Here is a 57,671-nt window from a genome sequence, read left to right on the forward strand (position 1 = left end):
TTTTTTTTCATGTATAACCCTCCTTTAAATCATGTATTCAGGCGCTTTATTCGTGCCACTTAGTTCAAATTGTTCTAAGATCTTTTTCCGGTAATACAGGAAATCTCCTTGTGTACGATCACGTGGTTTAGTTTGTTGAATCTCAAGCTCTTTAAAAATTCTACCGGGATGTGAACTCATAATTAGTACACGATCGGAGAGGTAGACTGCTTCATCAATGTCATGTGTGACTATTAAAATGGTTGTTTTCATCTGTGTTTGTATGCGTAATAATTCATCTTGTAGATGATAGCGATTAAATGTATCCAATGCCGCAAATGGTTCGTCCATTAATATTACGTCCGGCTGCATTGCAAAAGCACGAGCAATTGCTACGCGTTGCTGCATCCCTCCAGAAAGCTCATGCGGAAACTGATGTAAATATTGCTCTAATCCTACTAACTTGATTGCATCCATTACACGTACCTTTTTTTCATCCTCGGGAATGTTTTCGCCTTCTAATCCTAGCCCTACATTTTTCAATACGGATCTCCAAGGAAGTAAATTATGTTGTTGAAAAAGCGTTACACATTTCTTTGTTGGTCTCTGTACTAATTGATTATCTAAATATACAGTGCCTTCCTCTGCTTTCAAAAACCCACCAACTATATGAAGTAATGTACTTTTCCCACAACCACTTTTTCCAAGTAAAGTAACAATTTCACCTTTTTTCATATCAAATGAAACTTGATCAAGCACATTTGTAGGTTTTCCATTGTTTGTAAAGGTTTTTGTAACTCCAGAAACACTTATCATTTGTTCGGCCATCATGCACCGCTCCTTCTTTTATCTACTTAACTATTCCTATTTACTTAGTAGGTATTAAGTTAGTTTATTATACTAAGTAAAAAAAAACAACCATAATATTTATAATCTTTCATAAAGTGAAACTTCAATCAGTGGGGGGTTCTTCATCCCTCCCTGATTGTTAGTTGAACCATTCGGGCGTTTACGGGCAAGTATGATCTTCCACTTACGCTTATGCGCTTGGCCAAGCCTTGAAGTGGGATTCTTACTGCCCGTTAATGCGGGATAAATTAATAGCTGTGCTGCCCTCGTATAACCTATATTATCTTCCCAGAATGAATTATTCTACCCTCTCATTCGCTTCTCTTCACTTGTCTCGTTTACAATAGAAGTAAGAAGTAAGTAATAAATAATTAGGAGCAAATCATGCAAACATCTACGAAAGAGTTTTTCCAATTACTTAAGAGCCTTAAATGGCCGATGAAAATAACTATACTCGCTATTGTTTTATCTCTCGTTAGCACCGTTATCGGATTAATTGTTCCACTAGTTACGAAAGATTTAGTCGATACGCTAACAACTGCTGCATTTAACTGGAAAATGATTGCTTTATTGCTTGTTGTCTTTCTTTTACAAGCGATTTTCGGTGGATTTTCATTTTACTTATTGTCCTATATTGGAGAATATATCGTGGCGGATCTACGCAAAAAGCTATGGAGTAAAGTATTACATCTACCTGTAACCTACTATGATGAAAATGAAAGCGGCGAAACAATGAGCCGCATTACGCAGGATACTACTACATTAAAGTCACTCATTACGGATCATTTGGTGAATTTTGTGTCTGGGGTCATTACGATTATTGGTTCCGTCATTATTTTATTTTTTATTGATTGGAAAATGACGTTAATCATGCTTGTTAGTGTTCCACTTAGCGTAGCTATCATGATTCCACTTGGCTCGAAGATGCACAAAGTGTCTAAAGCTACCCAAAAAGAAATGGCTTCATTTTCAGGACTATTAGGACGAGTGCTATCCGAAATCCGTTTAGTCAAATCGTATCGAGCTGAAAAAACAGAAACAACTAGCGGAAATGATGCGATTCAAAACTTATATCGGTTTGGATTAAAGGAAGCGAAAATTCAAGCGTTCATTTCTCCTTTTATGACGCTTATTATGATGGCTATTCTTGTTACTATTTTAGGTTATGGGGGGTTACAAGTATCTAAAGGAATATTGTCTGCCGGCGATCTTGTTGCTATTATCTTTTATTTAGTCCAAATTATTGTTCCGTTCGCTCAAATGGCAACATTTTTTACTTCATTCCAAAAAGCTGTTGGAGCAACGGAACGTATTCAAGATATATTCCATATGGACAGTGAAACCATTGACACGACGGAGAAGCAACTATTAATGGATGGTGTAATAACTTTTGAAAATGTTCACTTTTCATATGGTCCCGACAAAAAAATCATTGATGGCATTTCATTTGAAGCACATCCTGGAACTGTAACTGCATTTGTCGGTCCTAGTGGTGGTGGGAAAACAACGATTTTTTCATTGTTAGAAAGGTTTTACGAACCAAGTTCAGGAACAATCTTGTTCAATCACACACCGATCAAAGAACTCTCTTTACCGGCATGGCGCTCTAAAATTGGATACGTTTCACAAGAGAGTCCTCTTATGAGTGGTACCATTCTTTCGAATATGACTTATGGAATGACAGAAATCCCTCCATTAGAGAAAATAATCCAAGCAGCAGAAGCCGCAAATGCAGCTGGATTCATAGGAGAACTTCCTGACAAATACGATACACTTGTTGGAGAACGTGGCATCAAACTATCTGGTGGTCAACGCCAACGTATTGCGATTGCACGTGCACTCTTGCATAATCCGAAAATATTATTACTCGACGAAGCTACTTCTAACTTAGATAGTGGCTCGGAAACTTATGTACAAGAAGCTCTAGAACGTCTGATGAAAGGCCGTACCACTCTCATTATTGCGCACAGACTAGCAACAATCATTCATGCGGATCGAATCTTTTTCCTCGAGCAAGGGGAAATAACTGGAAGCGGTACACATGAAGAACTAATTGCTGAGCACGAACTATATAGAGAATTTACACATGGACAAGGGTTGTCGTAAATAACAAAAAGCTTGTAAAGGCACACTTTCGTTGGCCATTACAAGCTTTTTTGATCTCTCTTATAGATAATTCATTCAAAACTTAAACTGACTCTCATACAACCCATGATAAAATCCTTTTTGTTGCAATAGTTCTTCGTGCGTTCCCGACTCAATCAGTTCACCATGATGGATGACCAAAATTCGATCTGCATTTTCGATTGTTTTTAAACGGTGTGCAATGACAAAACTAGTACGCCCTTCTGATAAATGATTTAACCCTTGTTGAATTTCGATTTCGGTTCTCGTATCAATACTCGATGTAGCCTCATCTAGAATCAATATATCGGAATCTGCTAAAATCACTCGAGCAATTGCTAGTAATTGGCGCTGTCCTTGGCTTAAGTCTGACCCACCAGAAGTAATAAGTGTTTCATACTGACCCGGCAAATGCTTAATGAATCCATGTGCAGCAGCCATTTTTGAAGCGTTAATGACCTCTTCATCTGTTGCTTCTAGACGGCCATAACGGATATTCTCCATAATCGTACCTGAAAATAGAAACGTATCCTGAAGCACAATCCCAATTTTTTCACGCAGTTTGCTAATCTTATAGTCTTGAATATTTCGACCATCAATTTTAATAACACCAGAATCAATATCGTAAAAACGCATTAAAAGATTAATAATCGTTGTTTTACCGGAACCCGTTGGACCTACAAGTGCAATCTTCTCTCCTGCTTTTGCTTGGAAACTAATATTTTTCAAAATTTGCTTTCCATTTTCATAAGAAAAGTGAACATTTGAAAACTCAACTTCCCCTTTAAAGCAATCAATTCCAATTGCACTTTCTTTATCCGTCATATCTGGCATTTCATCCATAATTTCAAACACTCGCTCTGCTCCAGCTATTGCAGATTGAAACGTATTTAATAGTGTAGACAACTGATTTATCGGACGGAAAAATTGACGAGAGTACGTAACGAAAGCGGCAATTATTCCAACAGTGGCTATTTCTTGAACCGTCATAAGTGCACCAATCCCAATGAGTAATGCTAATCCAAGGTTGTTAATGAAGTTATTAATAGGTCCAAGAAATCCTGAAACAGTGTCGGCTGCTATCGCCGATTGACGTAGTCTTTCATTTACCACATCAAATTTCGTAAATGTCTTTTCTTCTTGCCCAAAGAGTGTAACAACTTCATTTCCTGAAATGGCTTCTTCTATAAAGCCGTTCAATTCACCCAAATCTCGCTGCCTTTTGATGAAATTGACTCTACTATACTTGATAATTTTTTTTGTTGTAAAAATAATCAAAGGAATGACTAACAGTGAAACAATAGCTAGTACCCAATTTAGCAGGAACATTGCAATCGTTACACCTGTCACCATAAGAATGGATGAAAATATTTGAATGACACTTTGACTAAGTGCATTATTCAAGCTCTCAATATCGTTCGTCACACGGCTCATCAGATCTCCATGTGTCCGTTTATCAAAAAACCGTAAAGATAAAGTCTGGAACTTATTGTACAGATCTTGGCGTAATACGCGAATCGTTTGAAGTGAAACTCGGACCATTAAAAATGTTTGTAACCAAGTAAAAATGGCGGCTGCAATATAAATAACTGCTAGCATGATTAATAATCGAAATGTACCATCGATATCCTTTGGGATGATGTATTGATCAATAATGAGTCCAATCATATACGGTACGAGTAAGTTCAACAATGTAGATATAATAACAAAAATAACCGCCGCAATCATTGCCACTTTTTGTTTTTCCATGTACCTCCAAATCCGCTTGATCGTTCCCTTTCTATCCTTCGCTTTCACAACCGGACCACCAAGTCCTCTTGGTCCACGTGCGCGCCCCATCACATTTGGTTTAGGTTGCGTAGATGCCTTATTCATAAAAGCACCTCCTTCCCACTTTGCGTTGCATAAATCCCTCGATAAACACTACTCTTTTCTAATAATTCTTCATGTTTCCCACTCGCTTCAATCATTCCATCATCGATAACGAGAATTTGGTCGGCATCAATAATCGATGAAACCTTCGATGAAATGATGAATACAGTTGTTTTGGAATGTTTTTGCTTTAATGCTTGTTGAACCGAAGCTTCCGATAATGCATCAATTGCTGAAGTGGAATCATCCAGAATTAGAATTTTTGGTTCACGTATAAAAGCTCGAGTCATCGATAGACGTTGTTTTTGACCACCAGATAGATTCGTTGCCCCCTGCATTAACTCATGAGCAAACTTCCCATCTAACTTTTCAATAAATTCCATGGCTGCTGCTGACTCGGCTGCTCCTTTCATCTCGTAGGCACTTGCATCTACTTTTCCGTAGCGTACATTTTCTTCAATAGAACCTGAAAACAACGTAACTTTCTGTTGTACAAAACCAATGGATTCTCTTAATCTTTCAAGAGAATATTCCTGGATGTTTACTCCATCAATTAGGATTGCTCCAGAGTCAGGATCATACAGGCGTGGGATCAGTTTAACAAGCGTAGATTTCCCACTCCCAGTTGAACCGATGATTCCAATCGTCTCCCCTGCTTTTGCAAGGAATGAAATTTTTTTCAATACATATTCTCCGTTTTTACTATAACTAAAATTCACTTCTCTAAACTCCACTTGCCCTTTAAATTCATGATTGGGAATTGGATTTTCAGGTTCGCTAATATCAATTTCTGTATCAAGCACCTGCACAATACGATTAGCTGAAGTAAAGGAACGAGTAATCTGCATTAGTACATGACTACTAGACATTAATCCATTCAAAATAATGTTCAAATAGTTAATAAAAGCTAAAATTACACCTACTTGAAGCGTTCCTTCATTCACCTTAATCGCACCCATCCACATACCAGCAACTACTCCAAGATTCACAATGAAAAGCATGATTGGCATAAGTGTCAGAATGACTTGCTCTGCTGAAGTATTTCGTTTCGTTAATGTATCATTTACTTCTTGAAACTTTTCTATTTCATAATCTTGTCGGTCAAATGCTTTAATCACTCGAATTCCAGCAAAAGTTTCTTGTAGCTTCGTATTTACCTGATCCACCGCTCTTTGGACTTTCGCAAATAGCTTCCCTGATTTAGTAGAGAAGTAATAAATAAGGAACATTAATATTGGAATTGCAACTAATAAAATCGGAAATAGTTCACGTGCTGTGAACCAAACGATTACGACTGAACCAATAAAAAACATGGGACCACGTACAAAAATTTTTAATGTCATCATTAATGCCTGCTGAACGGATGTAACGTCATTTGTCACAATTGTTATTAGTTTTCCAGCACCGAAAGCATCCGTGTTTTTACTTGAAAAATGTTCCGTCTTTTTAAATACATCTCTGCGTATATCCGCGGCAAAATTGACTGCTGCCCTCGTACTGTAAATGGAACTACCTACTCCACCTATTAAACCAATGATAGAAGTCACTAGCATCAATAGTCCAAGCTTGATAACATATGTACTGTCATTATTTGCGACACCATCATCAATGATGTGCTGCATAATCATTGGTTGCAGTAAATCCATTGATACTTCAATACACATTAGGAGCGGTCCTAAAATAGCAAATAAAGTATACGGCTTTATATACGGAAGTAATTTCTTAAGGGACTTCATTGCATCCCCTCCTTATTCGTTTTCTCTCTGTAAACGCTCTGTTGTTTCTTTTATGAAACCAATCAATTTTGCAGTGTCTTCTGGATTCCGTCTTGCTTGTTTTATTGCTTTTCGAACTTCAGCATCCCACTGTTCTATCGCAGCTTTTAATGCAATAGCCTCTTTGGAGTTTTGCCAAATCCACCGTTCTTTCCACTTTTCCCAGAACTCTCCTTCTCGTCGGCCCGCAAAATCTTCCAGTCGCTCTATTCCCTTTTCTTTTATTACATAAGTTTTCTTATTTGATGTAGGCTCTAGATCTATCATTTCCTGCTCCAGTAATTCTTGAAGTGCTGGGTAGACTGTGCCAGCACTAGCCGAATAGAGTCCGCCAGAACGATTTTCTAATTCCTTCATAACTTGATATCCATGCATCGACTCTTCTTTCAGTAAATGCAAAATCGCCAATTGCATAAATCCTCTCCGTTTTTTCAAGTAGAACCTCTCCTTTAACTATATCGATAATATTAATCGATACAGTTAAAAATAACAATAAGAAAACTGATAGAGCACTCTTTTCACATGGACGTTGCTTGTTCGCGTTGGACGAAAATTCCGCTAACTGTTTCGTTCATCCTGTCCCTATATCAGACTCAAATATTCCGCTGGTTTGTGGCAAACTCCTGAGCACGATACCAGGAGAGAACCCAAAAAATTGACTTACATGGCTGTGAATTATCAAAGACAAATTAGACATCTATCCTTGCTACACATTAAATATTTCTTTTTCAATTATTAATGGTGATTTATAAAATATAGCAAAATGACTATACGACTTATCCGAAAATAAGCGTCAAACGATACTTTCCTCCTGTTTTTGCACTTATTTTAAAATATGTCGTATGTGAGTTTTGCCCATTTATGATGTTGGGGATTATTTTTTTGGCAGGTTCGTTTGAAGGGTGCTTGGAAAACATCCACTTTTTTAGATAAGATAATAGAAAAGGGTAGGGCTCTGTTTAGAAGTGTCTCTAATAATGGAGCAGCATTCATCCAAGTAGAATAAATTTTTCTACTTCATATCTTTTAAAAAAGAAGTTATCCCAAAAGTACTGTTTGGGATAACTTCCACTCATTCTGCATATTCTATTTTTTCTAACGGCTCGTAAGCTGGACCTTCTATTACTTCTCCTGTGAAAGTATATCTGGACCCGTGACATGGACAATCCCACGAGCATTCTGCGTCATTAAATACAACATCGCATCCTAGATGGGTACATACTGGTTTAACCAAATATATTTTACCTGTCACATCTTTAAATGCACCAACCTTTTGGCCGTCTAGCTTTACAATATCTCCAGTTCCTAGCTGCAAATCGTTAAATAATACGTCAATTTTTTCAGTTTTCCCTTTGACAAGTTCTTTTGCAACACTAGCATTTATTTTAGTAAAGCTCTTAATATCTTCCTTTTTCATTTTCGAACGGATCGGGCTGTAAAGATCTGCGAAGCGATTGCCTGTGCCAGTCACATTAGCTACCATAATTTGAGCAGCGACCGTACTATTCGTCATTCCCCATTTTGCATATCCCGTTGCCACCAATACATCTGGTAGGCCTGACGTCATCGGCCCAACATACGGTAGCTCATCAAGCGTGACTAAATCCTGCGCAGACCAGCGATATGTATACTGTTTTATATTGAATTGTTCTCTTCCAAATGCTGCGAGTGCCTCATAATTAGCTGTTGTATCTCCTTCAAATCTGCCAGTTGTGTGTCCTTCTCCACCTATCAGTAAATACCTTCTCCCGTCCGCACCTAGAGCAGTTCGAATCGATCTTGTAGGTTTTTCTACATTAATATAGACTCCTTTTGGGTAATTTGCTTCTGCAGGTGCTGCTAGCGCATATGATCTTTCTGAATACATTCTCGTAAAATAAAGCCCATCTTCATCATTAAAAGGAAAGTGACTGCACACGAGTATTTTTTTTGCACGTATTTCATTGCCATCTACCATTTCCACTAAATTGGTGGAATGAATAGATTTCGCACGTGATTGTTCGTAAAACTGCACACCATTTTCTATCGCTTTCTTTATCAAGCCATTCGCATATTTTAATGGATGGAATTGCCCCTGGTTTTCTAGCTTAAGTGACTCTTTTACTGTATACGGAAGTCCTGTTTCCTTTGTGAGTGTTGCTCCCTCTATTCCAATTTTGTTGTAGGCTTCCATTTCTTTCTGTAATATATCTACTCCATCTTCTGTATCTGCATATAAAAAAGCATCTACTTTTTCAAAGTCACAATGGATTCCTAAATCCGATGCTGTTTGTTCGATAAAATGTAGAGCAGCTGTATTTGCTTCATAATATAATCTTGCCTGTTCTTCCCCAAATGTGTTGATTAGTTTTTGGTAAATTGGCCCATGCTGCGCCGTCACCTTTGCTGTTGTGAACCCTGTTGTACCTGTTAGTATCCTACTTCCTTCTACAACAATCACTTTACGTCCTAGTTTGCTTAGTAAATACGCTGCCGTAATTCCTGTCAGACCTGCCCCTATGATTGCTATATCAACTTCTATGTCTTCACTTAATTTCGGGAACATCTCAAAATCATTTGTCGCACGCCAATACGACTTCGATTCGCTTGGTAATATTTTGTCTGTCATGATTTTTCCTCCTTTTTCTACTAGTGTCTATCTATAATCGAAACTTTATTCAATTATTTCCGTATTACCGAAAAACAGTTTTAAAAGGAGGACAATATATCAAAAAAATCCTCTCCCTAATGAAAATGGGAGAGGATTTTATCATTTCTGACCGGATAATCGAATTTGCGACCGGATAAGTTATTTTGTGACCACATAGAATTTTTTCAGTCCGGATAGATTATTTTGTGACCGGATAGAACTCTTTTTTGACCGGATAACTTTATTCTGCAGAAGAAATGCCTTCTTCTTCCGCAACTTTATTCAAAGCACCAACAAATGCTTCCAAGGGTTGTGCACCAGAAATTGCATATTTGTCATTTAATACAAAAAACGGAACACCACGTACACCAATTTGTCCAGCACGTGTGATATCAGCTTGAACCTCTGTCAAATAAGCGTCTGAAGTCAATACTTTATTAGCTTCTTCTCTAGATAACCCAAGTGTTTCAATTAAATCAAGTAGTACATCATTCTTTCCAATCTCTTTTCCTTCAATGAAATAAGAATGAAGTAATAATTCGTTCGCTTCAGCAGCTTTACCTTGCGCAGATGCCCATTTTACTAAACGGTGTGCATCTAATGTGTTAGCAGGTTTCATAGCATCAAAATTGTAATCTAAGCCTACTGATTTGGCTTGCTCCACAACTTGAGCCGTCATTCCTTTCGCTGCTTCTACCGTAGAGCCATATTTCTCAGCAAGCACTTCATACATGCTCTTATCTGACGTCTTTGGAGAATGTGGATCTAACTCAAATGCTTTAAATTCAACTTCTGCTTTACCCTCAAAACCGGCTTTCTCTAGAGCCTCTTCTAATCGTCTTTTTCCTATATAACAAAACGGACATACAAAATCTGACCATACTTCAATTTTCATCTCGATCACCTCACATATATTGTATAGAGTCTATCACATCAATTCAAAATAATTGCTTATGAGAAAAGCGCAAGCGCCTGTCACTGCGTAAGGCAGGCTAGAAGAATGAGTTATTCTCCCAAAACATAAAAAAAATGCCAAGGGAGAAAAAATTCCCTTGGCATGAATAATTTTAGTTTGTTAAAGCTTCTGTTAAAGCAGGTACTACTTGTTTTTTACGAGATACTACCCCTTTAAGTAAGGCGATATTATTGTCAAATTTCACATTAAATGCAGATTCTGCTTTTAGTGCTAATTTCCCAAGCGCTAGTGCTACGGAATCATTGTTTAAAATATCTGTTACGACAAAGAAGAATAGATCCAATTCTTTTTCTTGAATTTCACGAGTGATAAGCTCTTCTAGCTCTGCTTGACGATCCATTACATCATTTACGTCTACTGCATTAACCTGCGCGATGATTACTTTGTAATCGCCCATGCCGAATTCTTTTGCGTCGAGTGTTAGAAGATCTTCTAAACTCTTATCACTTAAATCTGCTCCCGCTTTTAGCATTGCTAGTCCATATTCCTCTACATCGACACCTGCAATTTTTTCAAGCTCACGTGCAGCTACAACATCTTCTTCTGTGCATGTCGGTGATTTGAATAAAAGCGTATCTGAAACAATCGCTGAAAGCATTAGTCCTGCAATACTTGATGGAATTTCTACGCCTTTTTCTTTAAATATTTTATTGATAATAGTTGCTGTACATCCAACTGGCTCTGCACGATAGTATAATGGATCTGCTGTTTCAAAATTTGCAATTCGGTGATGGTCAATTACTTCCATTACTTGTACTTCATCGATGCCATCTGCACTTTGTTGTTTTTCATTATGATCGACTAAGATTACTTTTTTTGCTTCATTTGCAACGCTCTCAATAATTCTCGGTGCTTCAAAACCGAATTTGTCTAAAGCGAATTTAGTTTCATTGTTTACTTCACCTAATGCAACCGCTTCTGCTTCTACACCAATTGCGTTTTTTAAATATGCGTATACAATCGCTGATGTAATTGTGTCTGTATCAGGGCTCTTATGTCCAAAAACTACTATTTTATCCAATGAATAGTCCTCCTAAAATTGATTTTCTCCATATATAATATCACAGATTTTACTACTCATTGAATAGTAAATTTGCTAATTCATGCTTTTGATGCAAGAAGTCCGCTAGTGTATATTGATCTAGGACTTTAAAATAAGCCTGTAACGCAAGATGTATTACTCCTTTTAATCCACATACTGGCGTAATCACACATGTATTCGTACTACAGTCAAAGCATTCCACCATATGAAAATCATCTTCTGTATGCCTTACCACTTGCCCTATATTAATCGTTTCTGGCTCCATCGCTAAACGAATCCCACCGCCACGCCCTCGAACTGATTCAATATATCCTAGTTTTCCTAACTCGTATGTCACTTTCATCAAGTGATTTTTTGAAATGCCATATGCATCTGAAATTGCTTGAATTGTTGAAAGTTCATTTGTTTTTTTTGCACCGAGGTATATCAACACTCGAAGTGAGAAATCTGTATACATAGTCAGTCTCATATAACCACCGCCAATCTTCATATCCATTATACCTATTAAAACAATATCTTGTAACAAATGTGTCTGAATTACAAAAGATGTATTTTAGATATTGCTTTAAGAAAGAGAGAGGTGTATTGTAGATTTAATAAACAATACAAAAAATACAAAGGACGTGTTAATCGTATGTTATCTCAACAAACAGTTAATATCATTAAATCTACAGTTCCAGTTTTAGAAGTACATGGTGTTGCCATTACTACTACTTTCTATAAAAATTTGTTCGAAGCACACCCAGAACTTTTAAATATATTTAATCATGCAAACCAAGCAAAAGGTCGTCAACAAACAGCTTTAGCAAATACAGTGTACGCTGCAGCAGTTCATATCGATAATTTAGCTGCAATTATTCCCGTTGTAAAACAAATTGGACAAAAGCACGTAAGTTTGGGCATTAAACCTGAACATTATCCAATCGTTGGAGAGCATTTACTTGGTGCTATTAAAGAAGTATTAGGCGATGCAGCAACGGACGAAATTATTAACGCATGGGCAGAAGCATACGGCGTTATTGCAGATGCATTTATTAGCGTTGAAGAAGAAATGTATGTAGCAACCGAATCTAAAACAGGCGGATGGAGATTCTTTAAAGATTTCGTTATTACGAATAAAGTGGAAGAAAGCGAGAACATTACATCTTTCTATATGAAACCTGCTGATGGTTCAGTTATACCTACTTATGAACCAGGTCAATTCATCACGATTCGCGTAAGTATTCCAGGTGAAGAATATTTAATGAACAGACAATATAGCTTATCGAAAGCGGCAGACTCTGAATCATTCCGTATTTCTGTGAAAAAAGAAGACGAAAACAATCCAGAAGGAAAAGTTTCCGTTCACTTACACAATAATGTATTTGTAGGCGACACAGTAGAACTTACTGCACCAGCTGGAGACTTTGTGTTAGATCTTGAAAAAACAACTCCTGTAACATTCATAAGTGGTGGAGTTGGAATCACACCAATGATGAGTATGTTCGAATCAGTTGCTAAAAACCAATCAAATCGCTCTGTTTCTTTTATCTACAGTGCTCGCAACGAAAACTTACATCCATTTGACAAAGATATTCATGCATTAATAGAAACAATGGAAGATGCAAAATACTTGGCGCTTTACTCCGAAACTGGAGATGGATTTATCACAAAAGACGTGTTAGCAACTAGCGCTATTCAAAACGGAGATGTTTACGTTTGTGGACCAGCTGGTTTCATGGAAGCAATGATTAATCATTTACTTGAGTTAGGATATTCACTAGAACAAATTCATTATGAATTCTTCGGTCCTGCACTTCAACTTGAACTAGTAAATGCATAATATATTAATGTAAGAAAAGCCCAAGCACCTTGCGCTAGACAGTTACTTTGTTAAAAAGTGTTACTTCCAGTGGAGGTAACACTTTTTTAGATCTAAGATAATATAGGAATTATTTGACGTAAAATTGAGCGTTTAGTAGTGTGAACTTCTATCCTTTAGTGCTATAATAACCCTAGTATTTTTATCAATACAGAGATGAGTGAAATAATGCCCAAAGTTTTTGAAAGTAAATATATTCCTCTAGCCACATATTTTAAACAATCGACTAGTAAAGAAATAAAAATAACATTTGATGAAATAGAAACAATAATTGGACAAGCTCTACCGAATGCTGCGTATTTAAGCAGTAGCTGGTGGAAGAAAACAAAGCCTCCTGCATTACACTTTTTCGCATGGACAGAGAGTGGATATTCTGTCAAAGATGTTGAATTAGGGAAATTTGTTCTTTTTCATAGCGTTGTACATGAAACGGATGAACTGACTTCGGACATAAGTGACCAGCAAGATATTCTCATCATTCGCGAAGCAGAGCTTGAAGATGCTCGTGCCTTTATCCGTTTACAGGAAACAATTTTCTCAGAAACAGATTTCATGTTGTACGGAAAATCCGATGTTCAAATGACTGTACAAAGCGTTCGCAAAGAAATGCACGCTTGGAAAAACTCCACAAACTCCAATTTACTATTGGCAATTATGAACGGGCAGTTTGCAGGTTATCTGTCTATTACTGGTGGACCAAGCCCACGTGCATTACACCGCGCTTCTATATATATTGGTGTAAAACAAGAATTCTCCAAAAAGGGAATTGCTACATCTCTTATGCGTCATGGAGAAAATTGGTCAAAAGAAGTTGGAATATCTAAACTAGAGCTTTCTGTCATAAAAGAAAATAACTACGCTCAAAAACTTTATAAAAAGCTCGGCTTTGAAATTGAAGGAACGCGTAATCATGCACTCATTATTAATGGTGAATATGTAAATGAGTATTATATGGGGAAACTAATCTAAGTTTCTTATGAAGGGAAGGACTGACCAAGTAACTTTGGTCAGTCTTTTTTGATCTGAACTTGCGAAATGCGGGGTTGAACTTGCGTTACTCGTACTTGAACTTGCGATATCCCGGTGTTAACTTGCGATGCGGCTCCGTGAACTTGCGATTTCCCGGTTTTAATTTGCGTTATGCCATTCGCGCCTTCTAACGCACATCGGTTTTTCCACATAAAAAAACATGAGGAAGTAATTTCCCCATGCCATGCCTTGTATTATCTCCATTTCGAAACGTACGGATTGTCTGTTTCCCAAAATCGATAAGGATAGTGTACTGCTTCTCCACTATTGTCGATCCCTATTCTAGGGCCAGTGGAGACTGATTTTACTTGCTCACCTTCTGCTATATACAATGGTTTTTCACTCCAGTGTTTGCCGTAGTAATCCATTGTTATGGCCATTGCTTTCGTGAGCTTTCCGGGTCCGTTTGTCCACTGCTTCATTGGCATATTATTTCGAAGTTCGTTCATTCGCTCCAAGCCCTCAATTGGCTCTACAGCACGTATTAATATTGCATTTGGGATACCGACCACACCTGCGACTACATTGATCAATGTATGTGTGTGCATTTGATATGTATAAATCAGTCCTGGCTCCCCAAACATTACTTCTGTGCGCTTTGTTCTTCTATTTCCGTAGCTATGAGCAGCTTTATCCTCTGCTCCCATATAGGCTTCTGTCTCAACGATTTTCCCTATAAGCAAACCGGTCTCTTGCTCATGCACCATATATTTCCCAAGTAAGTCTCTCGCAAGCTCCAACGTCGGTTGATGAAAGAAAGCTACATTCAATGGTTTCAACTAAATTAATCCCATTTTCTTCGCTTCAAACGTTAACTCTTCTCTGAATTTTGGATGAGCAATCGAAATAAGTTGTCGAGCTCGCTCTGAAATTGGCTGACCAAACATTCGCGCAACCCCGTATTCAGTTACGATATTATCTACATCGTTTTTAGACGTTGATACAATAGATCCTTGCGTTAGATTTAGTTTAATACGAGAAATCTCATCATTTTTGGCTGTAGATGTCATACAAACAAAGCCTTTGCCATACTTTGCAAAACGAACTCCACGGGCAAAGTCTGCTTGTCCGCCAGTGGAAGAATAGTATTTACCTGCAACTGTTTCAGAAGCACATTGTCCGAATAAATCGACTTCTGTTGTTGCATTAATAGAAACGATGCGTTCTTCCTTAGCAATTTCTCTGGGGTCGTTGACGATACTGACTGGTAAAAACTCCACTGAAGGATTATTATGCAAGAAATTATAGAGTTTCTTCGATCCATGTGCAAAAGTTGCAATGATTTTTCCTTTATTCGTAAATTTTTGTGTTCCGTCAATTGCACCAGCTTCTACCAAATCTACGATACCGTCCACAAACATTTCTGTATGAATACCTAATTGTCGATGATCCTTTAGCAAACTAACAACAGCATTAGGAATAGCACCGATCCCTATTTGTAAAGTATCTCCATTATGAATGCTTTCTGTTACATAAGCAGCAATTTTCATGTCCTTTTCTCCAATAGGAGGAGAAATATCTTCAGATAAGGGGCGATTATTCTCAACATATCCCGCGATTTGAGTAATATGTATTTGGTTTTCTCCAAATGTACGTGGCATATGATTGTTTACTTCTAAGATAAAAGGCACAGTACCGATAAATTCACTCACTATATCGGCTTGTGTTCCTAAAGAAAAGTAACCAAACTCATCCATTGGAGAAGCAACAGCCATAATCATCGAAAGACTTGTTGAATGCCTTAAAATCTTTGGCACTTCATGAAAATGATTTGGTACTAGATCAACCATACCTTTTTGGAACATTTTTCTCGTTGCTCCGCTTAAAAAATAGGAGATATGCTTCAGCTTGCCAGGAAAAGCACCTTCTATGTATTTTCTAGGATTTAATGCAAGTAACTGATGTATTTTCACATTTGTTAATGCATCCGCATTTCTTTCTAAAATATCAAGTAATTTATGTGGTTCTCCATTAGCTAATGGAAGAATAACATCTGCGTCTTTTTCAATCAAATTGATGATCTGTTGATCCGTTAATAATTTGTTCATTATATTCCGCTCCTATCATTCATACAGCTTCTTCTATACTCAGTATACTAGGAAAAACATCCTTTCAACAAATTCCAAGTTATTTCCCCTTAACAATCTTGCTCCATATATGTGCTAGTCTTTCCACTTATTTTACTATCCTTCACCTCTCAAGCAAAAATAAAACCTGCCTCCTATAAAAGGAAGCAGGTTTTAACGAGTATTACCTACTCAAGTTCTGTTTGCTTTGTTTCGGTTCCGAGGAATACAACCGCTAATACACCAACGACAATAGCCACACAGAAAATACTGAAAATGTAGCCAATTTCATAACCAGCAGCAACGAGAGAACCAACTAGCAATGGTCCAAGAATCCCGCCAATACGACCAACTGATGCCGCCATACCTGACCCAGTTGCACGAATAACTGTTGGGTACTGTTCTGGAGAATACGCATATAACGCTCCCCATGCCCCAAGGTTAAAGAACGATAGGAACATACCAGAAACTAACAATAACGTTGTTGTCTCAGCACCACCAAACACAAATGCACTAGCTGCTGTTCCAAGTAGATACGTGATTAATACAAACTTCCGACCAGCTTTTTCTATTAACCAAGCTGCTGAGAAGTAACCCGGCAATTGTGCTAGTGTCATGATTAATACATATTCAAAACTTTTAATTAATGTGAACCCTTTAATAACCATGACACTTGGAAGCCATAAAAACATACCATAATATGAAAATACAACTGTAAACCAAACAATCCATAGCATTAATGTCCTTTTTGCATATTTTTCCGACCATACTTCTTTCATGTTTTGCAGGATAGTTCTAGACTCAGTGTTCTTCCCTGTATACCTAGGTGAATCTGGTAACTTTATACGTAGGTAAATTGCATAAAAAGCTGGGAGTGCTGTAATTATTAGAGCAATTCTCCATCCATAATCCGGGATGATAAAGTAAGCAATTAGAGCAGAGACTAACCAACCAGCAGCCCAGAAACTTTCTAATAATACAACGACTTTCCCTCTTTCTTTTGCCTCTACACTTTCAGATACTAGCGTTGAAGCAACTGGTAACTCTCCACCCAGTCCCATTCCAACAAAAAATCGAAGAGCCAAAAATGCTGCGAGCGAAGTTGTTAGAGCAGAAAGTCCACTTGCTATAGAAAATAATAATAAGGTAATCATAAAGATTTTCTTGCGGCCTACTTTATCCGCGAATACGCCAAATACAAGTGCTCCTACCGCCATACCAATCGAGTTTACACTACCGATCCAGCCCATTTCTCCTGGAGTTAGACTCCACTCTACTGCAAGTGCTGCGATTACAAACGAAAGTATCCCTACATCCATTGCATCAAACATCCATGCTAGTCCAGCAATGCCTAATAATTTATTTTTTGAAATTGGTTTTTTTTCTTTAATAGTAGTCATCAGCTTCTCCTGTCTTTACACATGTCATGTATTTTTCACATCATTAGTATACGCATTGAATAGTAAACTTACAATAGAAAATTATTCTTGTTTTTTATCCTATATTCCTGTAAAATGTCCTTTATACAAATACATATGTTTATTTAAGAAGAACAGAGAGGACGGAAAACATCATGGCTTGGCAAGGACTAATTGAAGAGTATAAAGAATTTTTACCTGTAACAGAGAATACACCAAAACTAACACTTAACGAAGGTAACACGCCTCTTTTGAAGCTAGTTAACCTATCTAAAGAGTTAAACATTGAACTATACGGAAAAGTAGAAGGCGCTAACCCAACAGGATCTTTTAAAGACCGTGGAATGGTATTCGCCGTAGCTAAAGCAATCGAAGACGGAAGTAAATGTGTTATTTGTGCTTCTACCGGAAATACTTCTGCTGCTGCCGCTGCATATGCTGCTCGCGCTGGCATTCAATCTATTGTTGTTATTCCAAAAGGAAAAGTTGCACTTGGAAAATTAGCACAAGCAACTATGTACGGAGCGAAAATAATAGAAATCGACGGTAACTTTGATGACGCTTTACAAATCGTACGTAATATTAGCGAAGTATCACCTGTTGCATTAGTTAACTCAGTGAATCCATACCGTCTAGAAGGACAAAAAACGGCTGCATTCGAAATTGTTGATGCTTTAGGAACTTCCCCTGATTATTTATGTATTCCAGTTGGAAATGCTGGAAATATCAGTGCTTACTGGAAAGGCTTCAAAGAATATAATGAAGCGAAAAAATCTGGTTTACCTAAAATGTTTGGCTTTGAAGCAGAAGGCGCTGCTGCAATTGTACAAGGAGCACCTATTGCTAACCCAGAAACAGTGGCAACAGCAATCCGTATTGGAAATCCTGCAAGTTGGTCATTAGCAGAAGCTGCTCGTGACGAATCTGGTGGTATTATTGATTCTGTAACTGATGAAGAGATTTTATACGCATATCAACTAATCGCTAGTCGTGAAGGCGTGTTTGTAGAACCTGGTTCTGCAGCATCTTTAGCAGGAGTTTTAAAATCTGTGAAAAGTGGAAAAATCCCTGCAGGTAGCAAAGTGGTAACAGTATTTACTGGTAACGGATTAAAAGATCCAGACACAGCAATGGATGTTTCAACTGTAGACCTTGTGTCGTTAAAAAATGACGAAAAAGAAATCCTTAAGTATATCGAGGGCATACTATGAGCAACAAGTGGAAAATATCAGTTCCAGCAAGTACAGCTAACTTAGGCCCTGGTTTTGATTCCATTGGAATTGCTTTAGATAAATATTTAGAAGTAGAAATAGAACTTGCAACGGAATGGAAAATTGATAACTTAACTGACAATCTTCCTGATGTTCCAAACCCACAAGATCACTTAATGATTATTGCAGCAGAAAAAACTGCAAAAATGTATGGTCTTTCTTTACCTCCATGCCACGTATCTATGAAAAGTGAAATTCCACTTGCCCGTGGTATGGGAAGTAGTGCATCTGCGATTGTCGCAGGTGTAGAATTAGCAAACCAAGTGCTGGATCTTCAACTAACAGCACATGATAAATTGAAAGTGGCTACTGAAATGGAAGGTCACCCTGATAATGCAGCAGCTTCTATTTTTGGAGGCTTTACCATTTCATCAAGTACAGAAAATGGTGACATTCATGTATTCCATGCGTACCATATTGATGCTTCATTTGTTTTGTTCATTCCTAATTATGAGTTAAAAACGGAAGCAGCAAGAAGTGTACTTCCTGACAGCTACACTCGTAACGTTTCAGCACAAGCAAGCGCAATCGCTAACTTATTAACAGCTGCATTCCTTTCACAATCTTTCGAGCAAGCTGGTATGTATATGGAGCAGGATTTATTCCATGAACCGTATCGTCTTGATTTAATACCTGAAAGCAGAGATATTATAGTTGCAGCAAAAAATGCAGGTGCTTTTGGGACTTGTATAAGCGGAGCAGGCCCAACCCTTCTATCCCTTGTGCAAAAAGGGACAGAAAAGGAATTCATCTCGAAATTAGATGGAGTGTTCCCTAACTTCGAGTTAGTACCCGTGCCGATTAATCGAACAGGAACTGTTACATCAAAAAATAAAGAAGGCAGTGCGGTTCTCTCTTAAAGAGACCTGCACTGCCTTTTTCTACTTAAAACCTTGCTTATAAAAGAATATTGCTTGTTATGCCAATAAAACTAAACTTAATGCCATGACAAGCATACCTGCTACTACTCCGTACATAGATGCATGTGTTTCGTCATACTTTTGAGCAGCTGGTAATAATTCATCTAATGAAATGAACACCATGATTCCTGCTACACCTGCAAATACGATTCCAAAAAGTACTCCGTTTAAATACGGCATTAAAACTAAGAAAGCTACTAATGCTCCAAGTGGCTCTGCTAGTCCTGAAAGAAATGAGTATTTAAATGCCTTTTTCCGACTTCCGGTTGCGTAATAAATTGGGACCGCAACAGCTATCCCCTCCGGAATATTGTGGATAGCAACTGCAACTGCAATGGCTATTCCTAAATTCGGATCGTGTAAAGCAGAAGCAAATGTAGCAATCCCTTCAGGAAAGTTGTGAATACCAATGGCTAAAGCAGTGAAAACACCCATTCTCTTCAACTTTGTATATTCCGCATTATCCGGTTCAACATCCATATCCTCTACCTTTTTGACTTCATGTGGATTCCCCAGTTTAGGAAGTAAACGATCGATTAGCGCAATCACAACCATCCCACCGAAAAACCCTACAATGGTCATCCAATAACCATTTGTTGCTCCAAGCTCTGCTACTAATGAATCCTTTGCTTTCACAAAAATTTCAACTAAAGATACATATATCATAACTCCTGCAGAAAATCCTAATGCAACAGATAAAAACTTCGTATTTGTACGCGATGTCAACAAAGACAGTAAACTACCTATCCCTGTTGCTAGGCCAGCAAATAGCGTGAGTAGTAATGCAAAAACTACATTTCCATCCATCATCGACCCAACTACTTTCTATTCTTCAATTTTAACTTATTATACGCAAGAAGTTTCCTTCGCACAACTCTTTTCAACTAGAGAAAGTATTAAAATTTTCCTGAATTAATATATCCCCCTATTTTTGTCCAGTCTTCCACAAGAAAATCACGATTGGATGGTCGATAAAATACAGAAGCAGGATGATAAGTCGGGATAAGCATATAACTTTCCGTAGACCAAATATATTCGTTTCCATCAAGTGAAGCTAACTGTCGTACAGGATGTGTGAGTACTTGTCCATGTAACTTGGATACTTTTGCATCTTTTCCAAGTAAGCGTTGCAGCCCTACATTACCTAACGTCACAATGATCATAGGTTTTATATTTGCTAGTTCATAATCTAACAGGGGGGCATGTGCGAGAATTTCTTGTTGCGTTGGAGGGCGATTGTATTTTCTTTTCGTTATTTCACCATTTCTCGCCTTTTTATCCTTCCATACATAAGGCCGACTTCTTACCGCACTGCTCATATACACGTCGTCTCTTGTTAATCCAATGCTTGCGAGTGATCTGTTTAGCTCTTCTCCCGCCCTACCAATGAACGGTAAACCTTGTATCGCTTCGTTTTCACCGGGAGCTTCTCCTATTAAAAGAATTGCTGGATTTAGAGGACCTCTCCCTTTCACAAAGCCTTCTACTGGACAACCTTCTATTCTTTTCATTCCAAGTGCTACTAATTCGTCTGTTAGCTCGAACATGAATATCTGCTCCTTTTAAAAAAACCTTTCCACAAATGGAAAGGTTTTTAACTTTTTTTATTTAGCTGAAAACTTCTTTTTCGGTACTCGTACCATAATGCTACTAGTACAAACCAAGTATACCCTGCCATCCAGCCAGCAAACACATCCGATGCGTAATGACGATGCTCAGCAATACGTGATAATCCAGTCAATGCCGCGAGAAGTATTGCTCCTATCCACGTTAGAATGCGCACTTTTTTATCCGATTGATGCTCCGTCAGAAAATAGGTTACCGTTAAAATATAAAGTAACCCGACCATCGCATGTCCTGATGGAAAACTAAAGCTCTCTAGTTGATGTGGCACGTCTGGACGTTCTCGCTGTACCCATTTCTTTAGTAATTGGTTGATGACGTTCCCGACTCCAACTGCGAATAAAACAAAGAGCATGCCTCGATAATTTTTTGAACGAATCCATAAATATGCCAGTAAGCAGAGCGATACAATGATAATAAAAGTGGTCTCTCCCAAATAATGAAAAGCAGTAATAAATGCATTGCCACCTAATAATTCTGCCATGTTTCGATCGAACTTAATCATTTCATCTCTCGTAAATGTCAAAAATAACGCGGCGAATCCTAACAAAGTCACAAGACCTAGTGGATAAAACCATTTCTTCACAGAATTCCCTCCTACCCATTACAAAAAGTATAAGCTAAAAATTTAAGGTTGTACAATGAATATAGTGAGAACCTCACTTCTAGCGAAACCAGGACGTCCCATGGATAAATGCCATTCTGAAACGAACTTAATTTCTTTGTGTCTAAGATATTGACGTAGATCCAATAAAAAACTCTACTTTTCCATTTGATTGGTAAAGTAGAGTTTTTTATTTCTATTATAGTCAAAATATTATTTAATCGTTTACAAGTAAAACTATTCTACAACAGTATAGTTTCCGTGCTCCATTGAAAGAACATATTCTGGCTTCGGTGGTTTACCGCCATGTTCTTTAATTTTCGCTTTATGACCAGCAATATGTTCTGGACTCTTCTCCCAGTTTTTCCATGCTTCTTCTGAGTCCCAACGAACAATCATCACAACTTCTTCTTCGCCTCGACGTACATTTTTCACCAATAGTTCGCGGCCTATAAAACCCATTTGTTTCTCTAATAGCGATGGTCCTTGATCAGGCTTCTTCCCAAAGCGCTCAATAATCTTATCTGAATTTCCTTCTGTTAAAGTCCACTTTCTAATTTGAACAAACATTATCTCTAACCCCTTTTCAAATATAAAATAATAAAAGTAAGGAGCTATCCCACTCGTATACACGAATAGGGTAGCTCCTCTTTAGATAAATTATTTTAATTCATCTAAGATTTCTTGTAATTTTGCTGCTTCAGTTGTTACACCGTTACTTGAGAAGTACCAGTTCGTGCCATCTAAGTATACGATTTTACCTTCTTTATAAGCACGTGTTTGTTTAATAATATCATTTTCGATATCTGCTTTAATCGTGTCTACATCCGAAACTGTACGGTCAACGACTAATAATACTTCTGGATCTACAGAAAGTATTGACTCATAAGAAAAGTCAGATCCATGTGAAGACGCATCAATATCAGTTGTTGCTGGTTTGAAACCGAAGTCATTATACACATATGCGAAACGAGATTCTGCACCATTATCGAAACCAGACATTTTTTTGTCGTCATACATAGCAACTAATGCATTTTCATAGCCAGCTACTTTTTCGTTTACAGCATCCACTTTTTCTTGTAATGCAGTTTTTAACTCTTCACCTTTTTCAACTTTATCAAACATCTTAGCTGCTAAGTCAACTGTTTCATAAACTGCATCAATATAGTTTGAATTATCGGAACCGATAAATACTACATTTGGTGTAATTTCTTTTAATTCTTCATAGAATGCTGTTTGACGACCAGAAATAAAAATGATGTCTGGTTCTGCAGCTGCTACTGCTTCGAAGTCGATTGCTTTTAATGTACCAACATCAGCAATCTCATCGCTTGGTGCATACTTTTCTTTTAAGTGTTCTGGAATGTTCCCTTTACCACCACCAGCTGCTACACCTACGATACCTTCAACACCTAATGCGTCAAGTGTATCTAAGAAACCGTAGTCTAAAGAGATAATACGCTTAGGCTCTTCTTCTAATGTAATATCTTCAAAAGTAACTGAAGCACCTTCTTCTGTTTCACGAGCAGTACTTAATGAAGATACTGTCATAGGAAATGCAGATTCTTCCACTACTTCTTTTTCTGTCTCACTCGCTTCGTTTGTGTCACTTGCTTTTGGTGTCTCTGTTTCTTCTGATCCACATGCAGCCAACATTAATGCCAATGCTGCAGCAGTTATAATATTCCACTTCTTCATATTAAATTTTCTCCTCCTAATTAATAACTCATTCATATTTGATAATGAAAATCATTATCAATCAACTAACCCAAATTCTAGTTTAGTTTACTTCAATTGTCAATTACTTTTTTAAAATTAATTATTTGAATTAAAATAGACGCAAATTCTACAACCATCTTGCACTTGAACAGGAATGTGCATATCATATACTTCACGCAAAGATTCCGAGTTAATAATCTCATTAGTTGGACCATCTTTTACTAAACGACCATCTTTCAACGCAACGATACGATCTGAATAAACAGAGGCAAAGTTAATATCATGCAATACAATTACAACTGTTTTACCTAATTCATCTACTAGTTTACGTAATATCTTCATAATTTGTACAGAATGCTTCATATCTAGATTGTTTAAAGGTTCGTCGAGTAGAATATATTCAGTATCTTGCGCAATAACCATAGAAATGAACGCACGCTGTTTTTGTCCACCAGAAAGCTCGTCTAAAAACTTATCTTGCATATCAGTTAAATTTAAATACGCTAACGCTTTGTCTACAAACTTGTGATCTTCTTCGTTTAAACGTCCTTTAGAGTACGGATAACGTCCAAAAGATACAAGCTCTCGAACCGTTAAACGAACATTTAAATGGTTTGCTTGCTTTAAAATCGCAACTCGTTTTGAAAACGCATCTGATTTCATTTTCTTTACGTCCGATTGATCTAACAATACTTCCCCTGTATCCGCATCTAATAGACGACTTACCATTGATAATAACGTTGATTTACCAGCACCATTAGGCCCAATAAAGGACGTAATGGCTCCAGCATGAATTTTTAATGTGACATCTTCGACAACAGTTTTTTTCCCAAAGCTTTTAGAAAGTCCTTTAAGTTCAATCATGCTGTTTTCCTACTTTCCTTTAGTAACAAATAAATAAAGTAAAGCCCACCGATAAAGTTAATAATTACACTAATCGTTGTCGTTAAATTAAATACATGTAGCACTAAGAATTGTCCGCCCACTAATGCAATAATACTTATTAAACTTGCTCCAACTATTAAAACGGAATGTTTGTATGTAGCAAAATATTGATAAGCTAAGTTAGAAACAATTAATCCTAAAAATGTAATCGGCCCTACTAGTGCTGTTGATACTGCAATTAAAATTGATGATAAAATTAAAATTCGTAATACCATTTTGTCATAGTTAATACCTAAGTTTATGGCATGTTCACGGCCTAAAGACATAACATCTAACTTATGTAAGATACGTGTACCATACAGAAATGCTAAAGTTACAATACCTGCTGATATAAATAGCAATTCTGTTTTTACATTCATAAAGCTAGCAAACAATCGAGCTTGTAAGCTTTCATACTCTACCGGATCAATAATTACTTGCATAAATGTTACTAAGCTACCGAGTAGTGTACCGATAATCATACCTGCTAATAGTAGCAAGAAAATCGGATACTTATCTGCTCGGAATAAGAAACGATATAAAATTACTGCAAATAGAACCATTGCAACAATTGATACACCGAAGTTTAAGTAACGACTTACAACAAATATGGAAGACGATCCTAAAGCAAAGTAAATAATTGTTTGAACGATGTTATACATCGAGTCGATCCCCATAACCGATGGTGTTAACAATCGATTGTGCGTTACAGTTTGAAACGCTACTGTTGCATAAGCTATTGCAGTACCTGTAATGACCATCGCAAATAATCGTTCTAAACGTTTTGGAAATGCATAACCAAACCCACCTTTAATGTCATAAAATGCAAATAACAACATACAAATTAAGGCAATTACCGATAATATAATTAGCTTCGTACTATTTTTGCGCATATGCTTTCCCCCTAAATAACATAATTAAGAAGATCGCACTACCGATTACCGCAACCGTTGTATTTACTGGAATTTCATATGGATGTACGATTAAGCGGCTAATAATATCGCAGAATAATAAGAATGCTGCGCCCATAAAAATGGTATGCGGAATTGTTTTACGTAAATTATCCCCTAAATAAAGGGAAACAAGGTTAGGCACAATTAACCCTAAAAACGGAATAATACCAACCGTTAAAACGACTGTCGTAGAAATAACCGCAACAATAATTAAACCAATATTCAATACCGTTCGATAGCTTAAGCCGAGATTTTTAGCAAAATCCTCACCCATGCCTGCTACGGTAAATTTATTAGCATAAATATATGCAATAATAATCGCTGGAACTGCTACATAAAGAAGCTCATAACGCCCAGATACAACTAACGTGAAACTCCCTTGAAAAAATGTATCAACGTTTTGTAAAATGTTCGCTTCATACGCTAAGAAAGTAGAAAATGCTCCAATAATATTGCCGTACATAATCCCTATTAGTGGGACAAAAATTGCATCTTTGAACTTAATACGTTCAAGTAGCTGCATAAAAATAAATGAACCAATTAATGCGAAAGCAAAACTAAACATGATTTGCCCGATATAAGACATACCCGAAAAGAATAGCATTGATATGATAATCCCTAATTTTGCTGCATCTAACGTACCAGCCGTTGTTGGCGATACAAATTTGTTTCGACTTAAACTTTGCATAATTAAACCTGCAATACCCATCCCTGCGCCAGCTAATATAATAGCAAATAATCTCGGTAAACGACTAATTAAGAAAATTTGTGTTTCTAACGAATCCCAATTAAGCAAATCACTTGGCTTTATGTTAATCGCACCAATAAATAGCGAAGTAACTGATAGGATGATTACTGCAACAATCAACATCCACAATTTCATTTTTAACCCCATATTTCTTTTATTCTCAGATAATCGTGAAAATTATTCTCACCACTGAGTAAATAGTTTATTTTTAATAAAAAAATATCCCCAAATATTATCCCGACTAGCGGGACAAATATAACAACCTTCAACCTTTTCATGAATAGAAGTCATTGAAAGTCATTATCAATTAATAACATATTAATTATAACATCTTGCTAATTCATGTCAACGATTAAATGAAAATGGTTTTCAATTGAAATACATATAAATGCCATTTCAACCCATTTTAGTTCAATTATATCCTTTAATTCAAAAAGACTATTGTAATTGTTGATTTTCCTCAACAATTACAATAGTCTTTTCCACACTAACTATTCATTTAAAATTTGCATGATTTTCGAATTACTTAACACCACGCATATATTTTTGAATCAATGGAGTCATAAAGTAGAGTAATAAACCGATAACTAGAGCTACTGCTCCGATTACACCGAAATATACTATTTCATTATCTGGTGAATACAGTTTAACCACTTGTGCATTAATTGCTTGCGCTGAAGCGTTTGTCATGAACCAAAGACTCATTGTTTGAGCAGCAAAGGCAGCTGGTGCAAGTTTTGATGTTGCAGATAAACCAACTGGTGAAAGTAATAATTCACCAAGTACAACTAAGAAAAAGCTCAATACAAGCCAAAATGGACTAACGAGTGTTTCTGTTCCATTTAAATATGCAGGAATAATCATGACGATGAAAGATAGGCCCGCAAAGAACAGTCCATAAGCAAACTTTCTTGGAGTAGAAGGTTGTCTATCCCCTAGCTTCACCCATAGCCAAGCAAAAGCTGGTGCAAGCGTAATGATGAAAAGTGGATTTAATGATTGGAACCAAGCAGGAGAAATCTCATAAGAGCCAACCATCAAGTTAACACGTTCATCCGCATACTGAGCCAAAATATTAGATCCTTGTTCTTGAATCGCCCAAAACATCATTGCTGCAACAAATAACGGAATATATGCAAGCAATCTAGACTTTTCATCTGCAGATGTTTTATCACTTCTATACATCACGATAAAGTAAAGGGTTGGTATAACAATACCTAGAATAGAAACCGTCATCGTAAATACATTGATGGTCATAATACCTTGTTGGACTAAAACGTATCCAAGAACTAGCACTACTAAAGCTATAACACCAATGCGAGTCAGAACTTTTTTTCTTTCTTCTCTTCCCATTGGATTAGGTACATAGGAACCTGCTAAACCAAGATACTTTTTCTTCGTAGCCAAAAATACAATCAATCCTATCGCCATACCAATTGCAGCAAGACCAAATCCTAAATGGAAGTTATACTTAAGGCCTATTGTTCCTACAATTAAAGGAGCAAGGAAAGCACCCATATTAATACCCATATAGAAAATACTAAAGCCTGAATCGCGACGAACATCATTATCTGAATATAAATCACCGACTATACTTGAAACATTAGGTTTTAATAATCCTGTCCCTACAATGATTAAAGCCATAGAAACAAATAATGTCGTCATCCCTCCAGGAATTGCCAGCACAATATGCCCAAACATAATGAGTATACCACCGTAAAATACGGTTTTAGAAGTACCAAACAATCTATCGGCAATCCAACCACCAATAATCCCAGACATATAAACAAGTGAACCATAAACAGCCATTATTGAGTTAGCAGTTGTTCGATCCATTCCTAATCCACCCTGTGTTACTTCGTAGTACATATAGTAGATTAAAATTGCACGCATTCCATAATAAGAAAAACGCTCCCAAAACTCTGTAAAGAATAACGACAATAATCCTTTAGGATGTCCAACAAATCCTGTTTGAGGTACTGATTGAACAACCTCTTTTTTTGAAACCATTATTAATTACCTCTTTTCTAATAAGAAATATATTATAAGCCTACCCCCTTTCACTTGTCAAAAAACACTAACATATTTCGACATTTGAAGTTGTTCGTTATAATATGAGTTAATACAGAGTGAAAGGGGTTGAATATATGTTAAAAAAGTTCTTTTCATTTTACAAACCACATAAACGATTATTCATCATCGACTTTAGTAGTGCGGTATTTGTAGCGATTTTAGAACTTGCTTTTCCAGTAGCAGTTCAATGGTTTATCGATGATCTATTGCCAACAGGCGATTGGAATATGATTGTAACAATAAGTATTTTGCTTTTATTCATCTATATTCTAAGTACATTCCTCAATTATGTTGTGAGTTATTTAGGTCATAAACTCGGTATTAATATTGAAACCGATATGAGACAGCAATTATTTAGTCATGTACAACGACAGTCCTTCCGTTTTTTTGATAATACCAAAACAGGCCATATTATGAGTCGCATTACAAATGACTTATTTGATATTGGAGAACTGGCTCACCACGGTCCTGAGGATGTGTTCATCGCAATCATGACACTTATTGGTGCTTTTGCGATAATGTATAACATTAATCCAGAGCTTGCTCTTATAGCAATCGTCATGGTTCCCTTCTTAGCCATTGTTGCTACATATGGAAATATTATGATGAACAAAGCTTGGAAAAACATGTTCGGAAAGATTGCAGAAGTAAATGCCCGTGTGGAAGATAGCGTATCTGGTGTACGTGTAGTGCAATCATTTACGAATGAAAACTTTGAAATTGCACGTTTTAAAGAAGATAATGGCCAATTCCGGACCGCAAAGCTTGTTGCCTATAAGGTGATGGCGGGAACACATTCGAGTATTTATATGTTGACTCGACTTGTGACATTGGTAGTCCTGGTTGTCGGATCATGGTTTACATTTAAAGGAACTCTCTCTAATGGAGAACTTGTGAGCTTCATCCTATATGTTAATGTCTTGATCAAACCAGTCGATAAAATCACCGCACTTCTTGAGTTATATCCTAAAGGAATGGCCGGATTTAAACGCTTTTCTGACCTTATGGAACAGGAACCGGAAATTAAGGATCATCTAGATGCTATAAATGTTCCACATTTAAATGGAGATATTACATTTGAAGATGTTAGCTTCCGATATGATGAGCATAAATCCGTTTTAGAAGATATTAACTTATCCATAAAAGCCGGAGAAACAGTTGCGTTTGTTGGTCCTTCTGGTGCTGGGAAAACGACTATTTGCTCGCTTATCCCGCGTTTTTACGATGTCATTGAAGGTGCTATAACGATTGATGGCTTAAATATTCAAGATGTAACCACAAGATCGTTGCGCGATCAAATTGGCATTGTGCAGCAAGATATATTTTTATTTACAGGAACGATTCGTGAAAATATTGCTTACGGTAAATTAGATGCTTCCGAAGAAGACATTTTAGATGCTGCGAGAAAAGCTCATTTAGAAGATTTCATAACTTCTCTACCAGAAGGATATGATACACAAATTGGGGAACGTGGCCTTAAATTATCGGGTGGCCAAAAACAGCGCTTGGCCATCGCTCGTATGTTCTTGAAAAACCCTCCGATATTAATATTGGACGAGGCTACTTCAGCACTCGATACAGAAACAGAAAGAATTATTCAACGTTCATTAATGGAGCTTGCCGAAAATCGTACAACGCTTATTATTGCGCATCGCCTTGCAACCATTCGTAATGCGGACCGTGTATTGGTAGTAACGGAAGACGGTATTGTGGAGGATGGAACATACAGTGAATTAGTCTTGCAAGATGGCATTTTCGCTAGACTTCACAATATACAGTTTCAGGAAGTCTAATTGATATAATCAAAAAGAAGCTTTTCGCGTGAGCGAAAAGCTTCTTTCTTTAGTTACTCAACAAACACAAACTCTTCAAAACGATGGTAATCTGATTTTTTCAACTCCACTTTTAATAACGTACCTTCTTCTTCATATGAAGTGGACTTAATCGAAGCTTGTTCGTTTAAATAGGACACAATGTCTCCTCGGTCAAAAGGTACGAGAAGTGAGCATTGTACATGATCAGAGAAAATATGTTTTTTAATTATTTCTAGCAATTCATCTAATCCTGCTCCTTCTTTCGCAGAAATCCATATATTTTCTCCAGAAACATATGGGTATTTTAACTCCGCCAAATCCGATTTATTATATACAAAAATAGTTGGGACATCCTCAACTCCAACATCAAGCAATGTTTTATTCGTTACATCCATCATGTAACGATGTTCATCATTGGAAACATCCACAACATGCAACAGTAAATTTGCGTCACGCGCTTCTTCTAGAGTAGAACGGAATGCTTTTACAAGATGATGAGGAAGCTTACTAACGAACCCTACTGTATCTGTTAACAAAAACTCTTTTTGATCTTCCAGTTTAATTTGTCTTACCGAAGTTTCTAATGTAGCAAAAAGCATGTCTTTTTCAAATACTTGTTTCGAATCTTCCTGACCAACTTTAAGAAGCAACTGATTCATAATCGTCGACTTGCCAGAGTTCGTATAACCAACTAACGAAACGGTAGGAATTGCATTTTTCTTCCGCTGCTTTCTTTGTGTTTCCCGTTGATCTTTTACATGCTCTAGGTCACGTTTGATCTTAGCAATTTGGTCCTCGATTTTACGTCTATCTAACTCTAGCTTTGTTTCCCCAGCACCACGGTTTTTGAATCCGCCACCAGTTCCCCCACCTTGTCTACCTAGTGATGCACGAAGCCCAACTAATCGAGGTAACATATATTGCAGTTGTGCAAGCTCTACTTGCATTTGTGCTTCATTCGATTTTGCTCGGCGTGCGAAAATATCTAGTATGAGCATTGTTCGATCGATTACTTTACAATCCAAGTCCTTTTCCAAATTTCGAATTTGGGAAGGTGACAATTCATCATTAAAAATAACTAAGTTAGCACCCGCTTCTTCATAGAAGTTTCTAATCTCCTCTACTTTTCCTGTTCCAACATAATGAGAAGAAGTAACTTTCGTTAAATTTTGTGTGATTTCTCCAACAACCTCTACATTCAGTGCATGTGCTAAGTTGTGTAACTCCTCTAATCCATATTCAAAATGTTCGTCTTTTTGCAATTTGACTGCAACGACAATGGCTTTTTCTACTAATTCATCCAAACTGATTCCTCCTATTAAATGAAACGATTAGTTGCTTGTTCATAAATGATCTCCTCTTTTTTATTGGGAGCACAATTTCAGCCGCTCGCACATTTCCACTTCTAACCCTTTAAATACTAACTGCACATTGGATAATAACAAAGTTTATTCATCTTACGCAACAAAATCAAAATTTTCACTTATCCATTACTTCCCTTAGATTACACACATGAAACTCATAGGTTGAAATTGAAGTTAAACAAAAAGAGATGACATGAAATAATTGTCATCTCTTTGTCGATTTCCCGGGAAATAACAATATTTTTATGCTTCTACTTTTTCCTTCGACAGCTCTCGTAAAAGGAATTTTTGAATTTTACCAGAAGCCGTCATTGGATATGCATCGGTGAATTCAATGTATCTTGGTATTTTATGATACGATATTTTCCCTCTACAATATGTTTTTACTTCTTCTGAAGTTAGATTCTCTCCATCCTTCAAGATAATCCAAGCCATTAGTTCTTCGCCGTACTTAGGATCAGGAACACCTACAACTTGGACGTCTTGAACAGCAGGGTGTTGATATAAAAACTCTTCCACTTCTTTTGGGTATATATTTTCCCCACCACGAATGACCATATCTTTAATGCGACCTGTAATATCGATATACCCGTCTTCATCAATAACTGCAATATCTCCCGTATGCAACCAACCATGTGAGTCAATTGCAGCATTTGTCGCTTCTTCGTTTTTATAATAACCTTTCATCACAAGGTAACCCCTTGTACATAATTCACCCGGTACTCCGGATGGTGTATCTTCCCCAGTAATTGGGTCAATAATTTTCACTTCTACTCCAGGGTGAGCTTGCCCAACTGATGATACTCGTTTTTCAATTGCATCATCTGTTCTTGTTTGCGTAATAACTGGAGAAGACTCTGTTTGACCATAAGCAATTGTAATTTCAGATGCACCCATGTCCTCCATCACTTTTTTCATCACTTCAATTGGACAAATAGATCCAGCCATAATCCCAGTTCTTAACGAAGACAAATCGTACTTCGCAAAATCTGGATGATTCAATTCTGCTATAAACATAGTTGGTACACCATGTAATGCTGTACATTTTTCATCTTGTACCATTTGGAGCACTTTAGCTGCATCGAACTGCTCGATAATGACCATAGTTGAACCATGTGTTACGGATGCCATTGTTCCCAGGACACAGCCGAAGCAATGAAAAAAAGGCACAGGAATACAAAGTCTATCTTGTTCTGAGAGATGTATACAATCTCCTACAAGTTGTCCATTGTTGACTATATTTTTATGTGTCAGCATAACCCCTTTAGGAAAGCCTGTTGTTCCAGATGTATATTGAATATTAATTACATCATCATTTTTTAGCACTTTCAAATGTTGCTCAAGCGTCTCATCCGATACACTGTCTGCATGAGCCATTAACTCAGACCAAGTGTACATACCGGGGTAATTATTTTCACCCATGACAATCACATTTTTCAAAAAAGGAAGCTTTTGTGACTGAATATTACCTTTTTCTGCAACGTTTATCTCTTTACAAACCGCTCGAACAATATCTAAATAGGAAGTTCCCTTATATGATTCACATAAAATAAGCGTTGTGGCGTCTGATTGTTGCAGTAAATATTCTAGTTCTTTTTCTTGGTAGTTTGTATTTACTGTTACGAGGACAGCACCCATCTTCCCAGTGGCATATTGACTGAGCAGCCATTCTCTTTTATTGTCAGACCAAATCGCGACATGTTCTCCCTTTTGAATGCCCATACCAATCAATGCTTTTGCTAAGTCGTCCGTTTCTTCATCGAACTCTTTATACGTTTTCCGAATACCTAGCTCAGGATATACGTATGCCTCTGTTTCTGGAAATCTCCTCGCTGTTTCTTTCACAATTTCGCCTACTGTTTTTTCGTTTAACAAACAAATCACCCCTTTTTGATTGTCCATCTCCCCCTATTTTATCATAAAATTCAGATAAATATTAGTTACTTCTAAATAGAAGGAGATGTGTTAAAATATGTACAAAACTAATTAAAAAAGAAGGCGTTTATAATAGAATTCACTGAAATGAAAGAACAGCTGAACGAGCTCATACAGTCAGAAAAATTAGTTTCCGCTACCATCAGTCAACCACGGTTAAAATCCAGTGAATGCAAACGTGTAAAAATAAATCCTATCCAACTAAAAGGAGTATATACATTACAACTGGAGTATCAATTTGAACGTGTATTAAAACATGAAAATATTACACTTGATCAAGCTGCACAAAAACTAGAAGAGTTGTTTGATCAGTTTAGACAATGCCAGGCTCAATTTACCGAAGAAAAACTCCATATCCAGCTAACCAAAAAGAATAAAGTACTTTGGAAATCTGAAAAAATGGAAACTCCTAAACAAATAGACCTTTCTCATAATCGTAAAAAGAATTATAAACTTGATCCAGAAACACCATACCCTTTCCTTATCCGTCTGGGCGTGCAGACTCCTGATGGCAAGATTAAAAACCAAAAGCATGACAAATTCAAACAGATTAATCGATTCATTGAATTTATAGAAGACTCTTTAAGCTACTTACCAACTGATCGTCCTATTCGAATTTTAGATTTTGGTTCAGGCAAATCCTATTTAACATTCGCCCTTTATCATTATTTACATATTGAAAAAGGGTTAGACATTCGAGTAACTGGACTCGATTTGAAAAAAGAAGTAATTGAAGAATGCCAACAAATTGCGAATGATCTCAAATATGAACATCTAGAGTTTTTAGTAGGAGATATTAGTGACTACAACGAAGAAGCTTCTGTCGATATGGTCGTTACCCTTCACGCATGTGATGTTGCAACAGACTTAGCACTTGGTCGTGCAGTTAAATGGGGAGCGAGCGTTATTTTAAGCGTACCTTGTTGCCAACATGAGCTGAATTCACAACTAAATGCACCAGGATTAGATATTATGTTAAAGCACGGTCTCATAAAAGAGCGATTTGCAGCACTTGCAACTGATTCACTAAGAGCTGAAATTCTTAGTATGGTCGGATACGAAGCTCAGCTAGTTGAGTTTATTAACTTAGAGAACACACCAAAAAACATACTAATTCGGGCATATAAAACAGGAAGAAAAGCAACTCCGGAACAAATGGATAGTTATCAACAGTTTAAAAAAATGTTACATGCAAAACCATTTTTAGAAAATGAACTAAAAGAATACTTATCATAAAAAGTACCGGTTTCTAGCACACATAAAGTGATGCAAGAAGCCGGTGCTTTTTTCTATAATTCAAATAGATTAGATATTAAATAATTATTATAATACATTTGTTTAGTCGAATCATATGTACTTTATTCAATTCTTCAGAAGATTTATTGTATTTAGAAAAAAACAATTGACATAGTTGTGACCATTTTGTAACATAAGGAAACAGAGTTCACTAATTATGAATTCTGATTTTTGAACTTATTTATGAAAACGCTTTATTTTTATAAATAATACATAAACATAAAAATTACTGGGGGTAAAAAGAGATGATTTATAGTAAAAAACTTAAGGGATTTGCAGCAATAACAGCACTAACTTCTGCAGTTTTTTTAGCAGCATGTGGCGGAGATGAAAGTGGCAGTGGAGATGAAGAAAGTACAAAAACATTTAAAATTGCACACGTTACACAAGAAACACATATTTGGCATCAAACTGCTGAAAAGTTTGGCGAAGAATTAGAAAAATTGTCAGATGGTAAAATGAAAGTTGAAATTTATCCAGCTTCTCAACTTGGACAAGAAAAAGATATGGTACAACAGTTGGAAACAGGATCTTTAGATTTCGGATTTTTAACAAACGCTTACATGAGTACGCGTGAAGTATCATTGAATGCTTGGTTCATGCCATTTGTATTCCCAACAATCTCTGATGCGAACGAAATGCGTGACGCAGAATCTACTAAAAAAATTCTAGATACATTGGATAGCCAAGGCTTAGTGGCATTTGACTTTGTTTTTGCTGGTAACCGCCATGTGTTATTAAATGATGGATTTGTTCAATCACCTGCTGATCTAAAAGGGAAAAAACTTCGTATTGTTGGTAGTCCTGCGATGCAAGAGTTTTGGGAGAAAGCTGGAGCTGGTCCAACTGCGATGCCTCTTTCAGAAGTATATACTTCTTTACAAACAGGGGTTATCGATGGGATTGACATTGACTTAGATGCACTTGTGACAGAAAAGTATTATGAAAATGCAGAAAACTTAACATTAACAAACCAAATGGCTTTTCCAGCTATTCTAACAATGAGTCAATCAAGTTTTGACGCTTTATCTACAGAAGAACAAGAAATTGTAACAGAAGCAATTGATATCGCAGCTGACTGGGGTAACGAAGAAGCAATTAAAAGAGAAGAAACAAACTTACAAACTTTAAAAGACGCTGGCGTAAAAGTAGAAGAATTAAAAGACTCTTCGACATTTGATGAAGTGAGTAATTCAGTTATCGATAAATACTCAACTGAATCAGAATTAATTAAAGAATTTTTAGTAGAAGCTCAAAAATAGAGGTGATAATATTGATCCACAAAATTAGTAATGGAATTTTTAAAGTTGAAAAGCTATTCGCTATTATTTTGGGTGTGAGTATGCTTTTCTCCTTAACTTCAGGTGTTTTATATCGTTATATTTTAAAGGCTCCCCTTGTTTGGTCAGATGAGGTAGCTATTTTCTCTCTTGTCTGGCTTTCCTTCATAGGGGGAAGCATGAGTTTAAAAATGCAAAATTCTGCATCCATAACTATTGTCATGGACTTAGTAAAAGGAAAATTAAGACAAGTCCTTTTGATAGTTGGCTTTGTAATTTTACTTTCTTTTGTTGGTTATATTTTGTATTTATCTATTGGTTGGCTATCGTCTCCTAATATCCAAGTACAAAAATCTACTTCTATGGGAATGCCTATGATTTATGCTTATTTAAGTATTCCGGTTTCATTTTTCTTTATGTTTATTCATTTGTTAGATTTACTGATCCAAACGTTTAAAAATGGAGGTAAGTTTGAAAAAGTTGGCGAGGAGGTGCATGTATCATGATGATTGCACTAGCTGTATTCATTATTTTATTAGTGCTACAAATTCCAATCGCCTTTGTTTTAGGTATTACAACTGTTGCTTATATTATACTTTCCAATAACTTAGGTTTGATGGCTACAGCACCACAACGGTTATATTCAGGGTTAGAAAGTTATGGACTACTAGCAATTCCATTGTTTATGCTTGCTGGAGAACTAATGAACTCTGGTGGTATAACAAAAAGACTTGTTGAATTCGCTAGAACGCTAGTAGGACACTTCCGCGGTGGTCTAGCTTATGTAAATGTTATCGCGAATATGTTGCTTGCTTCCATCATTGGTTCTGCAACAGCTCAAATTGCGATGATGAGTAAAACAATGGTTCCTGAAATGGAAAAGGCAGGATACTCACGAGAATTTAGTGCAGCCACTACTGGTGCAGCAGGTTTACTAGGCCCAATTATTCCACCAAGTATGCTATTTATCATTTATGGTGTGTCGTCTGGAGCTTCCATCGGTGATATGTTCATGGGAGGCGTACTCCCAGGTATTTTATTAGCGCTATCATTTATTATATTAATCGGTTTTATGGGTTCTAAATACAAATGGCCTACGCACAAACGAGCAACTTTTAAGGAAATTGGAAAAGCATTATTTAATGTACTTCCTGCTTTACTTGTACCCTTCATTATTATCGCTGGAATTCTATCAGGTGTGTTTACACCAACAGAATCTGCCGCAATAGCTTGTTTCGTTGCATTAGTAGTTGGAACATTTATGTATAGAGAAATCAAGTTTAATAAATTACCAGGTATTTTTGTTAACACAGCCATTTCTACAGCAACGATTACGATGTTAATCGCGATGGCGAATTTATTTGGTTGGATGCTATCATTTGAACGGGTACCGCAAGATATCGCAAGTTGGATGGTTTCATTAACGGATAATCCATTAGTTTTCCTTCTAATCGTAAATATTTTCTTACTAATTGTCGGTATGTTCATGGATGGAATCGCTGCTTTAATCATTCTAGTACCTATTTTCACTCCGTTGATTGCTAATTATGGAATTGATCCTATTCACTTCGGTGTGATTATTTGTATCAACTTAACAATCGGTGTTCTTACTCCACCTGTTGGCACAGGGTTATACATTGCCTCATCTTTGGCCAATGTGAAGCTTGAGAAGTTAATTAAAGCAATTTGGCCATTCTTAGTAGCTTCTGTCATTGCTTTATTAGTTATCACATATGTACCACAAATCGTATTGTGGTTGCCAAATGCTTTAAAATAAATGAATGAAGAAGTAACAAGGACTTACAATCTAGCCAGTCTTTTAGTATTCTTAATTTAAGGTTTTACTTAATGACTGGGGTTGAATGTTTGTGAAAGAACCAAAATTAAAAAAAGTAGCTTATGGAGTAGCTATGGCCTTGGCAATTATTATTGTGCATTTTGTCAATGTATATGTTTATACAATGCCTCCTATCGTCGTTTTGTTAGTAGCAATATTTATCACTTACCTCGGAATTACATTCATTAATAAATCGGGGAAATTTGAACAAAATATTTCTTTGATAAAATATAATCTATTAAATGCGATAGTTGTAGTTGTTTTATTCATCGTCTATTTTACAATCACAAATTGAAAGGTCGTCTCCTATTATGGGGACGACCTTTTAGTTTGTATTATTAAAAATGGCCCCTCTTCACTAATAAGTGAAGAGGGGCCGTTTTCAATTTAAATCATATTTTCTGGTCGTACAACTTCATCGAATTTTTCAGCAGATAGTAAGTCTAATTCAACCGCTGCTTCTTTCAATGTTGTTCCATTTTTATGCGCATGTTTTGCAATTTTCGCTGCATTTTCATACCCAATATATGGATTTAAAGCTGTAACTAACATAAGTGAATTATTTACATGATTTTTAATCGTATCTAGATTTGGTTCAATTCCAACAGCACAGTTATTGTTAAAGCTAATTAATGCATCGCTTAATAACTCAACAGATTGAAGGAAATTATGAATGATTACTGGTTTGTAAACATTTAATTGATAATTCCCTTGGCTAGCTGCAAAGCTAATAGTTGTATCATTACCCATCACTTGGGCAACTACCATTGTCAATGCTTCACTTTGAGTTGGGTTTACTTTACCTGGCATAATAGAACTTCCCGGTTCATTTTCTGGAATCGAAATTTCACCAATTCCTGAACGAGGACCACTTGCTAGTAAACGAACATCGTTTGCGATTTTCATTAAATCAGCTGCAAGAGCCTTGACTGCTCCATGCACATACACTACGTCGTCATAGCTTGTTAAAGAGTGGAACTTATTTGTTGCTGAAGTAAATTCAATGCCAAGTGCTTTAGAAATTTCAGCGGCAACTAAATCACCGAATCCTTTTGGTGCATTTAGTCCTGTTCCAACTGCTGTCCCACCAATTGCAAGTTCCTTCATTTCTTGAACGCTTTGGAAAATCATTTTCGAAGATTTTTCAAGCATTCTATGCCATCCACTGAACTCTTGTCCAAGCGAAAGAGGTGTTGCATCTTGTAAATGCGTACGGCCAATTTTCACGATGTCCATGAACTGCTCAGACTTGTTACCAATTGTTTCTTTTAGTACATCAATTGCAGGTAATAGTTGTGTTTCTACTGCAAGAACTCCTGCAATATGAAGTGCTGTTGGAAATGTATCATTTGAACTTTGTGATTTATTCACATCATCATTTGGATGAAGGCGCTCTTCGCTACCTTTTTCTTCTAATATTTGATTACCACGATGAGCGATAACTTCATTTACATTCATATTCGATTGTGTTCCACTACCTGTTTGCCATACGACTAACGGGAAGTGAGCATCTAGTTTACCTGCTAAAATTTCATCAGCTGCTGCAGAAATTGCATCTTTTTTCGCTTCTGATAAATTTCCAAGAGAATGGCTAACAATTGCTGCCGATTTTTTTAATAGGGCTAGTCCATGTACTACACCAATTGGCATTTTTTCACTACCAATTTTAAAGTTTTCTCTTGATCTTTGTGTTTGTGCTCCCCAAAGACTATCTTTTGGGACCTTAATCTCTCCCATAGAATCACGCTCAATACGATAAGTCATTTTTCTCGCTCCTTTTTATTGTCTAGAATCCACTAATCATAATGGAAGTTTCTAAAGAAATTTGGTTATCAATCCAATCAATCGGATATCCCTTTTTATCATATCGCTGATTTTGCTAATCGACAATACAATTAGCTTAATATTTCAACAAATAAATTAGAAAAGCGCAAGCGCCTATTACTGCGTAAGGCAGCAATTACCCATTTGACCCCGAGGTGCGACGAGCTTCGCGCAGGAGCTAGACAGATTATGCAGAAATTTATATACTATCTAATCCTTTAAAAAAGTCCAGTAAATAAATCTGGACTTCTATAATTGCTTTATTCTACTACTTTCGGAGTTTTCGTTTTTTTAACTTCCTCCGTCAACTGCTCAATACTCGGCCGTATATTGCTTTTTCCAGCGTAATTCTCGAGCATTTCTTTCATATCAATGCCAGATGAGGCTTTTAAAGTCTCTTGAAGTGTAGACATTAGATTAGTAGCATAAGAGGTCACTTTGTTGGCTCCTCCCCCGTCTCCACCTCCAGTATCTACTACAGTTATCTTATCGATATTCGACAATGGACTCGCAATTTGTTTTGCATATTCAGGAAGCATTTCCAATACCATATCTAACATTGCTGCTTGACCGTATAATTCAAACGCTTCTGCAATTTTACGCTTAGCCTCTGCCTCTGCAAGCCCTTTTAAACGTATAACATCTGCTTCTGACTCCCCTTGTGCTCTCTGTGCGTCTGCTCTTGCAATACCTTCTAAACGCACTTTTTCAGCATCTGCTTGCGCTTTAGCTTCAATACGGTACTTTTCAGCATCCGCCTCTGTAATTTCCCGAGATTTAGCAGCTTCGGCATTTTGTTCAATTGCATAACGATCTGCATCCGCTTTTTTCTTAACTTCTGAATCATATTGCTTCTCACGGCGTAATATTTCTTTCTCTTCTAATTCGATTTGTTTTTGACGTTCAATAATTTGAATTTGCATTTCTTGCTCTGTCACTTCTTGTTTAGAACGAGCCGTTTGCAATTCATACGCTTGGTCAGCTCGTGCTTTTGCAATATCTTGTTCTCGACGATACTCAGCTACTTTTAGCTGATTTTCTTTTTCTGCTTCTGCAATCTCTGTCGCCCGTTCTATCTCAGCACGCTGAGCATCTTTGGAAGCTTCTGCACGTTTAATACGTGTTTCTTTTTCCGCTTCAGCTGTTGCAATATCTGCATCACGCTTTACTTGTGCAATTCTTGGCTTCCCTAGTGATTCTAAATAGCCATTTTTGTCGCGAACGTCTTTTATCGTGAAAGAAACAATTACTAATCCCATTTTCGCTAAGTCTTGCGAAGCTACTCGTTGTACTTCCTGTGAGAATTTGTCTCTATTTTTATAAATTTCTTCTACCGTCATCGATCCTAAAATAGACCTTAAGTGACCTTCCAACACTTCTTTTGCTTCGTTTTCTCTATCTTCTTTAGACTTCCCTAAAAACTGCTCAGCGGCAGTTGCTATCTCAGAAATAGATCCCCCTATTTTAATAATTGCAGTTCCATCTGCCATAACTGGAACACCTTGTTCTGTATATACTTCTGGAGTAGTTACTTCTAACTTGCTAGATAATAGACTAAGTGGCTCTGCTTGTTGAAACACTGGGAATACAAATGTACCACCGCCACGTATTATTTTAATCCGGTTTCCTGAATCGTCTGTATGTACGTTTTTAGTGCCTAAATAGCTACCTGTTACAATCAATCCTTCATCTGGTCCAACAGTTCTGTACTTCGTTATATATACTGCTAGAACCGCAACTAATACGAAGACAACAACCCCTAATACGATATACATTTCCATTCCCATATCCATCCCCCTAGTTATCTTAGTGGTACATATTCTTTCACAAGAAATGCGCCATTTTCAACTTCGATGATTAACACTTGTTTATCATATTCTATTTCTTCATTATCATATCCAACTGCCCTTTTCGAAATTACACCATTTATAGTTTCTATAATAATTTCCCCAAATCCGTCTTTTGGAATTGGTACAATAACTTTTCACACAAGTCCTTGTAAAGACTGATCCGTATAAGCTGTCGAAACTTCTGCAGATGAAAGTGGGACTAATACAAAAAAATATAATAAAAAGGTTAAAATAGCTGATATAACCAAAGCCACTATAATGACTACTTCTTCATTCCAATTGGTAAGCTTCAATAAAAAAAAGCCTGAAGCACAGATGAATAATAAAAATGACAGAATGCTCGTCGGGTTGAATATACCTGCATCTAGCCCTTCAATTGCATCCGCAAATAATACATATAAAATTGTAAGCAATCCGATTATAAATAAACCATATAAAAAGATTTGTTCGATTTTCATCACCCCCTGTATGATCAAATTTAGCTAGCACAGAAAAATATCTGCAAAATATAGTTAAAAATAAATGTATATCTGCTTATATTTACGAAAAATGTACGGATAAGTTTCATAATTTTTACTTTATTTAGAATAATTATTTTATCCCCTGTAATTCGTCATTTTTCGACACGACCGTAGCTGGTTTACTTTGGACAAAACTTATTGTAAAAGTAGACGGGCTATGTGACTGCTTCACGTAGCTCCCCTACTGTTTTCGTTCAACTATTTTTCTGGACTAGTTGCAGATACCATTTTTTATTCCTTGATTATTAAACCGAGTGATTTCGCAAATCCTATTGCTTGTTCCATAGATACTGTACATTCTGTAAGCTGCTCTAGTGATACTGTTAATTGTTCATATGTGTTGGAACTTAAATCTATTCCTTTTAAAGGTGTTTGCGAAAAGTTTGCTCCGTCTAACTCACACTTCTCAAAGGCTACTTGAGTAAAAGAAGTTTCAATGAAATCTGCACGGTTCAACGTAGTCTTCGAAAATTCGACTTTCTTCAACTTGGAAAAGCTCATGCTTATATAGTTCGCAACAGAATTGTCTATTTTTACATCCGTCAATCTGCTTTGAGACATAATTGTCCCCAACAACTTAGATTCCTTAATCGCTACACGATGAAAAACTGCATTTCCGAAATCTACATTCGACAAATCACATTTCTCAAAGAGGCAGTCTACGAATTCTACTTGATGAAACCGTACTCCTTCCATAGAAATATTTAGGAAATGAATCTGATCAAAAACGATTTTATCCTCTTGTTCCTCTTCCATTTCAAGAAACGTTATGAGCCCACCAGAAACATAATAATCTTCTAGAAGTTCTTTTCTAACATCTAATTCATTTAACGTTTTCGGCAATTTTGGTGCTGCTATCTTCATACATTTTCCCCTCGCTTCCCTACATAGCCTTATTCTAGCATTATATTAGTATGTCTACTCTACTTTCCTATACAATATAATTAGTGTTCATTAAGGAGGAATTTCATGAAAGTTTTATCTAATCTAGTGACAAGTCATTATAAAATCATACTTATTGCTTGGTTACTTATATTTGCTGTATTAGCCGTATTTGCAATTCGTTTACCTAGTTTATTGGAAGGGGACGGTTTTAGTACGGACGGTGAACATGCAGCAGTTATGGAAGAACTCTCAGATACGTTTGATTTGCCTGCTGAGACCTTATTTTTAGTATTCAATCAAACATCAGATGAAACGATTAAACAGACATTAGCTAAAATAAAGCGGATTAAAATAGCCGAATCTATACAATCGCCTTTAGAAGATGAAACACTCTATAAAGATCACGTCGCCTACGCTATGCTTCATTTTAATAGTGATACTGCGAATATGAACGAAGTCGTCGATACAATTAGAGAGCAAATCGATGGTGAGAAAGGCGTGACATTGACTGGTGGAGCGGCAATTAATAAAGACATCAATAGCGCAAGTCAAAAAGATTTAGTGCAGGCAGAAGCAATAGGTTTACCAATAGCAATTATTGTCCTAATACTCGCTTTTGGTAGTATAGTTGCTGCTTTTATTCCACTTATAATTGGAATAGTGACAGTCATATCTGCTTTTGGAATCATGACATTATTTAGCGGAACAATGGATTTATCTATATTCGTCATGAATATTATTCCTATGCTTGGACTGGCATTAAGTATCGATTTCGCATTACTGCTCATCAACCGTTATAAAGAAGAGCTCGGGAAAGGTACTATGCAGGAAGCAGTGAAAATAGCTATACAAACAGCAGGTCGTTCTATTATTTTCTCAGCTATTTGTGTATTTATTGGATTAGGTGCCATGCTAGTTTTGGATGTGGAGATATTCCAAAATATTGCCCTTGGCGGAATGCTAGTTGTCTTCATGGCTGTACTCGCTTCTATCACCTTGCTGCCTTCTATTTTACTTTTACTGAAAGGTCATATTAATAAATGGACCATTATACGGGTTAAACCAGGTGCTACTACTAGATGGCGTAATTTTGCTGCATTTGTTATGAAACGACCTATACTATTAATTATAGTGGCATTAGTTGGGTTAGGAATTGGAATGATCCCAGTAAAAGATATGGAGTTAACGATTCCTCAAGTAGATTCATTGCCAATATCATACGAGTCACGACAAGCCTATGAATTGATGGATGAGGAGTTTGGGCTTGGAGAGAAATCTACGGTTTATATGATTGCCGAGCGTAAAGATGGCTGGAATAACACGGATGGCCTAGAAGAAATAAAAAAATTAGAAGAACAACTATTAGCTGATAAAGATGTAGATTCAGTCCAATCTATATTTACATTAAGTGAAATTTCTACTGTTGAACAATGGGAACAAAGCATGCAGGTTCCTGAAATTGAAGGACAATTAACACCATTGTTAGAATCATTTGTCCAAGAAGATAAATTACTAATTCCAATAACCCTCGACTTAAGTGGTGCTTCTGATGAGGCACAGGATTGGGTTCGAGAATGGTCTGAAAAAGACTTGGGTGTCGATATGATGCTTGGAGGTCAACCAAAATTTAATCAAGAAATTTTTGATGAAATTTTTGATAAAGTTGGGTTACTACTAGCAATTATTTTGGGTTCTACCTTTATTATCTTAATGATTGCATTCAAATCAATTTTGATTCCACTGAAAGCCATTATTATGAATATTATTGGGTTAGCCTCGACATTCGGTATACTGGTTTACATTTTCCAATACGGACATTTTGGTATAGAGGAAACGACAATCGCTTTAATCATTCCAGTCATTGTATTTAGTCTTGTATTTGGATTAAGCATGGACTATGAAGTGTTTCTGATTTCTCGCATTCAAGAAGAATATTTGAAGCATCAGGATAATACACTAGCAACCATTGATGGTCTAACATCTACGAGTAAAATTATTACGTCTGCAGCACTAATTATGATAGTTATTACGGGTGCATTTGCTTTTACTGATGTGATGCCTGTGAAACAAATCGGGATTGGTATTGCCATTGCAATTGCGATTGATGCAACTATTATTCGTTTGTTACTAGTGCCAAGTTTAATGAAGTTACTCGGCAAATGGAATTGGTGGATACCTTTTAAGAAAAGTAATCGGCACTAAGAAAAGCGGAAGGAGCTACGTGACTGCGTCACGTAGCTCCTTATTAGTTAGAATTTAGTTTTGTACCATTCTTTTGCCGCTTGCACTTCATCTTGAGTCAATTGATGACCGTATGAATGCCAAAATAGTTCAACTTCTGCCCCAACATTTTGTAGTAAATCACGTAATTCTTCTGATTCTGCTGCAGGACACATAAAATCATTTTTCCCAGCGCCGATAAACACTGGAGCCCCTGGTAGCGCAGGTATTTCGACCCCACGTCTTGGAACCATTGGATGGTGTAAAATGGCACCTTTTAATACATTTTCATATTCAAATAAAAGGTTTCCAGCAATATTCGCACCATTTGAATAGCCTATTGCCACTACATTATCACGGTCAAACTCATAATTTTTAGCTGATTCATCGATGAAATTTTTTAATTCCTCTGTTCGGAACTGTAGATCTTCTAGATCAAATACACCTTCTGCCAAACGTTTGAAAAAACGTGGCATACCGTTTTCAAGAACGTTTCCACGAACACTTAAAATATTTGCAGCTCCATCAATTTCTTTACCTAATCCTACTAAATCATGCTCATTTCCACCTGTACCATGTAAAAGCAATAATGTTGGTCGCGTTGAATCTTCTCCTTTATAAAAAACATGTTTCATTATAAAAACTCCTTTTTAATATCTCGAATTTGAGATAATTATAACGTGAATCAATTTCCAGGTCAAATAAAGAGGATTTTAAGTATCATTACTTTCTGATTTTTTGCTACAGTCTTTTTTTTGGGGGGGCTAGTTTTGTTTTCTATATCCATCTGAGACTTTTATTTCCAATATTCACTTTGCTGACTTTCGTTCCGAGCGGCGACTCCAGTGGGATTAGCATGACAGGTGAGACCCCACAGGAGCGCGGTTTTCGCGACGAGGAGGCTCACCGCACGCCCCACGGAAAGTGTCCGCTCGGAACGAAATCAGCGCGGATCAGGATTTATTTAATTTTACCAACGTTATATATTGTACAACCGCTTTTAAAGACAAAACAAAAAAACTACTCAACTCCAATTAAAAACTGGACCTAAATAGCTTCATTTGTTTTAATTATTCATTTAATTTCTCAATTGTATTAGCTGTTGCTTGTGATGGATAAGATTCAAGTAGAGCAGTATAGCCAACTTTCACTTCATCATACAGTACTAGAGAACTTCTCTGGCCAAGTGACATTGTGATCCAAGTTGCATCTTCTCCAGCTGTTATTGCCTCTTCCACAGATAAAGCCTTCGCTTCTTCCACAGTGATACCTGCAACAACTAAAACTGTTGTTTTGACCTCACTATTTATATCGATAATCACACCAGTTATATAACCAGTTGGTTGAGGTTGCGTTGGATTATCTTCGAAAAACTGCATAATGAAAAAGATAGTGGTTCCTACAGCAATTAAGATAATAGCCAAAATTATGGCTACAGTAGATTTTCCTCTCATGTCGGAACCTCCTTACCTAGTACCTACACAACGGAAGCCTTCTGCTACAAGATAAGCTTTTGCTTCATCATAAGAACCAAAGCTTTCTTCTAGATTATAACCATGATAGATATTCCAAAGAGTATCTTCTTGTAATAACGTTAGCTTAGATTCTTCTTTGTTTCTCCACTCTTCTTCTATTTCATCTTCTATAAGTTCTTCTTCTACTTCATTTTCTACAAGTTCTTCTTCTGCAGTAGCTAAATAGGCTATTGAATCTTTGATCGCTTGGCGTAATTCGTCACCAGAAAATTCTCTAATATTCACTAGTCCTTTTTCTTCTACTTCTTTGTACTGCGGAAGATCCCCTACATACACAAATCCATTTCCATTTGGATGAAGATGATAAATCACTGTAGTCTTTTCAAACAAGCTTTCTTCGTAGTGGTAATTAATTCGGTTCAATGACACTTCTTTTCTCGTTAAATTCGGAAACTCTTGGATTATTAATTCTTTTTCTTCATATGTTAGCATCGGATTCCTCTTTCTTTCGTTTTTTTCATTTGTCTAGTATAACATATTTTACCCTCTTCGCGTCCACCATTCTGCAAGGATTATAAAACATATAACAACTGCAATGACCAATGCAAAAAACCACTCTGGCAGACTCCCCAATTAATCATCTCCTAAAATAGATTTATACGTAGCGAAAATCCCTCTTACAGTTAACATCTCTTCTAAATAGATTTTCGTGTATAATCATGTTATACTGAAGGATACACAATAAGAGGACGTGAGCATATTGATTAAAATTGAATTACCAAAACCTGCTTTGACGATTACGCAACGTGAACAAAAACCTGCAGAAGGCGAACTTGAAATTCCAACTATTTTTGGATTCATCGACTTCCACCAAATTCCACGTGATAAAGGCGGATTTTTCATGTTTTTCAACAAAAATGATGAGCTTTTATTCGTTGGGAAAGCACGTAAAATTAGACAACGCATTAAAAAGCATTTTGAAGACAATGTATCACCAATGATTAAACATCGTGATGAAGTTTACAAAATCAGTGTATTTATCGTAGAAGAAGCAATGGATCGTGAAATTTACGAAACATATGCAATCAATACACTAAAATCAAAATATAACATCGAAAAAGCATTTTACAAACAGTAAGAATATGAAATCCCAGACCACTATTCAATGAGGTCTGGGATTTTTTTATAGATAAGAAAGTGTATAAAATTTCTGCAAAGTATGTCTAGCTACAGCGCTTTGCCCCTCGGGGTCAAATGGGGCAGAGATAGGCGCTTCCGCTTTTCTTATTTCACTTCTTCGAAAATACTCGTACTATGTTTCGGTTGCACACGAGATTTAGGATCAATAAAAGCTTTCATATGGCTGATAGCATTAGGAACTTCTCCAAAACCAACCGCTATTAGTTTAACTTTTCCTCCATGCGTACAAACATCTCCAGCCGCATAAATACCTTCTATATTTGTTTCCATTTTTTCATTAACAACGACAGAATTCTTCTCCATATCAATGCCCCACTCTTTTAAATGCCCAAGGGATGCAACATTGCCATAATTGACAATCACATGGTCGACTGGAATTCGTTCTTCTTGTTTATCCTTGCCAACAATTATCACTTCATGAATGTTTTCTCCGTCACCAACTAATTCTTTAATGCCATATGGTGTTTTTATATGAACTTTCGAATTTTGAAGTTGTTGAACTGTCATTTCATGAGCAGTAAATTGTTCTTTACGATGACAAATTGTTACGTCTGACGCTATATTTTCAAGCATTAAAGACCAATCGAGCGCTGAATCTCCGCCACCTAACACGAGTACATTCGAATCTTTAAAGTAATTCAAATCCTTTACTTTATAATGCAGATTCTTGCCTTCATACGCTTCTGCACCAGCAACATTTAACTTACGTGGCTGGAAAGAACCAATACCAGAAGTAAGTAAAATAGTTTTCGAATAGTGCACAGTTTTATCTGTAGTCAATGCAAAATAGCCTGGTAGCTTTTCTAAGGCAATTGCAGTTTCTTCTAAACAAATTGTTGGGTTACTATGCTTAGCTTGCTCTTCCAAATTTGCGACTAAATCTTTAGCAAGAATCTTTGGAATCCCACCAATATCATATATATATTTATCTGGATACAATTCCATTAATTGACCACCTAATTGTGGAAGACTATCAACAATTTTCACACTCATATTGCGTAGTCCAGCATAAAAAGAAGCAAATAGCCCCGTTGGACCACCACCAACAATGGTCACATCATACATTTTCACGTCCATAGTTACTTTCACCTCACTGATTATCGGGAAAACACTTCCCGATCTAAGCGTAACACATTTCATAAATTTTCTAATCTTTTTTGCTTATTTAGAGAAAGCGATTTCTAATATCTGGAGATGGAATCACACAGAAATCTTTTTTCCCAAACCAATTATACCTGTTTTTTGCAATAATTTTATAGACAGAATTTCGCAATGATTTAGGAATAAGTTTTACTATATAAAAGCATTTCCACAGTCCATTTAAATGTTTAGTGATAAAAAGAGCGGCATCCGAGGAATCATAAACAGTATTGTTTTCGATCACAATAATGCTATCTAGTTGATCTGGAATTTGATGTTTCTTTTTAAGTTCTTCACCTATTTCACTTTGCAATGCAGCAAATTGAAAAAAGCCGTCTGGGTCTCTTTTAATAATAAATTGCACACTCGAGTCACAGAAATTACATTCACCATCAAACAAAACAATAGCAGTCATATGATTTCCCTCCTTTTCATCAGTTTACTACAAGAAAAGCGGAAGCGCCTATTACTGCCCCGACAGGTAAATGAGGTGGAGCTAGACAGTTACTATGCAGAAATTTTATATACTTTCTTATAATATACAAAAAGACACTCCTTAAGTTAACAAACCTAAGAAGTACCTCATCTTTACAATTTATCAGACGGTGAATCAGAAGAGCCTACTTCTTCTAGCTCCTCAAAACTATTTGCATAGTCACGAAGCAAAGGATCTTCATTGTTTACAGGTTGATCCGTCGATGAGTTTAACAGAGATTCTTCTACTGGACGAATAGATTGATCTACTTCTTTCGGTGCATGTTCTACACAAGTAAGTGTGGTCGGAACTGCTTCTAAACGTGCTAATGGAATCTCTTCTCCACATTCAATACATTTACCATAAGTTCCTTCTTCTATTGCCGTCAGAGCTGTTTGGATATCATCCATTTCCCCATCAAAATGTCTTCTCAGCGCTAACCGAGTATGCTGATCCGTTAAATCTGTGGCATTGTCCGCAGGGTGATTGTCATAGTTAGATAACTCGGTTTTTTCAAATTCTACATCATTTTCCTCACTTATTTCTAATTCGTTTAAACGATTTAGTAGTGAACTTTTTATTTTATCGTATTTAGTCATTTAAATTCCTCCTCGTTATTAGAAGGTTTCCCAGAATTCGACGAAATAAAACAATTTGTACTTATCACACTGAATATCAAGGATTTTATTACAATATTTTAGGAAATTACAGTATGATAATACTAAAGGAGTGATTGCATTGGGAATTCATCGATTTTTTATGAGCATGAACGATTTAGAAAGAATTATTCGGGCTCCTGGTCGCTTTAAATTTGAAGAACACAATGTCGCTGCTCATTCATGGAAAGTATCACAATATGCCATGTTCTTTGCGACGATAGAAGAAAACAGCGGAGCAACCATTAACTGGAAATTACTTTATGAGAAGACTATTAATCATGACTTTGCAGAAATATTCATCGGAGATATTAAAACTCCCGTCAAGCATGCTTCACCAGAATTAAAACAAATGCTTACACATGTCGAAGAGAAAATGATGGAGAAATTTATCCTTGAAGAAATCCCAGCTGAATTCCAACCCGTATTCTTTGAACGTATGAAAGAAGGAAAAGATCAGACAATTGAAGGGAAACTACTTGAACTTGCTGATAAACTAGATCAAGTATATGAATCTTTTTCAGAATTAAAACGCGGTAATACGGATCCAGAGTTCGTACATATGTATGAAAGTGCACTTAGAAAAATCTTACAAATACCTTTAGAGAAAAGTATTGCTTATTTCAGAGAAGTAATGTTACAGGATATAATGGATGAAGAATCTGCGACTGATGTCAAGTCAATAACATTACAAATTCTTCGAAATTAAAAATATTTTTTATATAACGTGCAATATATTGTATAATATAGTGTATAATAATTATTACACTATTATGATAATTGAGAGAGGGTTTTTTTTATGCCTATACCAGTTAATCATGCAAAACCTGTGCGTACTACCGCCAAGCTACATGCTTTTAATCAATTACAACAATGGATTATTGACGGTACGCTACAACCTGATGAAAAGTTAAATGATATAGAACTTGCACAGGCTCTTGGAGTCAGTAGAACGCCTATACGCGAGTCATTGCAACTTTTAGAATCACAAGGTTTTGTTACGATGCAACCAGGAAGAGCTACACAAGTTACACCTGTTGAAAAAGAGGATATTTATAATCTGTTACCTCCATTAGCAGCATTACAAGCACTCGCAGCTGAACTTGCTATCCCAAATATGGATGAGCAAACAATTCAACAACTAGAAGAGAAAAACAAAGAATTTGCACATGCACTTCATGCAAAGGAATTTGCATATGGTCTTAAAGTGGATGAAGAATTTCATCAGATTATTGTTGATACGGCAAACAATCCATACATACACTCTATGGTTGAAATGCTCCAAGCACATGTACGAAGACTATACTATTATGAAGAAATTATCTTAAGAGAATATTCTATTGAACAACACGCAGAAATCATCCGTTTATTTAGAGAAAAAGATGTAAAAAAAATAATGGAAGTTATGCGTGCTAATTGGATTTATACAATTGAAGAATTCTAAAAGAAGCCCCAAGACAGCATCTGTCTTGGGGCTTCTTTTGTAATTATTCTGCTACTTTTGTGTTTTTCATTCGTGCGATTAGACCAGTTACAACAGTTACAACTATGAATGGTACTAACCAACCAAGTCCAACATCATAAAATGGCAAATATTTTTCATAGAATGAAATGATTGGTTTCATCCAACCAAAATACTCAATTTCAAGAGAACCACATAATGCTTTGAATCCATCAATAATACTTATTAAAAACGTGACAGAAGTTACACTTACATACACAATTTGTGCATGATTAAATAACGGTGATGCAAATGCCAACAAGATCAATACAATAGCTAATGGATACAATAACATTAACACTGGAATCGAGTAAGTAATAAGATTCGACAAACCAAAATTAGCAATAAAACATGTAAATACACTGAAGAAAATAACAAATGCTTTATAGCTAATCTTCGGCATTAATGTATTAAAATATTCACCACACGCAGTTAATAAACCAATACTCGTCGTTAAACATGCTAAAAAGATAACAATAGATAAAAGCACTGCTCCGAACGCTCCAAAATAATGCTCTGAAGCACCACTTAATACGGGTCCTCCATTTTCAAGTACTCCTAGAAGATCTACACTTGTCGCGCCTAGGTATCCAATACCTGCATAAATCACTCCAAGGAAGAATATTGCGATACCGCCAGCCTTCGCAGTTGCTACTAAGATACCTTTAGTCGAAGTAACACCCATTGATCGAATAGAGTTTATGACAATAATCCCGAACACTAGTGATGCAAGTGCATCCATCGTGTTATAACCTTCTGTAAAACCAGTCATAAAAGCATTATCTATATAATCACCTTGGGGCTTAGTAAAATCCCCCATTGGATTAATGACTACAAAAAATAATAAGATAAACAAACCAATTAATATCCCTGGTGATAAGTACTTCCCAACATTATCCACGATTTTAGATGGATTAAGTGAAAGTAGTAATGTTAATCCAAAAAATAGGATTGTAAATATTAATAAACCTATCTTTGCATTCTCAGGACCAATAAATGGCAGAATCCCGATCTCGAATGAAACAGCACCTGTTCTCGGCATTGCGAAAAACGGCCCAATTGTTAAGTATAATAATGAGGTGAAGATAATCCCATAAATTGGATGCACTCTACTAGAGAGTTCCTGCAAATTTTTACTTCCTGAAAAGCCTATTGCTAATGTACCTAAGAAAGGTAACCCTATTCCAGTTATTAAAAATCCAATAATCGCAACCCATATATTTGTCCCTGCATTTTGTCCTAAACTTGCTGGAAATATTAAGTTACCGGCTCCAAAAAACAGTGCAAATAGCATCACACCAATAACTAGATGATTGGAAAACGATAATTTCGTATTCATTTATTCTTCCTCCTATAATGTAAGAAACAATTATTTCTTATAGTTTGTTTTATTTTCTAAAAAGTACTTACAGTATGAATGATTACTTCAATATTCATTCTAACAAGAACTGATAATACTATGTATTTATACAGAATGCAATATATTAGACTAAATTTATAGAACATTTATTTAATTTAAATGACTCAATTTTGTCACAATGACGGGGCGTTAGTTCTCCTTGTGTAGTTATAAATTCCATAAAATCCCAACCAATAAAATACCCTTTGTGTTTTAAACGAACTTCTTGTAACGAGAAAAAAGCTAACTCCTTAGATTTATTTTCTAAGAGTTAGCTTTTATTTTTTCATCTGGAAATAGTACTTCCTTCAAAGCATCCTCAGTAGAAGTATCTGCTAATGGAACTTTTGATCGGTAAGCTGCGCGCGTAATTAGATGACCTGATACCGGTGCGGTTAGAAAGACAAAAAAGATTCCTAATAATATTCTCACACTAATGATCCCATCATGAATCCAAAAGTATACAAATGCTCCCAATAATGACATTAAAACGGCTAAGGTTGAACTTTTAGTCGCGGCATGTGACCTTGTATAAACGTCTGGTAGTCGAATAATCCCAAACGCACTAATGACACTCATGATACTTCCGAGTAATATTAAAAGGGCAGCCACCAACTCAATTATCTGATTTCCGTTCAATGATAACTCCCCTTTCCACATACTTAGAAATAGCAATTGTACTAATAAAAGCAAGAATCCCTAAAATAAGAATAGCTTCTAAAAAAGCCTTGGTTTTCAAAACGATAGAAACAATCGCAATAACAGAAATTAGATTAACACCAATCATATCTAACGCTACAGCTCTATCAGGCGTAGTAGGCCCTTTGATAATACGATATAACGCAATTAAAATGGAAATGGCAAAAAGGGCAAGTGCGGTAAATAATATCTTTTCAATCATTAACGGGTCACCTCCAAAATCGCTCTTTCAAACTTTCCAATTGAACGCAATACATCTGCTTTGGATTTTTCTATATCCATTGCATGTATGTAAAATATATCTCCGTCTGGGTTTACTTCCAGCACAACAGATCCTGGAGTAAGAGTTAACAGCATTGCTAGCACCGTTAATTCCCAGTCTCCCTGAAGCTCTGTTTTATAAGTGAATATTCCAGGTTTTATATCCAGCTTTGGACTTAATATCTGTTTGATAATCAAAATACTAGATAGAATTAGTTCCCAATTGAATATAAAGAGCAAATTAATAATAGAAAAGAGCCTTCTCAGATAAAATTGTGAACCAAAGAATCGATGCATTAAGAAGATAATCACAATTCCTACTAGAAATCCTCCTATGAATGTAGAAATCCTCAGTTCATCTTCATCCTTTAACAACATCCAAAGAAACGCAATAAATAGATTAAGTAAAAATTGAGCTGGCATTATTCATCTCCCCCTAACACCGCTTCAATATAAACAGCAGGATTAGTTAGCGTATAGGCTGCATTACTAACGTAATCTGCCAATGCTTCTGCACCTAATCCAAGTGAAATTGTGCCAAATCCAAGTAGTACTACAGGAATAAGCAGTCCTTTTTTCAAAGGCACTTCATCTTCCTTACTTATAATTGTTTCGCCAAAGATAGCATTTAAGAAAATACGAAGCAACGAATACAACACAACAATACTAGAGAAAAATGCAAGTGCAAGTAATACGTACGAACCCGCTTCAATCGCGGATTGACCTACAAGAATTTTCCCAACAAATCCACTTAATGGTGGTATTCCTGCTAGTGAACAAGTTACGATGAAAAACATCCAACCAAATATAGGAGAGTTTCGTATGAGACCACTCATTTGGTCAAACTTTGTTACTCCAGTCATTTTAATCATGGCACCTGCTAGTAAAAAGAGGAGCGCTTTTGCAATCATGTCATGAATAATATAGTAAATCGAACCTTCTATAGCCGTCGGTGTAGCAATTGCTAATCCGATTAAGATAAATCCTACAGCTATTACTACATTATAAGAAACGATTAAACGAACGTCTTTGTACGCTAAAGCACCCATACATCCAAGAATAATTGTAACACCAGCCATTATTCCGATTAACTGATGAGTAATGGATGGTTCATGGTAGAAAATCAATGTAAACATACGAAACAATGCATAAATTCCCACTTTTGTTAGAAGAGCACCGAACAATGCAGCTACTGCAGTTGGAGGAACACTATAGGAACCAGGTAACCAGAAAAATAAGAGCAACCCAGCTTTTAAACTAAATACCAATAAAAAGACAATACTAATAGTCGTAAGCAATGGATCTTGACCCGCTTCTGCAACTCTTTCTGATATATGAGCCATATTAAGAGTACCCAACGTGCCATAAAGATACGCTAAAGCAACTAAGAAAAACCACGATGCTAGTACATTAATAACCACATATTTAATAGACTCTCTTAACTGTACTTTTTCTCCACCTAACGTCACTAACGCATAAGAAGCTAGTAACATCAACTCAAAACATACAAATAAGTTAAACAAATCTCCAGTTAAAAACGAGCCATTTACTCCAGCTATTAAGAACAAGACGAAAGGATAAAAGAACATTTTTTCATGCTTCTCTCCAATAGAAGAAAAAGCGTAGATTAAACAGACTGCCGTTACAATGCTCGCAGTTAAAACAAGAAGCACGGCAAAGGAATCTCCTACAAATAGAATTCCAAAAGGTGGCTTCCACCCCCCAAAGTCTAATCGTATGATTCCATCTGTTTGAATTACATTTAACATATAAATACTTAATCCACTTACTCCAATCATCGTCAACAAACTAATAACACGTTGCAAACGAATATATGGACGTAAAAATACAAGTATAACCCCAACCATAATTGGGATAATTAATGGCAATACAACTAAATTATTCATCGTTTGTCCCTCTCAATTCATGAAGATCATCTGATCCAGCTTCTTGATAGGCACGAAACGCTAACACAAGAATAAATGCAGTCACAGCAAAGCTAATAACAATCGCTGTTAATATTAAAGCCTGTGGCAATGCATCTGTATAGGGAGCCTCTGCTTCTTTCAATAAAGGAACACTACCCCTTTTTAAATCTCCCATTGTTAATATTAAGAGATGTACCGCATGAGAAAATACAGCTGTACCTAAGATTACTCGTATAATGTTTCTAGAGAGGATTAAATACGTTGCAACAGTAACTAAAATCCCTATTAATAGAATGATTAATGTTTCCATAAGCTACGCCTCCTCACTTTCACTCATACTTAAAATAATTGTTACTACTACACCTACAACTGCCAAAACCACCCCGGCCTCAAAGATTGTCACAGTTGTTAACTCCGTCTTCCCAAAAATAGGTAATTCAAAGTAAGCAAATGTTTGCGACATGAATGGGACCCCAAAAAGAATAGAACCAAACCCTGTACCCGTTGCTAGTAATACACCTAAAGCAGCTACTAATTTAAAATCAAACGGCAAACTTTTTCTAATAGATTCTATATCACTTGTCAAATACAGAAGAACAATTGCAGAGGCCAATACTAAACCTCCGATAAATCCACCACCAGGAGTATTATGGCCTGACAAAAATAAGTACACGCCAAAAGTTAATATGATAAATACAATAATTCTCGTTATTGTTCGTAAAATAACATCATTGATTTTCATTCTTTGTCTCCTCCTTTTTCGCTCTTAAGCTTAATCATGGTATAAACACCTAAGCCTGCGATAAAGAGAACAACCACTTCTAACATCGTATCAAATCCACGGAAATCTCCTAATATGGCATTGACAATATTTGCTCCACCAGCTAATTCATACGCATCTTCAAAGTAACTTGAAATCGTTTCAAACTTATTGTAATTTAATACCGACAATCCTATAAGCATAACAAGTACACCCATCGCTATAGATATGATCCCATTTATCCACTTTGTTTTAATAGTAGTTTTCTCTTTCTTCCAATCGGGTAGATGAGAAAATGCAAGCAGGAATAATGCGGTCGTTACCGATTCCACAACCAACTGAGTTAAAGCTAAATCTGGGGCACGGAATATCACGAAAAAGATAGCAATTGAATATCCTAAAACTCCATTTAACAAGGTGGCTGTCATACGTGATTTAGCAAATAGCATAGCAAATGCAGCAATTGCCATAACAGCTACCAAGATGACTTCATAGAGTCTTATAGGAGCATTGGTAGAAATATCCATAGAAAAGGCTCCCGAATAGAAAAGGAAACCACCTACCACAATGATGAAAAACCCAAATATATAAGCTATATAATCCTTTAAAAATCCAGTCATATAGCCTCTAGTTACAACCCCAGAACCTTTTTCCGAAAGACTAAGTACATTATTATACAAAGTATTAAATGTATACTTCTGCGAAAACAAGCCATAAATTGGTTTCCACTTTTTAAGAATTTTATATAATATTGCACCAACAAGCACTACCCCAATCGTCATGAGCAACTCTGGTTTAACCCCATGCCAAGCTGAAATCGAAGGCGTAAGATTAAATGCATCACCAAAAGTAGGGTAAATACTAGACATTGCAGGACGTAATATATAGTTACCAAG

Annotated in this window: 56 protein-coding genes (2 of these 56 cut by a window edge); 15 read left to right on the forward strand and 41 right to left on the reverse strand. The window is 36.4% G+C overall.

Features of this window, described 5'->3' with window-relative positions; all coding sequences use genetic code 11:
- Positions 1-11, reverse strand: the beginning of a protein-coding gene (locus C7437_RS11720; protein ID WP_111439921.1) for an ABC transporter substrate-binding protein. Its footprint begins 937 nt before the window's first position; 11 of the gene's 948 nt are visible here — the first part of the coding sequence; the start codon lies at positions 9-11; its stop codon lies off the left edge, out of view.
- A gap of 13 nt (positions 12-24) precedes the next feature.
- On the reverse strand, positions 25-810 hold the full coding sequence (locus tag C7437_RS11725; RefSeq protein WP_425450567.1) for an ABC transporter ATP-binding protein: 786 nt from the start codon (positions 808-810) through the stop codon (positions 25-27).
- Positions 811-1,212: 402 nt separating this feature from the next.
- Between C7437_RS11725 and C7437_RS11730 the strand changes: the two genes are divergently transcribed.
- Positions 1,213-2,934: an ABC transporter ATP-binding protein gene (locus C7437_RS11730; protein ID WP_111439923.1), complete on the forward strand. Its 1,722-nt coding sequence runs from the start codon at positions 1,213-1,215 to the stop codon at positions 2,932-2,934.
- A gap of 75 nt (positions 2,935-3,009) precedes the next feature.
- On the opposite strand, the gene C7437_RS11735 is transcribed toward C7437_RS11730, so the two are convergent.
- The 7 genes from C7437_RS11735 to C7437_RS11765 form a co-directional block, all read right to left on the reverse strand.
- Complete coding sequence (locus C7437_RS11735; RefSeq protein ID WP_111440036.1) at positions 3,010-4,791, reverse strand: ABC transporter ATP-binding protein; 1,782 nt, start codon at positions 4,789-4,791, stop codon at positions 3,010-3,012.
- Between the two features lie 32 nt (positions 4,792-4,823).
- Positions 4,824-6,560, reverse strand: a complete 1,737-nt coding sequence (locus C7437_RS11740; protein ID WP_111439924.1) for an ABC transporter ATP-binding protein — start codon at positions 6,558-6,560, stop codon at positions 4,824-4,826.
- A 12-nt stretch (positions 6,561-6,572) separates the two neighbouring features.
- Positions 6,573-7,034: a PadR family transcriptional regulator gene (locus tag C7437_RS11745; protein WP_111439925.1), complete on the reverse strand. Its 462-nt coding sequence runs from the start codon at positions 7,032-7,034 to the stop codon at positions 6,573-6,575.
- A 637-nt stretch (positions 7,035-7,671) separates the two neighbouring features.
- Positions 7,672-9,207, reverse strand: coding sequence for an FAD-dependent oxidoreductase (locus tag C7437_RS11750; RefSeq protein ID WP_111439926.1), 1,536 nt, complete (start codon positions 9,205-9,207; stop codon positions 7,672-7,674).
- Positions 9,208-9,469: 262 nt separating this feature from the next.
- The gene (locus C7437_RS11755; RefSeq protein ID WP_111439927.1) at positions 9,470-10,123 is read right to left on the reverse strand and encodes a DsbA family oxidoreductase; all 654 of its coding nucleotides are present in this window, start codon (positions 10,121-10,123) and stop codon (positions 9,470-9,472) included.
- A gap of 172 nt (positions 10,124-10,295) precedes the next feature.
- Positions 10,296-11,225, reverse strand: coding sequence for a manganese-dependent inorganic pyrophosphatase (locus C7437_RS11760; RefSeq protein ID WP_111439928.1), 930 nt, complete (start codon positions 11,223-11,225; stop codon positions 10,296-10,298).
- 52 nt (positions 11,226-11,277) lie between these two features.
- A complete protein-coding gene (locus C7437_RS11765; protein WP_111440037.1) occupies positions 11,278-11,715 on the reverse strand; it encodes an Rrf2 family transcriptional regulator in 438 nt (145 codons plus the stop codon).
- Positions 11,716-11,880: 165 nt separating this feature from the next.
- Between C7437_RS11765 and hmpA the strand changes: the two genes are divergently transcribed.
- The gene (gene hmpA / locus C7437_RS11770; RefSeq protein ID WP_111439929.1) at positions 11,881-13,068 is read left to right on the forward strand and encodes an NO-inducible flavohemoprotein; all 1,188 of its coding nucleotides are present in this window, start codon (positions 11,881-11,883) and stop codon (positions 13,066-13,068) included.
- Positions 13,069-13,275: 207 nt separating this feature from the next.
- Entirely contained in the window at positions 13,276-14,076 is an 801-nt protein-coding gene (locus tag C7437_RS11775) for a GNAT family N-acetyltransferase (RefSeq protein WP_111439930.1), read from the forward strand.
- 254 nt (positions 14,077-14,330) lie between these two features.
- Here C7437_RS11775 and C7437_RS17075 read toward each other — a convergent pair whose 3' ends face one another.
- From C7437_RS17075 to C7437_RS11785, 3 genes are all read right to left on the reverse strand, one after another.
- On the reverse strand, positions 14,331-14,915 hold the full coding sequence (locus C7437_RS17075) for a DNA-3-methyladenine glycosylase (protein WP_211310016.1): 585 nt from the start codon (positions 14,913-14,915) through the stop codon (positions 14,331-14,333).
- A complete protein-coding gene (locus tag C7437_RS11780) occupies positions 14,916-16,184 on the reverse strand; it encodes an acetyl-CoA hydrolase/transferase family protein (RefSeq protein ID WP_211310017.1) in 1,269 nt (422 codons plus the stop codon).
- A 206-nt stretch (positions 16,185-16,390) separates the two neighbouring features.
- Positions 16,391-17,602, reverse strand: coding sequence for an MFS transporter (locus tag C7437_RS11785; RefSeq protein WP_111439931.1), 1,212 nt, complete (start codon positions 17,600-17,602; stop codon positions 16,391-16,393).
- Between the two features lie 173 nt (positions 17,603-17,775).
- Here C7437_RS11785 and thrC point away from each other — a divergent pair, with 173 nt between their 5' ends.
- Complete coding sequence (thrC, locus tag C7437_RS11790; protein ID WP_111439932.1) at positions 17,776-18,831, forward strand: threonine synthase; 1,056 nt, start codon at positions 17,776-17,778, stop codon at positions 18,829-18,831.
- Positions 18,828-19,751: a homoserine kinase gene (thrB, locus tag C7437_RS11795; protein ID WP_111439933.1), complete on the forward strand. Its 924-nt coding sequence runs from the start codon at positions 18,828-18,830 to the stop codon at positions 19,749-19,751. The genes thrC and thrB overlap by 4 nt, the downstream gene beginning before the upstream one ends.
- 57 nt (positions 19,752-19,808) lie before the next feature.
- Here the strand turns inward: thrB and zupT are convergent, their stop codons facing one another.
- From zupT to C7437_RS11840, 9 genes are all read right to left on the reverse strand, one after another.
- Positions 19,809-20,618 carry a zinc transporter ZupT gene (gene zupT, locus C7437_RS11800; RefSeq protein ID WP_111440038.1) on the reverse strand — a complete coding sequence of 270 codons (810 nt, stop codon included), beginning with the start codon at positions 20,616-20,618 and terminating at the stop codon, positions 19,809-19,811.
- 89 nt (positions 20,619-20,707) lie between these two features.
- Entirely contained in the window at positions 20,708-21,358 is a 651-nt protein-coding gene (locus C7437_RS11805) for a uracil-DNA glycosylase (RefSeq protein WP_111439934.1), read from the reverse strand.
- A gap of 47 nt (positions 21,359-21,405) precedes the next feature.
- A complete protein-coding gene (locus tag C7437_RS11810) occupies positions 21,406-22,020 on the reverse strand; it encodes a phosphatase PAP2 family protein (RefSeq protein WP_111439935.1) in 615 nt (204 codons plus the stop codon).
- 255 nt (positions 22,021-22,275) lie between these two features.
- Positions 22,276-22,608 (reverse strand): antibiotic biosynthesis monooxygenase family protein, encoded by a 333-nt coding sequence (locus C7437_RS11815; RefSeq protein WP_111439936.1) that lies wholly within the window; start codon positions 22,606-22,608, stop codon positions 22,276-22,278.
- 90 nt (positions 22,609-22,698) lie between these two features.
- Positions 22,699-23,736 (reverse strand): siderophore ABC transporter substrate-binding protein, encoded by a 1,038-nt coding sequence (locus C7437_RS11820; RefSeq protein WP_111439937.1) that lies wholly within the window; start codon positions 23,734-23,736, stop codon positions 22,699-22,701.
- A 117-nt stretch (positions 23,737-23,853) separates the two neighbouring features.
- Positions 23,854-24,621 carry an iron ABC transporter ATP-binding protein gene (locus C7437_RS11825; RefSeq protein WP_111439938.1) on the reverse strand — a complete coding sequence of 256 codons (768 nt, stop codon included), beginning with the start codon at positions 24,619-24,621 and terminating at the stop codon, positions 23,854-23,856.
- Positions 24,618-25,574, reverse strand: coding sequence for an iron chelate uptake ABC transporter family permease subunit (locus C7437_RS11830; protein ID WP_111439939.1), 957 nt, complete (start codon positions 25,572-25,574; stop codon positions 24,618-24,620). The genes C7437_RS11825 and C7437_RS11830 overlap by 4 nt, the downstream gene beginning before the upstream one ends.
- Complete coding sequence (locus C7437_RS11835) at positions 25,561-26,517, reverse strand: ABC transporter permease (RefSeq protein WP_111439940.1); 957 nt, start codon at positions 26,515-26,517, stop codon at positions 25,561-25,563. The genes C7437_RS11830 and C7437_RS11835 overlap by 14 nt, the downstream gene beginning before the upstream one ends.
- 387 nt (positions 26,518-26,904) lie before the next feature.
- Positions 26,905-28,392: a peptide MFS transporter gene (locus C7437_RS11840; RefSeq protein WP_111439941.1), complete on the reverse strand. Its 1,488-nt coding sequence runs from the start codon at positions 28,390-28,392 to the stop codon at positions 26,905-26,907.
- 137 nt (positions 28,393-28,529) lie between these two features.
- On the opposite strand from C7437_RS11840, the gene C7437_RS11845 reads away from it, so the two are divergent.
- Positions 28,530-30,248, forward strand: a complete 1,719-nt coding sequence (locus tag C7437_RS11845) for an ABC transporter ATP-binding protein (RefSeq protein WP_111439942.1) — start codon at positions 28,530-28,532, stop codon at positions 30,246-30,248.
- A 53-nt stretch (positions 30,249-30,301) separates the two neighbouring features.
- Here the strand turns inward: C7437_RS11845 and hflX are convergent, their stop codons facing one another.
- A complete protein-coding gene (hflX, locus tag C7437_RS11850) occupies positions 30,302-31,573 on the reverse strand; it encodes a GTPase HflX (protein ID WP_111439943.1) in 1,272 nt (423 codons plus the stop codon).
- Positions 31,574-31,876: 303 nt separating this feature from the next.
- Positions 31,877-33,535: an AMP-binding protein gene (locus tag C7437_RS11855; protein ID WP_111439944.1), complete on the reverse strand. Its 1,659-nt coding sequence runs from the start codon at positions 33,533-33,535 to the stop codon at positions 31,877-31,879.
- A 105-nt stretch (positions 33,536-33,640) separates the two neighbouring features.
- On the opposite strand from C7437_RS11855, the gene C7437_RS11860 reads away from it, so the two are divergent.
- The 5 genes from C7437_RS11860 (at position 33,641) to C7437_RS11880 (ending at position 38,276) form a co-directional block, all read left to right on the forward strand.
- Positions 33,641-34,804, forward strand: a complete 1,164-nt coding sequence (locus C7437_RS11860; RefSeq protein ID WP_111439945.1) for a class I SAM-dependent methyltransferase — start codon at positions 33,641-33,643, stop codon at positions 34,802-34,804.
- A gap of 305 nt (positions 34,805-35,109) precedes the next feature.
- The gene (locus C7437_RS11865) at positions 35,110-36,126 is read left to right on the forward strand and encodes a TRAP transporter substrate-binding protein (RefSeq protein WP_111439946.1); all 1,017 of its coding nucleotides are present in this window, start codon (positions 35,110-35,112) and stop codon (positions 36,124-36,126) included.
- A gap of 2 nt (positions 36,127-36,128) precedes the next feature.
- Positions 36,129-36,650, forward strand: coding sequence for a TRAP transporter small permease (locus C7437_RS11870; RefSeq protein ID WP_245909281.1), 522 nt, complete (start codon positions 36,129-36,131; stop codon positions 36,648-36,650).
- A complete protein-coding gene (locus tag C7437_RS11875) occupies positions 36,647-37,921 on the forward strand; it encodes a TRAP transporter large permease (protein ID WP_111439947.1) in 1,275 nt (424 codons plus the stop codon). Before C7437_RS11870 ends, C7437_RS11875 begins: the two co-directional genes overlap by 4 nt.
- Positions 37,922-38,012: 91 nt before the next feature.
- Positions 38,013-38,276, forward strand: coding sequence for a hypothetical protein (locus C7437_RS11880; protein ID WP_111439948.1), 264 nt, complete (start codon positions 38,013-38,015; stop codon positions 38,274-38,276).
- Positions 38,277-38,368: 92 nt separating this feature from the next.
- On the opposite strand, the gene fumC is transcribed toward C7437_RS11880, so the two are convergent.
- The 4 genes from fumC to C7437_RS11900 all read right to left on the reverse strand — a co-directional run bounded on the left by fumC (position 38,369) and on the right by C7437_RS11900 (position 43,040).
- On the reverse strand, positions 38,369-39,745 hold the full coding sequence (gene fumC / locus C7437_RS11885; protein ID WP_111439949.1) for a class II fumarate hydratase: 1,377 nt from the start codon (positions 39,743-39,745) through the stop codon (positions 38,369-38,371).
- Positions 39,746-40,065: 320 nt separating this feature from the next.
- Entirely contained in the window at positions 40,066-41,592 is a 1,527-nt protein-coding gene (locus tag C7437_RS11890) for a flotillin lipid rafts scaffold protein FloT (RefSeq protein WP_111439950.1), read from the reverse strand.
- A 197-nt stretch (positions 41,593-41,789) separates the two neighbouring features.
- A complete protein-coding gene (locus C7437_RS17205; protein WP_245909282.1) occupies positions 41,790-42,113 on the reverse strand; it encodes an NfeD family membrane protein in 324 nt (107 codons plus the stop codon).
- Positions 42,114-42,407: 294 nt separating this feature from the next.
- Positions 42,408-43,040 carry a pentapeptide repeat-containing protein gene (locus C7437_RS11900; protein WP_111439951.1) on the reverse strand — a complete coding sequence of 211 codons (633 nt, stop codon included), beginning with the start codon at positions 43,038-43,040 and terminating at the stop codon, positions 42,408-42,410.
- Between the two features lie 105 nt (positions 43,041-43,145).
- On the opposite strand from C7437_RS11900, the gene C7437_RS11905 reads away from it, so the two are divergent.
- Positions 43,146-45,263, forward strand: coding sequence for an MMPL family transporter (locus C7437_RS11905; RefSeq protein ID WP_111439952.1), 2,118 nt, complete (start codon positions 43,146-43,148; stop codon positions 45,261-45,263).
- A 47-nt stretch (positions 45,264-45,310) separates the two neighbouring features.
- On the opposite strand, the gene C7437_RS11910 is transcribed toward C7437_RS11905, so the two are convergent.
- From C7437_RS11910 to C7437_RS11920, 3 genes are all read right to left on the reverse strand, one after another.
- Positions 45,311-45,916 (reverse strand): alpha/beta hydrolase, encoded by a 606-nt coding sequence (locus tag C7437_RS11910; RefSeq protein WP_111439953.1) that lies wholly within the window; start codon positions 45,914-45,916, stop codon positions 45,311-45,313.
- Positions 45,917-46,351: 435 nt separating this feature from the next.
- Positions 46,352-46,735, reverse strand: coding sequence for a DUF3221 domain-containing protein (locus tag C7437_RS11915; protein WP_111439954.1), 384 nt, complete (start codon positions 46,733-46,735; stop codon positions 46,352-46,354).
- A 12-nt stretch (positions 46,736-46,747) separates the two neighbouring features.
- Positions 46,748-47,248 (reverse strand): hypothetical protein, encoded by a 501-nt coding sequence (locus C7437_RS11920; RefSeq protein ID WP_111439955.1) that lies wholly within the window; start codon positions 47,246-47,248, stop codon positions 46,748-46,750.
- A gap of 268 nt (positions 47,249-47,516) precedes the next feature.
- On the opposite strand from C7437_RS11920, the gene C7437_RS11925 reads away from it, so the two are divergent.
- Entirely contained in the window at positions 47,517-47,894 is a 378-nt protein-coding gene (locus C7437_RS11925; RefSeq protein WP_111439956.1) for a nucleotide excision repair endonuclease, read from the forward strand.
- 146 nt (positions 47,895-48,040) lie between these two features.
- Here the strand turns inward: C7437_RS11925 and C7437_RS11930 are convergent, their stop codons facing one another.
- The 3 genes from C7437_RS11930 to C7437_RS11940 form a co-directional block, all read right to left on the reverse strand.
- A complete protein-coding gene (locus C7437_RS11930; RefSeq protein ID WP_111439957.1) occupies positions 48,041-49,033 on the reverse strand; it encodes an NAD(P)/FAD-dependent oxidoreductase in 993 nt (330 codons plus the stop codon).
- 88 nt (positions 49,034-49,121) lie between these two features.
- A complete protein-coding gene (locus C7437_RS11935) occupies positions 49,122-49,511 on the reverse strand; it encodes a thiol-disulfide oxidoreductase DCC family protein (RefSeq protein ID WP_111439958.1) in 390 nt (129 codons plus the stop codon).
- 173 nt (positions 49,512-49,684) lie between these two features.
- Positions 49,685-50,170 carry a TraR/DksA C4-type zinc finger protein gene (locus tag C7437_RS11940; RefSeq protein WP_111439959.1) on the reverse strand — a complete coding sequence of 162 codons (486 nt, stop codon included), beginning with the start codon at positions 50,168-50,170 and terminating at the stop codon, positions 49,685-49,687.
- Positions 50,171-50,309: 139 nt separating this feature from the next.
- Here C7437_RS11940 and C7437_RS11945 point away from each other — a divergent pair, with 139 nt between their 5' ends.
- Complete coding sequence (locus tag C7437_RS11945; RefSeq protein ID WP_111439960.1) at positions 50,310-50,936, forward strand: YfbR-like 5'-deoxynucleotidase; 627 nt, start codon at positions 50,310-50,312, stop codon at positions 50,934-50,936.
- Positions 50,937-51,026: 90 nt separating this feature from the next.
- On the forward strand, positions 51,027-51,671 hold the full coding sequence (locus C7437_RS11950) for a GntR family transcriptional regulator (protein WP_111439961.1): 645 nt from the start codon (positions 51,027-51,029) through the stop codon (positions 51,669-51,671).
- A 43-nt stretch (positions 51,672-51,714) separates the two neighbouring features.
- Here the strand turns inward: C7437_RS11950 and brnQ are convergent, their stop codons facing one another.
- The 8 genes from brnQ to C7437_RS11990 all read right to left on the reverse strand — a co-directional run.
- Entirely contained in the window at positions 51,715-53,067 is a 1,353-nt protein-coding gene (gene brnQ / locus C7437_RS11955; protein ID WP_111439962.1) for a branched-chain amino acid transport system II carrier protein, read from the reverse strand.
- Between the two features lie 324 nt (positions 53,068-53,391).
- On the reverse strand, positions 53,392-53,766 hold the full coding sequence (locus C7437_RS11960; RefSeq protein WP_111439963.1) for a Na+/H+ antiporter subunit G: 375 nt from the start codon (positions 53,764-53,766) through the stop codon (positions 53,392-53,394).
- Positions 53,744-54,028 (reverse strand): Na(+)/H(+) antiporter subunit F1, encoded by a 285-nt coding sequence (locus C7437_RS11965; protein WP_111439964.1) that lies wholly within the window; start codon positions 54,026-54,028, stop codon positions 53,744-53,746. Before C7437_RS11965 ends, C7437_RS11960 begins: the two co-directional genes overlap by 23 nt.
- Complete coding sequence (locus C7437_RS11970; protein WP_111439965.1) at positions 54,028-54,510, reverse strand: Na+/H+ antiporter subunit E; 483 nt, start codon at positions 54,508-54,510, stop codon at positions 54,028-54,030. Before C7437_RS11970 ends, C7437_RS11965 begins: the two co-directional genes overlap by 1 nt.
- Positions 54,510-55,994, reverse strand: coding sequence for a Na+/H+ antiporter subunit D (locus C7437_RS11975; RefSeq protein WP_111439966.1), 1,485 nt, complete (start codon positions 55,992-55,994; stop codon positions 54,510-54,512). The genes C7437_RS11970 and C7437_RS11975 overlap by 1 nt, the downstream gene beginning before the upstream one ends.
- Positions 55,987-56,325 carry a Na(+)/H(+) antiporter subunit C gene (locus C7437_RS11980; RefSeq protein ID WP_111439967.1) on the reverse strand — a complete coding sequence of 113 codons (339 nt, stop codon included), beginning with the start codon at positions 56,323-56,325 and terminating at the stop codon, positions 55,987-55,989. The genes C7437_RS11975 and C7437_RS11980 overlap by 8 nt, the downstream gene beginning before the upstream one ends.
- Before the next feature lie 3 nt (positions 56,326-56,328).
- The gene (locus C7437_RS11985) at positions 56,329-56,757 is read right to left on the reverse strand and encodes a Na(+)/H(+) antiporter subunit B (RefSeq protein ID WP_111439968.1); all 429 of its coding nucleotides are present in this window, start codon (positions 56,755-56,757) and stop codon (positions 56,329-56,331) included.
- Positions 56,754-57,671 carry the 3' end of a Na+/H+ antiporter subunit A gene (locus tag C7437_RS11990; protein WP_111439969.1) on the reverse strand. Its footprint extends 1,485 nt past the window's final position, so only the last 918 of its 2,403 coding nucleotides appear in the window; its start codon lies beyond the right edge, outside the window — the gene reads right to left on this strand; the stop codon is at positions 56,754-56,756. The genes C7437_RS11985 and C7437_RS11990 overlap by 4 nt, the downstream gene beginning before the upstream one ends.

Source organism: Psychrobacillus insolitus (assembly GCF_003254155.1).
GTDB classification, from domain to species: Bacteria; Bacillota; Bacilli; order Bacillales_A; family Planococcaceae; genus Psychrobacillus; species Psychrobacillus insolitus.

Bases quoted from the DNA above. Each gene is read 5' to 3' on its own strand.
- C7437_RS11725 (WP_425450567.1), bottom strand. From the start codon at position 810: ATGATGGCCGAACAAATGATAAGTGTTTCTGGAGTTACAAAAACCTTT.
- C7437_RS11730 (WP_111439923.1), top strand. From the start codon at position 1,213: ATGCAAACATCTACGAAAGAGTTTTTCCAATTACTTAAGAGCCTTAAA.
- C7437_RS11735 (WP_111440036.1), bottom strand. From the start codon at position 4,791: ATGGGGCGCGCACGTGGACCAAGAGGACTTGGTGGTCCGGTTGTGAAA.
- C7437_RS11740 (WP_111439924.1), bottom strand. From the start codon at position 6,560: ATGAAGTCCCTTAAGAAATTACTTCCGTATATAAAGCCGTATACTTTA.
- C7437_RS11750 (WP_111439926.1), bottom strand. From the start codon at position 9,207: ATGACAGACAAAATATTACCAAGCGAATCGAAGTCGTATTGGCGTGCG.
- C7437_RS11755 (WP_111439927.1), bottom strand. From the start codon at position 10,123: ATGAAAATTGAAGTATGGTCAGATTTTGTATGTCCGTTTTGTTATATA.
- C7437_RS11765 (WP_111440037.1), bottom strand. From the start codon at position 11,715: ATGAGACTGACTATGTATACAGATTTCTCACTTCGAGTGTTGATATAC.
- hmpA (WP_111439929.1), top strand. From the start codon at position 11,881: ATGTTATCTCAACAAACAGTTAATATCATTAAATCTACAGTTCCAGTT.
- C7437_RS11775 (WP_111439930.1), top strand. From the start codon at position 13,276: ATGCCCAAAGTTTTTGAAAGTAAATATATTCCTCTAGCCACATATTTT.
- C7437_RS11780 (WP_211310017.1), bottom strand. From the start codon at position 16,184: ATGAACAAATTATTAACGGATCAACAGATCATCAATTTGATTGAAAAA.
- C7437_RS11785 (WP_111439931.1), bottom strand. From the start codon at position 17,602: ATGACTACTATTAAAGAAAAAAAACCAATTTCAAAAAATAAATTATTA.
- thrC (WP_111439932.1), top strand. From the start codon at position 17,776: ATGGCTTGGCAAGGACTAATTGAAGAGTATAAAGAATTTTTACCTGTA.
- thrB (WP_111439933.1), top strand. From the start codon at position 18,828: ATGAGCAACAAGTGGAAAATATCAGTTCCAGCAAGTACAGCTAACTTA.
- zupT (WP_111440038.1), bottom strand. From the start codon at position 20,618: ATGGATGGAAATGTAGTTTTTGCATTACTACTCACGCTATTTGCTGGC.
- C7437_RS11805 (WP_111439934.1), bottom strand. From the start codon at position 21,358: ATGTTCGAGCTAACAGACGAATTAGTAGCACTTGGAATGAAAAGAATA.
- C7437_RS11815 (WP_111439936.1), bottom strand. From the start codon at position 22,608: ATGTTTGTTCAAATTAGAAAGTGGACTTTAACAGAAGGAAATTCAGAT.
- C7437_RS11820 (WP_111439937.1), bottom strand. From the start codon at position 23,736: ATGAAGAAGTGGAATATTATAACTGCTGCAGCATTGGCATTAATGTTG.
- C7437_RS11825 (WP_111439938.1), bottom strand. From the start codon at position 24,621: ATGATTGAACTTAAAGGACTTTCTAAAAGCTTTGGGAAAAAAACTGTT.
- C7437_RS11830 (WP_111439939.1), bottom strand. From the start codon at position 25,574: ATGCGCAAAAATAGTACGAAGCTAATTATATTATCGGTAATTGCCTTA.
- C7437_RS11835 (WP_111439940.1), bottom strand. From the start codon at position 26,517: ATGAAATTGTGGATGTTGATTGTTGCAGTAATCATCCTATCAGTTACT.
- C7437_RS11840 (WP_111439941.1), bottom strand. From the start codon at position 28,392: ATGGTTTCAAAAAAAGAGGTTGTTCAATCAGTACCTCAAACAGGATTT.
- C7437_RS11845 (WP_111439942.1), top strand. From the start codon at position 28,530: ATGTTAAAAAAGTTCTTTTCATTTTACAAACCACATAAACGATTATTC.
- C7437_RS11855 (WP_111439944.1), bottom strand. From the start codon at position 33,535: ATGGACAATCAAAAAGGGGTGATTTGTTTGTTAAACGAAAAAACAGTA.
- C7437_RS11865 (WP_111439946.1), top strand. From the start codon at position 35,110: ATGATTTATAGTAAAAAACTTAAGGGATTTGCAGCAATAACAGCACTA.
- C7437_RS11875 (WP_111439947.1), top strand. From the start codon at position 36,647: ATGATGATTGCACTAGCTGTATTCATTATTTTATTAGTGCTACAAATT.
- fumC (WP_111439949.1), bottom strand. From the start codon at position 39,745: ATGACTTATCGTATTGAGCGTGATTCTATGGGAGAGATTAAGGTCCCA.
- C7437_RS11890 (WP_111439950.1), bottom strand. From the start codon at position 41,592: ATGGGAATGGAAATGTATATCGTATTAGGGGTTGTTGTCTTCGTATTA.
- C7437_RS17205 (WP_245909282.1), bottom strand. From the start codon at position 42,113: ATGAAAATCGAACAAATCTTTTTATATGGTTTATTTATAATCGGATTG.
- C7437_RS11900 (WP_111439951.1), bottom strand. From the start codon at position 43,040: ATGAAGATAGCAGCACCAAAATTGCCGAAAACGTTAAATGAATTAGAT.
- C7437_RS11905 (WP_111439952.1), top strand. From the start codon at position 43,146: ATGAAAGTTTTATCTAATCTAGTGACAAGTCATTATAAAATCATACTT.
- C7437_RS11910 (WP_111439953.1), bottom strand. From the start codon at position 45,916: ATGAAACATGTTTTTTATAAAGGAGAAGATTCAACGCGACCAACATTA.
- C7437_RS11915 (WP_111439954.1), bottom strand. From the start codon at position 46,735: ATGAGAGGAAAATCTACTGTAGCCATAATTTTGGCTATTATCTTAATT.
- C7437_RS11920 (WP_111439955.1), bottom strand. From the start codon at position 47,248: ATGCTAACATATGAAGAAAAAGAATTAATAATCCAAGAGTTTCCGAAT.
- C7437_RS11930 (WP_111439957.1), bottom strand. From the start codon at position 49,033: ATGGACGTGAAAATGTATGATGTGACCATTGTTGGTGGTGGTCCAACG.
- C7437_RS11935 (WP_111439958.1), bottom strand. From the start codon at position 49,511: ATGACTGCTATTGTTTTGTTTGATGGTGAATGTAATTTCTGTGACTCG.
- C7437_RS11940 (WP_111439959.1), bottom strand. From the start codon at position 50,170: ATGACTAAATACGATAAAATAAAAAGTTCACTACTAAATCGTTTAAAC.
- C7437_RS11950 (WP_111439961.1), top strand. From the start codon at position 51,027: ATGCCTATACCAGTTAATCATGCAAAACCTGTGCGTACTACCGCCAAG.
- brnQ (WP_111439962.1), bottom strand. From the start codon at position 53,067: ATGAATACGAAATTATCGTTTTCCAATCATCTAGTTATTGGTGTGATG.
- C7437_RS11965 (WP_111439964.1), bottom strand. From the start codon at position 54,028: ATGATTGAAAAGATATTATTTACCGCACTTGCCCTTTTTGCCATTTCC.
- C7437_RS11970 (WP_111439965.1), bottom strand. From the start codon at position 54,510: ATGCCAGCTCAATTTTTACTTAATCTATTTATTGCGTTTCTTTGGATG.
- C7437_RS11975 (WP_111439966.1), bottom strand. From the start codon at position 55,994: ATGAATAATTTAGTTGTATTGCCATTAATTATCCCAATTATGGTTGGG.
- C7437_RS11980 (WP_111439967.1), bottom strand. From the start codon at position 56,325: ATGGAAACATTAATCATTCTATTAATAGGGATTTTAGTTACTGTTGCA.
- C7437_RS11985 (WP_111439968.1), bottom strand. From the start codon at position 56,757: ATGAAAATCAATGATGTTATTTTACGAACAATAACGAGAATTATTGTA.